Genomic DNA, 56825 nt, shown 5'->3' on the forward strand with positions numbered 1-56825 from the left:
GCCATCAACACATCGTCCGGTTGCCAGCCCTTGAGGTCCTTCGGCAGGCCGAGCGCCTGCCCACGGCCATGGGCGAAGCTGCGACCAAGAAATCCCTGCGGTCGCAGGTCATCCAGGTACCACGGTAAGTCAGGAAAGAAGGCAGCAACGCCACCTTCGGGCGCGCGTCGCAGGTTCGGGCAGTCAGGCCCGGCGTCGACATGGAAGCCGCCTCCTACCAGCGCAATTACCCGCCCCAGCTCCTCCAGCGTCGCATCTTCGCGCAGCCGGTACAGCGGCCATTCGCTGCCTGCCCGGGTGGGCCGCCGCAGCGCATAGGCGGTTGCCCGCGTTCTGCCCATGCGCACCACCTGCGGGCCACTGGCGGCCACCAGCCGGCTGAGCGCCATCCGGTCCACCCCCAGACGCTCGGCCAGCGCCGCGGCTGGTAGCGGCTGGCCGGGGGCCAGCTGAGCGATCAGATCCAATACCTGTGGGCGTTGAGCGCGTGGCATGTGCATTACGTAATACGAAGCTTGTTACGTAATTAGCATCAAAAAAACGGGACTGCAAGCACGATCTTGCGTCTATGAGCTTGAAAATAATGGACATATCCACGAAGAGCCAGCTTCGACGCGGATCTTTGTTACATTATTTGTTACGTAATTATATGGCTCAGCAGAGCACAGGCGGGGCGTTACAGGGATGTGGTGGGCAAAGAAAAACCCCGCCGAAGCGGGGTTTCTCTCAACACATCAGCCATCGCCGGATATCAATCGATATCCAGGAAGCTGCGCAACTGCTCCGAGCGGCTCGGGTGACGCAGCTTGCGCAGGGCCTTCGCTTCGATCTGGCGGATGCGCTCGCGGGTCACGTCGAACTGCTTGCCGACCTCTTCCAGCGTGTGGTCGGTGTTCATGTCGATGCCGAAGCGCATGCGCAGCACCTTGGCTTCCCTCGGGGTGAGGCCGGCCAGCACGTCGCGCACGGTTTCAGACAAGTTGATGTTGGTGGTGTTCTCGATCGGGGACTCCACGTTGGTGTCCTCGATGAAGTCGCCCAGATGGGAATCCTCGTCGTCACCGATCGGGGTTTCCATCGAGATCGGCTCCTTGGCGATCTTCATCACCTTGCGGATCTTGTCTTCCGGCATGTCCATTTCCTTGGCCAGCTCCTCCGGCGTGGCCTCGCGGCCGTACTGCTGGAGCATCTGGCGGGAAATGCGGTTCAACTTGTTGATCGTCTCGATCATGTGCACCGGGATACGGATGGTGCGCGCCTGGTCGGCGATCGAGCGGGTGATCGCCTGGCGGATCCACCAGGTGGCGTAGGTCGAGAACTTGTAGCCGCGGCGGTATTCGAACTTGTCCACCGCCTTCATCAGGCCGATGTTGCCTTCCTGGATCAGATCCAGGAACTGCAGGCCGCGGTTGGTGTACTTCTTGGCAATCGAGATCACCAGGCGCAGGTTGGCCTCGACCATTTCCTTCTTGGCCTTGCGCGCCTTGGCTTCACCGTAGGCCATGGCACGGCTGATTTCCTTCAGCTCTTCCAGGTCCAGCTGGGTCAGCTTCTCGATGTCGATCGTCGCCTGCTGTTCGGCAATGATCTGGTCCTTCACTTCGCGCAGGGCCGACGACCACTTCTGCTTGCGCTTCAGTGCGTCTTCCACCCATTCCAGGTTGGTCTGGTTGCCTTCCCAGGAACGGATGAAGTCCTTGCGCGGCATGCGCGCGGTGACGGTGGCCAGGTTCAGCACACGGCGCTCATGCGACTTGATGTCGGCCATGGTGTCGCGCAGCTGCTTGGTCAGCACGTCGGTCAGCGGCAGCGGCAGTTTCAGGGTGACGAACACCGCCGACATCTCTTCGCGCAGGCGCGGCAGGTTCTTCTTGTCGCCCTTGGTCGCGGCCTTCTTGAACGCATTGAAGGCATCGCTCAGCGCCTGCATGCGCGCGGCGACTTCCTCCGGGTCCGGACCGGTCGGTGCGGCTTCTTCCTCGCCACCCTCGACATCATCGTCCTCGTCCTCGTCGCCTTCGGCGTCGGCATCGCTGCTGTCATCGGCAGCGACCGCCGGCGGCGCCGGCTCTTCGTCGACCAGGTCATTGAAGCCGACGATCACTTCGGCCAGGCGCTTCTTGCCTTCCTTGTGGGCTTCGTAGTCGTTCAGCAGCGACTCGACCGACACCGGGAACTGGCCGAGCGCGGCCTGGACCTGGGAGAGGCCTTCCTCGATGCGCTTGGCGATGGCGATTTCGCCTTCGCGGGTCAGCAGCTCGACGGTGCCCATTTCGCGCATGTACATGCGCACCGGGTCGGTGGTACGGCCACCTTCGGTGTCGAGCGCGCTCAGCGCGGCGGCAGCTTCTTCGGCCGCGGTGTCATCGACTTCGCGGTTGCCGGTGTTGCCGTCGTTGAGAAGCAGGGTTTCCACATCCGGCGCAACTTCATGGACATCGATGCCCATGCCGTTGATCATGCCGATGATGTCTTCGATCTGTTCCGGGTCGACCATGTCGTCCGGCAGATGGTCATTGACTTCGGCGTAGGTCAGGTAGCCCTGTTCCAGGCCCTTGCTGATCAGTTGCTTGATTTCGGATTGGGCAGGACGTTCGTTGGCCATGTAGTGCTCGCGCCACCGGCTGGGTAGGAAATAGGGAACGTAGCATTATACCAGCCCGGGGCCCCGCCTGCCGGGCGGTGGTCCCGCAGGCTCAGGGCCGGAGAAGGAAGGTCACAGGACCGTCATTGACCAGGCTGACGACCATATGGGCACCAAACCGGCCTGTTTCCACCCCTGGCGCGTGATTTTCACGGCAGATCTCGACAAATTGATTGAACCCGCGTTCAGCCTCCTCCGGCGCTGCGGCGCTGGTGAAGCTCGGCCGCATGCCCGAACGGGTGTCAGCGGCCAGGGTGAACTGGCTGACCAGCAACAGGCCGCCGCCGGTGTCACGCAGCGACCGGTTCATTTTCCCGGCCTCGTCGGCGAACACCCGGTAGCCCAGCAGGCGCTCGGCCATCCGTCGCAGCTGGGCCTCGGTATCGCCCGGCTCCATGCCCACCAGCGCCAGCAGGCCTGGTCCGATCTGGCCCACGGTTTCATCATCTACATGGACAGCAGCCTGGCTGACACGCTGGATCAGGACGAGCATCTGGGCTTCCAATGAACAGGGCCGGCCACGATAGCAGCGCCCTTGGCTAAACTGGCGCCAATGAATCCGCAACGCAAAGCCCGGCTGGTCCACCGCGCCACCACCCTGTTCGCCCGCCTGCCCTGGCCGCTGCTGCGGGCGTTCGCGCGCACCCTGGCGTGGGCCTGGATCCGTCTCAATGCCCGTGAGAGCCGTGTCACCCGGCGCAACCTCGAACTGGCCTACCCCGACCTGGACAGTGCCGCGCGGGACCGCCTGCATCGCGATCTGCTGCGCTCGACCGCCCTGCAGGCCATCGAGACCCTGCGGCTGTGGAGCCAGAGGCCGGCCGACAACCTGCGCCTGCATCTGAAGCAGCGCCACGGCGAGGCCCTGTACGACGCAGCCCTGGCCAGCGGCAAGGGCGTGATCGTGGCCGCGCCGCACTTCGGCAACTGGGAGCTGCTGAACCAGTGGCTGGCCTCGCGCGGGCAGATCGCCATCGTCTACAAGCCGCCGGAGGACGAGGCCAGCGATGCCTTCCTGCAGCTGGTGCGCGGCGGCCAGAACGTGCAGCAGGTGCGCGCCGAGGGTCCGGCCGTGCGCCAGCTGTTCAAGGTGCTCAAGGACGGCGGTGCCACCGGCATCCTGCCCGATCAGCAGCCCAAGGCCGGCGACGGCGTGTTCGTGCCGTTCTTCGGCGTGCAGGCGCTGACCATGACCCTGGTCAACCGACTGGCCGAGCGCACCGGCGCCACCGTGCTGTACGGCTGGTGCGAGCGCATCGGGCCGGACATGCAATTCGCCCTGCACATCGAACCGACCGACCCGGCCGTGGCCGACCCGGACCCGCAGGTGGCCGCCACCGCGCTCAACGCCGGCATCGAACGCATCGCCCGCCGCGACCCGGCGCAGTACCAGTGGACCTACAAGCGCTATACGTTGCGGCCGCCGGGCAGCGGCGAGGAAGACCCGTACGCAACTGAGGAACACCCCCACTGACGGCCGCCTGCGACCACTGGCCGCACCACGTTGAATACGACGCCGTCGCCCCCATAGAGACTGCGATGTCCGCCTCCCCCGGTCCTGCCATGCCTGCTGCTTCTTCCCTGTTCGGCGATCCGGCCGCGATCCGCTGTGAGCGCGCGGTGGCCGAACTGCGCGCCGGTCGCCCGGTGCTGCTCCACGATGGCCACGGCCAGCGCCTGGCGGTGATCGCGCTGGACAGCGCCACGGCCAGCAGCTTCGCTGCCTTCGCCAATGCCGCCCGCGAGCGGCATTACCTGTTCCTGACCGCCACCCGCGCCCGCGTGCTCGGCGTGGAGGCCCCGCAAGGCGCACGCCTGCCGCTGGCCGGCGTTGCCTTCGATGCCCTCCCCTCGCTGGGCTACCTGCGCGAGCCGGGCCCGATGCCCGACGGCTGGACGGCGGGCGATGCCTTCGATGCCGGCGCGGTGGAGCTGGCCCGCCTGGGCCTGTTGCTGCCGGCGATGGTGGCGGTACGCCTGGACGTTGATGACCGCACCTTCGAGGGCGCCGCCGAGGTGGCCCTGTGCGACCTGGCCGAAGGCGCAGCACATGCGGCCCACGACTACGAACTGGTGGCGCGTTCGCCGGTGCCGCTGCGCGACGTCGGCATGACCACCTTCGCGGTGTTCCGCGGCGGCGTGGCCCAGCGCGACCAGGTCGCGATCATCGTCGGCGAACCGGACCTGTCGGCGGTGGTGCCGGTGCGCGTGCACTCCTCATGCCTGACCGGCGACCTGTTCGGTTCGCTCAAGTGCGACTGTGGTGACCAGCTGCGGCGCGGCCTGCGCAAGCTGAAGGAGCTGGGCGGCGGCGTGTTGCTGTACCTGGACCAGGAAGGCCGTGGCACCGGCATCGCAGCCAAGATGCGTGCCTACGGCTACCAGCACGACGGCCTGGACACCATCGACGCCGATGCGCAGCTCGGCTTCGGCGCCGACGAGCGCCGCTACGGCAGTGCGGTGGCCATGCTGCACGGCCTTGGCATTTCGCGCGTGGCGCTGCTCAGCAACAACCCGACCAAGGCACAGCGCCTGCGCAATGCCGGCATCGAGGTACTGGACTGCATTCCGGTCACCGGCGAGATCACCGCCGAGAACGAGCACTACCTGCGCACCAAGGCCGATCGCGCAGGACATCTGCTGGACGTGGATGCGCTGATCCAGGCTGCCCAGTAACGCAGCCGACCTGCTACCGTCTGCGCGGTGCGGCTACCGCCGCCACCGCTCGCCCTGCCACCTGACGGAGCCCGCGTGACCGACATCTCCCTGACCGCTCCGCCCGCCGACGCGTGGCAGTCGCTGCCGCGCCGCGCCGCGCGGCTGGCGGCATTGGAAGGCGCTTTCGGCGGCCTGTTTGTGCCAGGCCTGCCGCTGGCGGCCGCATGGTGGTTCTTCGATCTACCCGGCGGCGCGTGGGTCGCCGCCCTCGGGCTGCTGGCAGGGGCTGCATGTGGCGCATTTCTCAGCCACCGCCGCCTGGTCCGCACCCGTTGGCGGCTGGACGCACAGGGCCTCGGCCTGCGGCGAGACCTGATGTGGCAGCTGGAAACCCGTATTCCCATTTCGCGCGTACAACACCTGGACCTGCGCAGGGGCCCGCTGGAACGCCGTGCAGGACTTGCCACGCTGATCGTGCATACCGCCGGCACCCGCATGAGCGCGGTAACCGTGAGCGGCCTGGATGAAACCGACGCCGAGCGTCTGCGCGACACCCTTTCGCACCAGCTCGACCAGGACGCTGACGCCCTGTGAGCCTGCCACCGCCTCTGCCTGCAGCACTGCGCGCCGGTAGCGAGGACCACCGCCTGCACCCGTGGTCATGGCTGTTCGTGCTGCTGATGCAGCTGCGCCACTACTTCCTGCCGCTGGTCGCACTGCTGGTATTCGGTCAGCGCGGCGACCGCGATCCGATGTGGGCGCAGTTGATCCCACTGTCGGCGATCGCCGCGCTGGTCCTGGTCTCGGTGCTGCAGTACCTCAGCTACCGTTACCGCATCGGCAGCGATGCGATCACCGTGCGCAGCGGTCTGCTTGCGCGCAACCGGCGCGAGATTCCGTTCGCCCGCATCCACAACGTGGAAGTGCGGCAGAATCCGCTGCACCGGCTGTTCGGCGTGGCCGAGCTGCGCCTGGAGTCGGCCGGTGGCGTGCGCCCCGAAGCGGAAATGCGAGTGCTGAAGCTGGACCAGGCGCTGGCGCTGGAACGTCTCGTGCGCCAGCGCGGGCAGGCACCACAGGCCGCCGACGCTGTCCCCGCGCCTGCGGTCACCGTGGCCGACACCGAACACGTCCTGCTGCGCCTGTCCAGCTGGGACGTGATGCGCATGGGCCTGCTCTCCAATCGGGGCTGGGCACTGGCGGTTGCCGCCTTCGGCGTGCTGTTCCAGACCGTGCCGCGGCCGGTGATGGACGAAGCCATCCAACGTGGTGGCCGCGAGGCTTTCGGTTACGCCAGCCACCTGCACCCCGGCGTAGCAGGCGCTTTCCTGCTGCTGGCCGCCGCACTGCTGCTGGGCTGGCTGGCGCTGCGCGTGCTGTCGGTGGTACTGACCCTGCTGCGCTATCACGGCTTTACCCTCAGCGAGCAGGATCGCCGCCTGACCGTCTCGGCCGGTCTGCTCAGCCGCACCCGCAGCAGTGTCGCGCGTCGCCGCATCCAGGCCTGGACGCTGCGCGAAACCACCCTGCATCGCTGGTTCGGCCTGCGCCAGCTGCGCATCGACAGCGCTGCCGGTGGCCCTTCGCGCGATGAGGACCGCGCCCTGCGCGAGCTGGCACCACTGGCCCAGGCGACGCGCTGCGAGCAGCTGGTGCAGCACCTGTTGCCTCAGCTGCAGTGGCCGCCGACGCAATGGCACTCCATTCCGCAGCGTGGCTGGTGGCGGCTGTGCCTGGGAACGCTGCTGCTGGTACCCCTGTTGGCCGCAGCCGCGTACTGGCGCTGGGGGCCATGGGGCCTGCTGGTGCTGGCGTGGCTGCCGGTGGCGCTGCTGGTCGCTCATCGGCAGATGGCACGCATGGCCTGGCACCTGGACGAGCACTACGTGGCAGTGCGTGGCGGTTGGTGGAAGCGCTGGTGGCGCTGGGCCGAACTGGACAAGGTGCAGGGCCTGCGCCTGCTGCGCTCGCCGCTGGACAAGCTGTTGGGCACCAGCAGCCTGCAGCTGGATACTGCCGGCGCGCATGGCGATGTGGCATTGACCCTGCACCATCTGCCGCAGGCACAGGCGCAGCAGGTGATGGATCAGCTGGCTGCGGCGCTGGCGCGGCGCAAGCTGCGCTGGTAGGTAGTGCCGGCCGCTGGCCGGCAACCGCAGACATCCCCGAGCTTGCCGGCCAGCGGCCGGCACTACCGCGAGCGGGGGCGCGCATCCACGCACGGCATGGATCTACTCTAGAGCCGAGCCAATGCTCGGCTTACCGCTGCGACGGGCCCCAATAGCCCAGGTCCCTGCGGATCTGCAGATCACGCATCCAGCTGCCGAACGGCTTGCGCCGCAGCGCACCCATTTCACCGGACAGGAAATCCTCGGTGGCCGCGATTACCCGCTCGCTGGACAGGCCGTCGCGGTACGGATGGATGGCGTCGGCATAGCGCACGATCTCCGCCTGCAGCGCCGCGTCCGGGTGCAGCGCACGCGTCAGCATCGCCTGCAGCTGCGCAGGATCATTGAAGTCGATCATGTGTGGCTTGGGCACGCGGTTGCGGAAGGTCACCACCGGCTTGTGCTGCACGATGAACTCCGAAACGATCGACGAGGTATCCGACACCAGCACGTCGGCGGCGCGCTGCGCGGACATCACCTGCTCCGGCTCGATGAAGCGGGCATTGGCGCCGGCCAGCGCGCGGTAGCGTTCGAACAGGTCCTGCGGGCACTTCGGGTGCAGGGTGAGAAGCCAGTAATGGTCACCGGCGGCGATATCGGCGGCGATCTGCGGGTGCAGGTGCGGCGCTGCGCTCAGGCGCTCGGTGAAGGTCGAACCGAACAGGATCACCGGGCGTCCTCCAGCGGCGGCGCGCAGCGCGGCGCTCTCGCCACCATCGTCGCGGAACAGCGGATCCAGCTTCGGCCAGCCCGTCTCGGCCACCGCGAAGTGGCCCTGCAGGGCCGCGATCTCACGAAACGGCGCGGTGGTGGCCGGCCCCTGCGTGCAGTACAGGTCGAACATGCCGCGCACCCGGAAGTGGCCGCGCGCGCTGTCCCGCTTCTCCACGTTGAAGCCATGGAAGAGCTGCACCTTGGCGCCCGAAAGGAACGTCGGCACCCAGTTGGCCGCGCTGAACACCGCCCGCGGACGCAGGGCCAGGGCCTGCTTCAGGCCCACGTTGGGCACCCCCGGCAGGCTGCTGCCGGCCGCGCCGTCCTCGAACCAGGCCGCCACCTCCTGCCCGGATGCGTGCAAGGCCTGCGCCAACGGGGCGAGAATAGGCAGCGCATAGCGCTCCGTCGCAAACAACAGGTACCCGGCCATCATGTCCTCCACGACCGCTCCCATCGAACGGCCTCGCATCTCGGCGTGCATTATCGCGTTCAACGAGGCCGGGCGCATCGGCGACTGCCTGGCCTCGCTGGCGTTCTGCGATGAGATCGTGGTGGTGGACTCGTACTCCACCGATGCCACCGTCGCCATCGCTGAAGCTGCCGGCGCCCGTGTTCTGCAGCGCCGGTTCGACGGTTTCCGCAGCCAGAAGGCATTCTGCGTCGAGCAGGCCCGCCACGACTGGGTACTGTGCCTGGATGCCGACGAACGGATCAGTCCAGAACTGCGCGCGGCCATCGAACAGGCCCGCGACAGTGGCTTCAGCGGCCATGCCGGCTACCGTTTCGCCCGCCTGTCGGAGTATTTCGGCAGGTTCCTGCGCCATGGCAATGCCTACCCGGACCGAGTGTTGCGCCTGTTCGACCGCCGCCAGGGCGGCTGGCGCGGCAAGCGCGAGATCCACGAGGCTGCCAGCGTCGACGGCAGCGTCGGTACACTGCGTGGCGACCTGGTCCACTATCCGTACCGCTCCTTGCAGCAGCAGCTGGCCAAGACCGAGAAATACGCGCGGATGATGGCCGAGCACGAGTTCGCACGCGGCAAGCGGGCCACGCTGGGCAAGCTGGTGCTGGCGCCGGCCTGGCGGTTCTGGCGCGGCTTCCTGTTCCGTGGCGGCTTCCGCGACGGCTGGCATGGACTGGTCTATGCCTACGTACGCGCCAACTACGTGCGGCAGAAAACCATCATGCTGTGGATGCTGGGCAACGGCCAGGCCGTGGCTGACCCGCCGGACCCCTGATCGCCCGGCCCTGTCCGGGGCGCCGCTGGATCACGCCCCGGTGATTGCCCGGTGGCGCGCGCCCTCGACGATCGACAGGCCGGTCAGCAGGCCGACCAGGGTCACGTAGAAACTGGCTGTCATCTGGTGCGCGAACATCGACTGGGTCAAGCCGCACAGTGCGTAGGTGATCACCAGCATGATGCCGGCTGCGGCCGGCCCCCGGAAGGTCGACCGTCCGCTGCGGCGATGCAGGCGCACGAACAACCAGAGCGGGATGCCATACACCGCCAGCAACAGCAGCAGGCCCGGTACGCCCTGGGTCGCTGCCCATTCGGCAACATCGTTGTGCGCATGCCCCAGGTGGCAACGCAACTCTTCCGGGTTCTCACGGCAGACCGGCACGCGCAGCATCGCGCTGTCGAAATGACCGATGCCAACACCCACCAGCGGGTGGTCGAGGAAGGTCTCCCAGGCCACCTGCAGGCGTTCCACGCGGGCACCGGCGGAAGAATCACTGTCGCCCAACTCCATCCGCTGCACGTCACTGTGCAGCTCGCTCAGGCGGACCTGGTGGCGCAGTTCCGGTACCGACAGCAGCAGGGTCGCACCGATTGCCAGCATGCCTGCCAGCACCGACAGGCGCGCCGCGCCGGTACGCCAGCGCAGGCTCAACGTCAGCACCACCAGCAGCGCCAGCAAGGCGGCGAACACACCGCGGCTGCCGGTCAGCACGATGGTGCCGCAGCCGGCCGCCATGCCGAGGATCACCAGCGACCAGCGCCGCGACGGGCGACAGAACACCAGCAGCACCATCAAAACCATCACGATGTCGGCCAGCACGATGGCGTTGGTGAACAACTCTGCGCGCGGGGCGCCACCCAGCACCTGCCACAGTGACATCGCGAAGGCGGCGAGCAGGCCGGTCAATGATCCGTACCAGAGCCACCGCACGTCGGGACGCAGCGCGCAGACCCACAGCGCGATCCACGGGATCACCACGAACCGCGACCGGTTGTCGACGTCACGCAGGCCCTGCTCGAACAACACTACCGACATTAGGCCGAGCGCCAGCACCGCCAGCATCAGCCAGGCCAGCACTTTCACCGGCTGGCCGGCCATCCCGCGCGCGCGCCACAGCAGCTCCGGCGCCAGCAGCGTGCTCAGCAGCAGCAGCAGGCCATACGGCAACAGGTTGATGGGCACGGTCAGCACCAGTGCCGGCAGGCAGAACAGGCCCAGTTGGGCCAGCCCATGCGCCACCCGCTGACGTCCGCCGGCGGGAGCGCCCAGCGGATCGCCGGCCATGAGGTTCAGGTTGTCCGGTGAAGCTGGCACGTCGGGAAGTATCGCTGCAATCGGCTGGAAAGAACGGGAAGGGGCGGTGCAGGCCATCCCGGCCTGCTGTTTTACTGCCTTTGGTCCCGCTTGGGCAGACTGGACAAGCAGGAAGGGGGGGACTAGTCATGTTCCTGCAGACGCCGTTCACGCTCCCGCTCCTCTGCGGTGACCACGCAGGGCACCTTCACCGCCGTCGCCGGCACCAGCCACCAGCGCCGCCGGTTGGCTACGCCGGCCAGTTCAGAGCGGCTGCGGTCGACGCACGACAGCATTGCGTACTCGTGGACCAGCAACCAACGGCGTTCGGGCGCAAGCCGCTGCCAGCGCGTGGCCGCAATCAGCTGCTCGTCCCAGTCCGCCTCGAAACCGAAGGTCGCTGCGGGGCGGTCGGCCAGCAGCAGATGCTGCTCCTTCCAGGCCACCAGCCCAAGCTCGGCATCCGGGCCCAGGCGTGTACCAACCGTGCGCATCAGGCCGCGGGCGGAACTGGAATCGTTCAGCAGCGGGTAGCCGACCAGGCTGTACAGCACCCAGACCATCGCCAGGGTCGACACCAGCGCCAGATGCCGGCGACGACCGCAGGCCAGCAGGCTCAATGCGCCCCACACGCCCATCGCCAGGATCGTCCAGGCCAGCGCGTCGACGGCGCCGGGCGCCAGTCCGCGGCTGTGGGTCAGGCGCAGCTCGAAGGCCGGGTCGCCCAGCACCGCCATCGCGCCAGCCAGGACCAGGCCCAGTGACAGCAGGCCGGTGAACACTCCCACCACGGCCTGCACATCGCGCCGCTTCAGCAGCCCCGGCAGCAACGGCGCCAGCGCCAGGCAGAACATCGGCAGCGCCGGCAGGATGTAGACATCGCGCTTGCCGTCGGGGATCGAGAAGAACAGCACCACCATCAACCACCAGGACAGCGGCAGCAGATAGCGCGGATCGCGCCGGCGCAGCCGCCGCAACCAAGCCGGAAGCGCCCACGGCAGCAGCAGGAACGCGGGGATCCACATCGACGGCATGATCGCCAGGAAGTACCACCAGGGCTGGTGGTGGTCCCACGAGTGCGTATAGCGACGCGCCGTCTGCTGGAACAGGATGTCGTCCATGTACGCGCGGTATTCGTCCGAACCGGTGGCAAAACCGGCCAGCAGCATCGGCGCCAGCCACAACGACACCGCCAGCAGGAAGGCCAGCGGCGCCAGCCAGAAGCGGGCATCGCGCGCGTGCAGTGCCACCCGTGGCCATTGCAGTACCGCAGCGGTCACCGCCGGCACGATCATCAGCAGCGCCAGCATGCCCACGCCCTTGGTGATCACGCCGATGCCAGCGAAGAACCAGCCCAGCCACCACCAGCGCCAGCCTGGTCCCAGCAACAGGTGGCGCAGCAGGCCGTAGTTGGCCAGGGTGATGAACAGCAGCAGCAGTGGATCGATCTGCGCCTTCTTCGCCTGGAAGGTGAACTGCAGCGCGAACAGCAGCGCCCAGCCGGCGTAAAGCCCCACCCGCCGTGTCCACAGCCGCCGCCCGAGGTCGACCACGCACCACAGCGTACCCAGTGCCGCCAGCAGCGACGGCAGCAGGAAGGCCACGCGCCACTGCCCGACCAGGCCGTACAGCGTAGCCTGCCACCACATCAGCATCGGCGGCTTGTCCGAATACAACTCGGTACCGCGGTGCGGGAACAGCCAGTGGCCGCTGTCGACCATCTGCTTGGCCACCAGCGCAAAGCGCGGCTCGTCCGATGGCCACGGATCACGAAGGCCCAGCCCGGCCCCCAGCAGCAGCAGGGCCATCGCCACGAACAACCACGTCTCGCGCGACGCGCGGGAATTCAGCATGGGACTCGGAACGTCAGCGGGGGGTCAGGCTGTTTTTAGCAGACGCGCGTAAAAGAATCCGTCAGCATCGCTGTCACCCGGCAGTCGCTGGCGCGCGATTCCCTCGCAGTCCAGGCCGAATCGGTCATCCAGCGGCTCTGCCACCGCGTCCGGGTGCCATTTCAGGAACGCCCGCACCTGGTCGATGTTCTCCGCACGCAGGATCGAGCAGGTGGCATACAGCAGCACGCCGCCCGGACGCAGCATCGACCAGCAGGCCTCCAGCAGGCGGGCCTGCACACCGACCAGCGCATCGATATCCTCGGCACGTCGGTGGAACATCACATCCGGCTGCCGCCGGATCACGCCGGTGGCCGAGCACGGGGCATCGAGCAGGATCGCGTCGAACGGCACGCCATCCCACCAGGCACCCGGATCACTGGCATCGGCAGCCAGGGTCTGCGCATGCTCGCCCACGCCAGTGCGAACGTAGGTGTCACGTGCACGGGCCAGGCGGCGCACGTCGATATCCAGCGCCAGCAGGCGCAGGCCGGGGTCGCGCTCCAGCAGGTGCGCCGACTTGCCACCGGGGGCCGCACAGGCGTCCAGCACGCGGGCACCGGCCGCCGGGGCCAGCGCGTCGGCCGCACACTGCGCCGACAGGTCCTGCACCGAGATGGCGCCTTCGGCGAAGCCGGGCAGCTGATTCACGGCAACCGGCGAGGCCAGGCGCAACGCGTCGGCGCTGAGCGGACTGGCTTGCGCGGTAATGCCAGCTTCGGCCAGCGTCGCCAGTGCCTTGTCGCGGCCGCCCTGCTGGCGGTTGGCGCGCAACCACAACGGCGCCGGCTGCAGGCTGGCGGCAAAGATCGCCTCGGCCTGGGCCGGCCAGTCGCGCTCGACGGCATCGGCCAGCCACGCCGGGAAGGCATCGCGCGCAGGCTGTTCCGGGAAACCTTCGCGCTGCGCGCGGCGCAGGATCGCATTGACCAGGCCCGCCTGGCGCTCACGACCAAGGGCACGCGCGGCATCGACCGTGGCCGACAACGCCGCGTGCGCCGGCAACGCCAGCACGTCCAGTTGGGCGAACCCGACCATCAGCAGCGTGCGCAGGTCGGCATCACGCGCCGACAGCGGCTTCTGCATCCACGACTGCAGCGCCGCGTCATAGGTACTGCGGCGGCGCAGGACGGCGAAGCACAGCGCTTCCAGCAGCGCGCGGTCGCGGCTGTCGGCCAGCTTCGGCAGCGCCCAGGCCAGTTCGGCCTTCAGCGACCGGCCACGGGTGAACACCTGTGCCAGCACGCGTGCGGCCAGCATGCGCGTGGCCGCTCCCGGCGCCGCCTTGGCGACGGAGAAATCGTTCTGCTTCGACACCGCTTATGCTCCCACGCGCAGATCGCGGCGGGCGTTGAGGTAGTCGGCCGCAGTAATCGCCTTGCCACCTTCCCGCTGCAGTACACGCAGGCGCAGTGCGCCCTGGCCACAGGCGATGTCGATGCCATCACGGCCGGCGGCCAGCACCGTGCCCGGCGCCTGGCCGTGGTCTGCCTCCAGTGCCACCGCGCCATGGATGCGCACGCGTTCGCCGGCCAGCGTTGCCTCGGCGATCGGCCACGGATTGAACGCGCGCACGGTACGCGCCAGCGCGCTGGCGTCCTGCGCCCAGTCCAGCCTGGCTTCGGCCTTGTCCAGCTTGTGCGCATACGTCACGCCCTGTTCCGGCTGCGGCCGCGCGATCGGCTTGATGCCCGCGCGCAGCAGGCCCAGGCCATCGGACAACACCTGGGCACCAAGCTCGGCGAGCTTGTCATGCAGCTGGCCGCCGGTATCGGTGGCCGCGATCGGCAGCTCCTGGTGCAGCAGCACCGGGCCGGTATCCAGGCCGGCCTCCATCTGCATGAGGCAGACGCCGGTCTTCGCATCGCCGGCCTGGATCGCACGCTGGATCGGCGCGGCACCGCGCCAGCGCGGCAGCAGCGAGGCATGCACGTTCCAGCAGCCATGGGTCGGAATGGCCAGCACCGCCTTGGGCAGGATCAGGCCGTAGGCGACCACCACCATCAGGTCCGGCTGCAGGTCGCGCAGCTGCCGCTGGGCAGCTTCATCCTTCAGAGATTCGGGCTGGTAGACCGGAATGCCACGGGCCACGGCTTCGAGCTTGACCGGCGACGGCGCCAGGCCACGGCCACGGCCGGCCGGGCGGTCAGGCTGGGTATAGACGGCCACGACCTCGTGGTGGCGCGCCGCAGCGCGCAGCGACGACACCGCGAATTCCGGCGTACCGGCAAAGACAATCCTCATGGCTACCCCACTTGCAGGATGGATTCGTGCAGGAAAGAAAACGGCGCCGTCGGCCGGCGCCGTACAGCCCGCGCGCGTCGCGCAGGCACGGGCCACCCGAAGGGTGGCCCGGATTGGCGATCACGCCACGTGCTTGCGCTGCTTGGCCAGCTTCTTGCGCACCATCTCGCGCTTGAGCGGCGACAGATAATCGATGAACAGCTTGCCGTCCAGGTGGTCCATCTCGTGCTGGATGCAGGTGGCCAGCACTTCGCCAGCCTCCAGCTGCTGTTCCTTGCCGTTGCGGTCCAGGTATTTCACGGTGATGGTATCGGCACGGGTCACGTCGGCGAAGATGCCCGGAACCGACAGGCAACCTTCCTGGTACACCCGGCCCCCTTCCCTGGCGACGATTTCCGGGTTGATGAACACCTGCGGTTCATTCTTTTCTTCGCTGACATCGATGACCATGAAGCGCTTGTGCACGTCCACCTGGGTGGCAGCCAGGCCGATGCCCGGCGCGTCGTACATGGTCTGGAACATGTTGTCGATCAGTTCCTGGAAGGCCGGCGTGGTGACTTCAGCGGCGTCGATCAACGCGGCCTTGGTACGCAGGCGCGGATCGGGGAACTCGAGAATGGGGAGAAGGGCCATGGCTGTTTCCGGGTAATGGGCCGGCACGCCGGCATACGTCGCAGATTCTAGCTCCAACGCTTGCCTTGCGCCCCGGTTTCTGGACTATAGTGCGCGGACCTGTTGGGGAATCAGGGCTTCACACCTATGTTGCTTCGTTTTCGTACGGTCGTCGCCGCGGCGATGCTGACCGTGGCTGCCTATGCTACCGCCGTGGAAGTGAATGGCGGGCACCCGGACACCTATGTGGTCCGAAAAGGGGATACGTTGTGGGATATCGCCGCACGTTTCCTGCAGAAGCCCTGGCTGTGGCCGGAGATCTGGCAGGCCAATCCACAGATCGCCAATCCGCACCTGATCTATCCCGGTGACGTGCTCAGCCTGGCCTACCTGGACCGGGTGACCGTCGCTGCCAAGCCCGGCCCGCGCCAGGAAGCCCCGATCGATGCCATTCCGCTGGCCCAGGTCGAGCCGTTCCTGAAGCAGCTGAGCGTGGTCGACAGCATCGACCAGCTGCCCTACGTGGCCGGCCTGGAAGAAGAGCGCCTGCGCGTCACCAGCGGCAGCGCGGTGTACGTGCGCCTGGCCGACGCCCAGCTGGGCCAGCGCTGGGCCGTGGTCCGCCCGACCGTGCGCTACGCCCAGCCCAAGCCCACCGAGGACCTGACCGCCAACGGCGACGTCACCCCGGGCAGCGGCAACCTGTGGCGGGCCTACAACGCCCCCAACCACCGCCGCGGCGTGCTTGGCTATGAGCTGGCCCAGGTCGCCACCGGCACCATCACCCACGTCGCCGGCGGCAAGGTCGAGGCGTCCACCCTGGTGCTGGACAAGAACGAGGGCGGCCGCGAGGTACGTGCGGGCGACCGCCTGGTCCCGGTCGAGGCCAGGCCCTACGACCTGCAGTTCATCCCCCATGTCCCGGCCGCCGGTGTCGAGGGCGTCGACGTGCGCGTGCTGGCCGTTGCCGACATGTTCACCGCTGGTGGGCCGCGCGACGTGATCGCGATCTCCGCAGGCCGCGCGCAGGGCGTGGACAACGGCACCGTGTTCTCGCTGTGGCGCCCGGGCCGCCACGTGGCGCACCGCATGAAGTACCCGAACTCCTCGCGCATGGATGATTCGCTCAGCACCGGCGCCGGCCGCGTCTCGCTGCCGGACGAATACGCCGCACACGCCATGGTGTTCCGTACCTTCGACAACGTCAGCTACGCACTGGTGATGCAGGGCGTGAAGCCGGTGCGCGTTGGATACAACGCACTGCACCCGGATGCGCGGTAGAGTCGACTGTTAGTCGACTGCTCTTCACCGCCCCCCGAAAGCGCCCGCGCTGCGCGCGGTAGTCGACTGACAGTCGACTCTACAGGGGCGGTCTCCGGCAAAGTCTGACAGCCACATGCGAAGGCGCCCTAGGGCGCCTTTGTTGCATGCGCTCGATAGTGGGGGGATGACCAACCAAGCTGACGAGGCGCTGCTGCGCCTGTTGATGGCAGGCGGCGCGCTGGCACCACGGCGGGCCCTGCTGCAGGCCGCAGGCAGGGCGGAAACCGCGATCGCGCAGGGTGCCGCGAACTGGCGCGCGCACGGTTGCACGCCAGAGCAGTGCGCCGCACTGGACCGCCCCGACGCCCGGGCCTTGGCCGTAGCACGGCGCTGGCTGGAAGACGACAACCAGCACCTGCTGGCCTTCACCGATCCGGCCTTCCCCCCGCCCCTGCTGGATGTCCCCAATCCCCCCCTTGCGCTGTTCATCGCCGGCGACCCCAGCCGGGCCTGGCGCCCATCGGTTGCGCTGGTCGGCAGCCGCTCGCCAACGCCGGGCGGACGCGCGCTGGCAGCCCGGTTTGCCGGCTGCTTCGTCGACGCCGGGCTGGCGGTGACCAGCGGCCTGGCGGCGGGCATCGATGCCGCCGCCCACCAGGCCACGCTGGACGCGGGGGGCTGCACCGTGGCGGTGATCGGCACCGGACCGGACCGCGCCTATCCGGACAGCCACGCCCGGCTGCAGGCGCGCATCGCCGCCGAAGGCGTGGTGCTCAGCGAGTACCTGCCCGGCACGCCCGCACGCCCCGGCCACTTTCCTGCCCGCAACCGGCTGGTAGCCGGGCTGGCCCTGGCCACGGTGGTGGTCGAGGCCGCCCAACGCTCGGGTGCCCTGATCACCGCACGCCTGGCCGCCGAGGCCGGCCGCGAGGTCTGCGCCCTGCCCGGCTCGGTGCTCAATCCGCGCGCTGCGGGCTGCCACAGGCTGATCCGCGAGGGTGCCGCACTGGTCGAGCGCCCGGAGGAGGTCCTCGAACTGCTGGCCCCCGCCCTCCGCCAGCAGCTGCCGGGCTTGCAATCACGGCTGGCCACCCCCACTGAACAGGCACCGCCTGCACGCCTGCCGGCGCACTGGGCCGACGACCCTGACTACCAGTGCTTGTGGCGGGCGCTGGAGCACAACCCAAGCAGTATGGATTCACTGATCACACGCTGTGGATTGACGGCGCCCCAGGTGTCCTCCATGCTGCTGGCCATGGAACTGGCGGGAATCGTGGTGTGCGTACACGGCCGCTACTGTCGAACTCCCTAGTTTCTTCACCTCCACAGCGTCGCGCGACGCAGGCCGAGGGGCAATGAAAGAGAGCATCCTGGATGTACTGCTGTACCTGTTTGAACACTATTTCAGCGAAGATGCGGACCTGATCCGTGACCGCGATTCGCTCCAGAACGGCCTGATCCAGGCCGGTTTCAGCCCAACCGAGATCAACAAGGCGTTCGACTGGCTCGATGCCCTGGCCGCGCAGCGGCCGAGCGTGGCCCAGGCTCGGGTCGATGGCCCCGTTCGCGTGTACCACGGCCCCGAGCTGGACAAGCTGGACGTGGAATGCCGCGGGTTCCTGCTGTACCTGGAACAGCACGGCATCCTCGATGCCGACCAGCGCGAGCTGGTGCTGGACCGGGCAATGGCCCTGGACCAGGACGAACTGGACCTGGACGACCTGAAGTGGGTCGTGCTGATGGTGCTGTTCAACCAGCCCGGCTCCGAGGCGGCGTATGCCTGGATGGAGACGCAGATGTTCATGGACGAGCCAGAACCCCTGCACTGACCGTACACTTGGGGGCATAGCGCATTCAGGAGCGTCCCCGTGAGCGAGTGGTTCCATGCAGAAGGCAACCGGCAGCAAGGCCCGCTGCCGGCGGAACAGTTGGTCGAATTGTTCCGCAACAACCAGATCTCCCTGGACACCCTGGTCTGGCGCGACGGCCTGCCGCAATGGCAGCCGTTGCGCACCGTGGTCGACGAGCTCGGCCTGATCGTGCCGGCGCTGGACGCCGCTGCACCGCCCGTGGAACCCGAACCGGAGCCGGCAGCACCGCCTCCGCCGCAGCCACCGGTGCTGCCACCGTCCACGCCCTACGCCACCAGCGCAGCGGCCAGCGCCCTGCCGACGCCGAAGAAGAAGCTGTCCGGCTGCGCCCTGACCGCCATCATCGGCGGCGGCCTGCTGCTGGTGCTGGTACCGATCGTGGCCATCCTGGCCGCCATCGCGCTGCCCGCCTACAACGACTACACCCTTCGCGCCAAGGTCGCCGGCGCAGTGACCGCACTGCAGCCGCTGAAGGACCAGGTGCAGCATTTCGCCGATGACGAAGGCCGCTGCCCGGGTGGCAACGACGCCGGCTTCCCGGCCCCGGGTGATTTCGGCCATGCAGGGCTGTCAGCGGTGAACATCGGTCGCTTCAACAACGGCCACTGCGGCATCGAAGCCACCCTGGCGCTGCCCGGCAAGAGCCTCGATGGCGATCTGCTGTGGCTGGAATACGATCGCGACAGCGGCCGCTGGGAATGCAGCGGCGAGAGCAACGACAAGTACCTGCCGCCGTCGTGCCGCGGCTGAACCGCGCGCACGCCAGCACCTCCAAGGATGATTCAACAGGGAACATGCAATGACTGAGTGGTACTACGCCGAAGGGCAGCAACGCCAGGGCCCGCTGCCGGTCCAGGAGATCCGCCAGCGCTTCCAGCGCGGCCAGCTCAACCTGGACACCCTGGTCTGGCGGGAGGGCATGGCCCAGTGGGCTGCGCTGCGGCAGATGGTCGACGAGCTCGGCCTGCAGACGCTGGCCGATGCCAGCACTGCCAGCAGCAGCGGCGGGTTCGACCTGCGCAGCGACTACGCCGCCATCGACAGCGGCACCGCACCGCTGCCCGGCACCGGCGCGCTCAGCAGCTCGCCTTACAGCGCTCCAGCGGCCACCAGCAGCGGTGGCCACGCGCAGCCGGTGGTTGGCGGTGAAGTGGTCTACGCAGGCTTCTGGAAGCGTGTGGCGGCCTACATGATCGATTACTTCGTGCTGGTCGTCCCCGGCAGCATCATCGGTGCCATTCTTGGTGCGATACTCGGCGCCAGCATGGGCGCGGTGGGCAGCGGCGAATCGGCCATCGAGATCGTTGCCCAGCTGGCCAGCGCCCTGATCAACCTCGGCATCGGCATGGCCTACTACACCTGGTTCCATGCCTCGCAGGGCGGCGCCACGCTGGGCAAGATGGCAGTCGGTATCAAGGTGGTGCGCGGCAACGGCGAACGCCTGACCAAGGCCCGCGCATTTGGTCGCTACTGGGCCATGCTGCTGAGCAGCTTCACGCTCGGCATCGGTTTCCTGATGGCCGCCTTCACCGAACGCAAGCAGGGCCTGCACGACATGGTCTGCGACACCCTCGTGGTCGACCGCTGGGCCTACACCGACCAGCCGCAGCTGCAGCGCCGGGAGCTGGGCACGGTAACCGTACTGGTGCTCGTGCTGACCGGCCTGCTGTCTCTGGTCGGCCTGGCCCTGCTGGTGTTCGCGGTAGGCTTCATCGCCAAGATGGCCTCGTGAACGGCCATCCTCACGCCTGGCTGCTTGACACGGGCCGGCCGGGCGTGATTCCTCTAATAAGGTGAAACCTGAACGCCCGGCACATTACCGGGCGTTCAGTTTATGGATTTGCCCGTGGCCGCTTCACTAATGCGGCCGTTTGCTCCACCCTAGCGGCCCCTTCTCCCGGTCCGCCCACAGACCTCTCCCGACATGCCCAAGCACCTGCTCATCGTCGAATCGCCAGCCAAGGCCAAGACGATCAACAAATACCTCGGCAAGGACTACACCGTCCTGGCCTCGTATGGGCATGTGCGTGACCTGATCCCGAAGGAAGGCGCGGTCGACCCGGACAACGGGTTCGCCATGCACTACGACGTGATCGACAAGAACGAAAAGCATGTCGATGCGATCGCCAAGGCCGCCAAGGGTGCCGACGACATCCTGCTGGCAACCGACCCGGATCGCGAAGGTGAAGCGATCAGCTGGCACATCGCCGAGATCCTGAAGGAACGCGGGCTGGTCAAGGACAAGCCGATGCAGCGCGTGGTGTTCACCGAGATCACCCCGCGCGCCATCAAGGAAGCGATCAGCCAGCCGCGCGCGATCGCCAGCGACCTGGTCGATGCCCAGCAGGCGCGCCGCGCGCTGGACTACCTGGTCGGCTTCAACCTGTCGCCGGTGCTGTGGCGCAAGGTCCAGCGCGGCCTGTCCGCAGGCCGCGTGCAGAGCCCGGCGCTGCGCATGATCGTCGAGCGTGAGGAAGAGATCGAAGCCTTCGTCGCCCGCGAATACTGGTCGATCGCGGCCGAATGCGCGCACCCGTCGCAGCACTTCAACGCCAAGCTGGTCAAGCTGGACGGGCAGAAGTTCGAGCAGTTCACCATCACCGACGGTGACACCGCCGAAGCCGCCCGCCTGCGTATCCAGCAGGCCGCGCAGGGCTCGCTGCATGTCACCGATGTGGCCAGCAAGGAGCGCAAGCGCCGCCCGGCGCCACCGTTCACCACCTCGACCCTGCAGCAGGAAGCCTCGCGCAAGCTCGGCTTCACCACCCGCAAGACCATGCAGGTTGCGCAGAAGCTGTATGAGGGCGTGGCCATCGGCGACGAAGGCACCGTCGGCCTGATTTCGTACATGCGTACCGACTCGGTGAACCTGTCGCAGGACGCGCTGGCGGAAATCCGCGACGTGATCGCCCGCGACTACGGCATCGCCTCGCTGCCGGACCAGCCCAACACCTACCAGACCAAGTCGAAGAACGCCCAGGAAGCGCACGAAGCGGTGCGCCCGACCTCGGCCCTGCGCACCCCGGCCCAGGTCGCACGCTTCCTCACCGACGACGAGCGCCGCCTGTACGAACTGATCTGGAAGCGCGCCGTCGCCTGCCAGATGATCCCGGCCACGCTCAATACCGTCAGCGTCGACCTGTCGGCCGGCAGCGAGCACGTGTTCCGTGCCAGCGGCACCACGGTGGTGGTGCCCGGCTTCCTGGCCGTGTACGAGGAAGGCAAGGACAGCAAGAGCGCCGAGGACGAGGACGAAGGCCGCAAGCTGCCGGCGATGAAGCCGGGCGACCGCGTGCCGCTGGAACGCATCCAGGCCGAACAGCATTTCACCCAGCCGCCGCCGCGCTACACCGAAGCGGCGCTGGTGAAGGCGCTGGAAGAGTACGGCATCGGTCGTCCCTCGACCTACGCCTCGATCATCCAGACCCTGCTGTTCCGCAAGTACGTGGAAATGGAAGGCCGCAGCTTCCGCCCGTCCGACGTCGGCCGCGCGGTGTCCAAGTTCCTGTCCAGCCACTTCACCCAGTACGTGGACTACGACTTCACGGCCAAGCTCGAAGACGAGCTTGATGCCGTTTCGCGTGGCGAAGAAGAGTGGATTCCGCTGATGGCTCGCTTCTGGGAGCCGTTCAAGGAACTGGTGGAAGACAAGAAGGAATCGGTCGACCGCGCCGAGGCCAGTGGCGCGCGCGAGCTTGGCACCGATCCGAAGACAGGCAAGCCGGTCAGCGTGCGTCTGGGCCGCTTCGGGCCGTATGCCGCCATCGGCAGCACCGCCGAGGACGCCGAGGAGAAGCCGAAGTTCGCCTCGCTGCGCCCCGGCCAGTCGATGCACACCATCTCCCTGGAAGACGCGCTGGAGCTGTTCCTGATGCCGCGCGCGCTGGGTGAGGACAAGGGCGAGCCGGTCAGCGTCGGGATCGGCCGCTTCGGGCCGTTCGCCAAGCGTGGCAGCACCTACGCCTCGCTGAAGAAGGAAGACGACCCGTACACCATCGACCTGGCCCGTGCCGTGTTCCTGATCGAAGAGAAGGAAGAGATCGCGCGCAACCGGATCATCAAGGAATTCGAGGGCAGCGACATCCAGGTGCTGAACGGCCGCTTCGGCCCGTATATCAGCGACGGCAAGATGAACGGCAAGATCCCCAAGGACCGCGAGCCGGCATCGCTGACCCTGGCCGAAGTGCAGCAGCTGATGGAAGAAACCGGCAAGCCGGTGCGCAAGGGCTTCGGCGCCAAGAAGGCGGCAGCGAAAAAGGCACCGGCCAAGAAGGCGGCAGTGGAGAAGGAAGCGGCGCCGAAGAAGGCTGCTGCCAAGAAGGCGCCGGCAAAGAAGGCGGTGAAGAAGGCCGCCGCAAAGAAGGCCCCGGCGAAGAAAGCCGTCAAGAAGGCCGCTGCGAAGAAGTAGATCCACGCCATGCGTGGATGAGGGGCAAGGTGTGCGGACCAACGGTCCGCACCTACCGTCCACGCCGACCACCCCTTCTGCACGCAGCAGGGGGATAATGGAGGCCCACGCCGGGCCGGTCGCCGCCATGAAAGAACTCACCCTGGACTCTGCTGTCGCCACGCTCCGCGCCGGCGGCGTGATCGCCTACCCGACCGAAGCGGTCTGGGGCCTGGGCTGTGATCCCTCGCAGGAAGCGGCAGTGCACATGGTGCTGCGGCTGAAGCAGCGACCGATCGAGAAAGGCATGATCCTGGTCGCGGCCGAGCTGGCGCAGCTGGAAGGCTGGGTGCGCCTGCAGGCGCTGCCCGACGCCCGCCAGCGCGCGGTACTGGCCAGCTGGCCCGGCGCCAACACCTGGATCCTGCCCGCTGGCCCGCGCGCGCAGCCCTGGGTCACCGGCGAACACAGCGGCATTGCGGTGCGCATCAGCGCGCACCCGCTGGTGGCCGAACTCTGCCGTGCCTGGGGCGGCCCGCTGGTCTCCACCAGCGCCAATCTGGCCGGCGAACCACCGGCGCGCAGCCGCGAAGAGCTGGATCCGCGCCTGCTGCGCCTGCTCGACGGCATCCTTGACGGACAGACCGGTGGCCTGGCCCAACCCACCCCCATACGCGACGCGCTCAGCGGCAACGTGCTGCGCTCCTGAGCCGCCGATTGCACTGCCGCGGACAATCACACACGCTGCCGCCATGAGCCTGCTGCGCGCCACCTTCAGCCTGTGCCTGCTGCTGCCGTGGACGGCGTCCGCAGCCGAAGACGTGCGGGTGTACCGCTGCGTTTCCAGCAACGGGGCCGTGGCCCTGCAGGACACGCCCTGCAACAGCGGCCGCCAGCAGGTTCGCGACCTGCAGCGCCCGCGCGATCCCGCTCCACGGGTGGTGCGCAGTGATGCCCCGCCTCCGCCGCCCGGCGAAACCCCGGTCATCCGCGAGCGCGAAGTCCGCCACGTCTACATCCAGCCGCCGCAGCCGATGTACGAATGCGTGAGCGATGATGGCCGACGCTATACCAGCGACAAAAACGAAGGCAATCCGCGCTGGGTGCCGTTGTGGACCAGTGTCTGGCTGCCACACGCCCATCACGGCCCGGCCTACCCCGGACCGCGCCCGGCCACCGGCACGCCGATCGGCGAAGGCGCGGGTTATCGTCCCCCCTCGATCGGCATGGGCGTGCAGGTTCCGGCCGGCAGCGTGCTGGTCCGCGACAGCTGCCATGCGTTGCCGCCGCAGGAAGTCTGTGCGCGACTGCGTGATCGCCGCTGGGAACTGGATCGCCGGTACAACAGTGCGCTGCAGAGTGAACGCACCGCCATCAGCAACGAACAGCGCGGCATCGATGCGCGCCTGTCGCGCGATTGCGAACGCTGACCGCAGCAAGCCGCCGCAGCCTGTACGCTGTACGCATGAACCGAGTGATCTGGCTGCTCCTGGTGCTGCTGCCTGGAAGCGCATTGGCCGAAGAGGGCGTGATCTACCGCTGTACCTCCAGCAGCAGTGACATCCCTACCCTGCAGCGCACGCCATGCCCCACTGGCAGCAAGCAGCAGGTGCTGCGCATACCCGGCAAGGGCAACGCGCAGCCGGCCGCCGCTGCCCCTGTGGCCGCTGAACCTGCCCCCACCCCGGTGGAAACACCCGCGCCGCTGCCGGCCAACCCGGGTGTTGCGCCTGCGGCCCCAGCGAAGGCACGACGCGCGGACGAAGGACGCACGATCATGGAAGCAGGCATGGTCGAACACGAAGGAGACGACCAGATCCTTGACAGCGCGACGCTGCGTCGCGATGCCGAGGCCCGTGCTGCTGGAAGTGACGGTTCACCGAAGCCGCCGCTTCCTCCTATCTTCCAGTGCACCGACAGCCAGGGCGGCGGCTACCTGTACGAGTACGAGGCTGCGCCAGGTCGCTGCGAGCTGATGACAGTACAGGGCCTTGGCGGAGTGACGCCGGTGAATGCCGCCAGCTGTGAAGTGGTGCGCGATCAGTGCGAAGCGCTTCCCGAAGCGCAGCGCTGCGGTGCCTGGCAGCAGCGCTTCCGCGATGCCCGCGGCCGGGAGCGCTTCGCCGCGCCCGAGAACCGCGACAGCGCGCGCAAGGAGCGCGAGCGGTTGCAGGGTGTGCTGGAGGCCAGCAACTGCCCGGTGCCGGGGTGATAGCGGCGGCATGGCCGCACCTGCCCATGGGGTGGATCTGTTGTAGAGCCGAGCCATGCTCGGCTGCCGTTGGCGGAGTGCAGCCGAGCAAGGGCTCGGCTCTACAGCAGAGCGATCAGAACCCGTAGCGCAGGAATCCACCATCCACCGCGATGCACTCGCCGGTGACATAGCTGGCCGCCGGCAGGCACAGGAAGCCCACGGCTGCAGCCACTTCCTCCGGCTCGCCGATACGACGCATCGGCGTGCGATTGATGACTTCCTCGTAGTAATCCGGGTCCGACAACGGGCCGGACGTGCGCCGGGTACGGATGTACCACGGTGCAACTGCGTTGACGCGGATGCCGTCTTCGGCCCACTCGACGGCCAGGTTGCGGGTCATCTGGTGCATCGCCGCCTTGGTCATGCCGTAGACCACGCCACTGCGCACATGGGTCAGGCCGGACACGCTGCCGACGTTGACGATGGACGACGACGCGTGGCGTGCCAGCAGCGGATGTGCGTAGCGCGACAGCTCGAACGCCGAGAACAGGTTGGTCTCGAAGATCTTGCGCCACTCGTCTTCGGAGTACTCGGTGGCCGCCTTGGTGACGTTGCCGCCGGCGTTGTTGACCAGGATATGCAGGCCATCGCTGTGGTCCTCCACCCAGTCCAGGATCTGGCGGCGGTCCTCGTCGTCGGAAACATCGGCGGCCAGCGCATGCACCTGCATCTGCGGATACACATCCAGCAACTCGTCGCGCGCGGTCTCCAGCATGTCGATATCGCGGCCGACGATCATCAGGTCGGCACCGAACCCGGCCAGTTCATGCGCGATGGCCAAGCCGATGCCGGCACTGGCGCCGGTGATCAGGGCGGTCTGGCCGTCCAGCCGCCACCGTTGCTGGGTCATGAGTCCTCCGGGGCCGCGCCCGCTGTGTTTCGATGCAACAAGGATACGCGCTCACGGCCGCCCCCTGCCGAGGATGCGACACTGCCCGCACGCCCATCACGGAGTGCCGCCATGCGCACCCTGGTCCTGTCCACGTCCCTGCTGGCCACCGTGCTGCTGTCCGCCTGCCAGCGCCCGCCAACGCCGAACCCGGAGAAGCCACCGGTGCCCAAGGCGATGGCGCGCGCGATGCAGGAGCCGCTGGACCGCGCCAAGGGCGCGCAGAAATCAGTCGATGACGCCGCTGCGGGCGAGCGCAAGGCCAAGGCCGACGCGACGCAGTGACCTGTGGGGTCAGAACCCTTTGCGGGCAAAGGGATCCGACCCCACCAACGAGAACGCCCGGCCGAAGCCGGGCGTTTACAGTAGATCCACGCCATGCGTGGATGTGCTCCGGTCAGAACCCGCAGAAGCAGTACGCCAGCGCCTTCACCGGTGCGCCATTGCCCTTTTCGCGGGCCGCGTTCTCGACAAAGCGCAGCTGCGTATCCACTTCCGGCATCGTGCGCGCCAGCACCATCCGCGCCATGCCCGAATCGGACAGCATCCAGGCACCAGCGCGGCTGCCGGCGAAACCGCTGACGAACTGCGCGAACGGCGTGGCCGCCTTCTCGATGTAGCGCACGCGATAAGCGTCGGCCTTGCCCAGCTTGGCACGGCTGGCGGCGTCGGCCACGGCATCCTTCAGCCCACCGAAGGCATCGACCAGGCCACGTTCCTTGGCCTGCGCACCGCTCCACACGCGGCCACGGGCCACTTCGTCGACGGCCTCGACAGGCTTCTTGCGGGCGTCGGCGACGCGACCGGTGAAGTCGGCGTAGCCCTTGTTGATCACCGACTGGATGACCTGGCCCACGGCCGGATCCATCGGCCGGGTGACATCGAACGCACCGGCGAAGCGGGTGGTGCCGACGCCATCGGTGTGCACGCCGATCTTGTCCAGCGCGCGGCTGAAGTTCGGCACCATGCCGAAGATGCCGATCGAACCGGTGATCGTCGACGGATCGGCGTAGATGCGATCGGCGTTCATGCTGATCCAGTAGCCACCGGAGGCGGCCAGGTCGCCCATCGATACCACCACCGGCTTGCCGGCGGCCTGCAGGGCGACCACTTCACGGCGGATCTGCTCGGAAGCGAACACTTCTCCGCCCGGCGAATCCACGCGCAGCACGACCGCCTTGACATCGTCGTCGTCGCGCGCGGCACGCAGCAGCGCCGACGTCGATTCGCCACCGATGCGGCCGGCCGGCAGGTCACCGCCGCTGATCTCGCCGGACGCCACCACCACTGCCACCTGCGGACGGTTGTCGACCGGGTTGCGGCGCGCATCAAGCTGGCCCAGGTAGGTGCCGAAGTCGACGTTGCGGAAGCCACCGTCGGCATCTTCGTCGGCCACGCCGCGCTCGATCATCAGGTCCTCGAACTCTTCGCGGGTCTTCAGCGCGGTCACCAGCTTCTGCTGCAGGGCGAACTTGGCCAGATCACCACCAGCAGCAGCGATGCCTTCCGGCAGCGTATCGATGCCGGCAGCCAGCTGTGCCGGATCCAGGCGACGGGCCTTGGCGATGTCGCCCAGGTAGCGCTGCCATACGTCGTTCATCCAGAACAGGTCGGCTTCCTTGGAGGCCGGCGACGCCGCGTCGAGCACGTACGGCTCGGCTGCGGACTTGTACTCACCCACCTTGAACAGGTGCACGTCCACGCCCAGCTTGTCCTGCAGGCCGGTGCGGAAGTACTGGCGGTAGCGGCCCAGGCCCTCAAGCACCACCGAACCCATCGGGTCCAGGTAGACCTCGTCGGCCTGTGCGGCCAGCAGGTACTGCGACTGGCCCATGCTCTCGCTGTAGGCCACCAGCTGCTTGCCGGACGCACGCAGGTCCTGCAGTGCCGCAGCCACTTCACGCAGCGAGGCGAAGCCCGAGGGCTGCAGCTTGTCCAGCTCCAGCACCACGCGCTCGATCTTCTTGTCTTCCTTGGCCGACTCGATCACCCGCAGCAGGTCGCGCAGCTGGATCTCTTCGGCACCGTTGTCGCCCACCGCCTTGGCCAGCGCGCGGCTGACCGGATCGGCGCTGAACTGCTCGACCAGCCGGCCTTCCGGCGCGATCACCAGGGTGGTGCGGTCCTGCAGCGACTTGCTGGCACCGGCGCCCATGCCTGCGGCGATGACGAACATCACCAGCAGCAGGAACAGCAGGCCGAAGAACACCAGGTTGAGGATCAACCGGCGGGTGAAGTTCATGACGTCCCACAGCCCGATGAAGAAACTGGCGACGGGGTTGCGACGCGCCGGGGGCAGCGGGGGCACGGGGTGATTCATGGAACGCTCCGGATGGCTTCTTGCCGTGGTGCCAGCATAGCCGGTGCCGCGTGATGCGGCATCGGACACAAGTCAGGGGATCGCCCGCCACGGGTGGCCGGGGCGGGGCGGAAGTTCAGGACAGCATCGACTGGCCGATGCGCAGGCTGCTGCGCCGCAGGCGCCAGCCCATCAGGATGGCAGCGGCGGTGAGGCCCACGATCAGGCCGATCCACATACCCTGCGGGCCCATGCCCAGCCCCAGGCCGAGCCCGGCGCCCAGCGGCATGCCCAGGCCCCAGTACGCGAACATGGCGATGAACATCGGCACACGGGTGTCCTTCAGGCCGCGCAGCGCGCCGGCCGACAGCACCTGGATGCCATCCGGGAACTGGAAGGTGGCCGCGTACAGCAGCAGCGTCGAGGCCAAGCCGGCCACCGCCAGGTCGTTGGTGTAGACACCGACGATGGCATCGTGGCCGAACAGCAGTACCGCCGCCGACAATGTCTGCGTACCCATGATGATCGCGTAGCCGGCCCAGGCCGCGCGCCGCACGCCGAAGCCATCGCCGCGGCCGACCGCATGGCCGACACGCACGGTAGTGGCCTCGGCCACGCCCATCGGAATCATGAAGCACAGCTGGGCGACGTTGATCGCGATCTGGTGCGCAGCCGCTTCATTGGCACCGAGGCGGCCGATCAGCAGCGCGGTGACGATGAACAGGCCGCCTTCCATCAGCACGGTGATGCCGATCGGCAGGCCGGTGCGCAGCAGGTCCCAGATCGCCTTCCAGCGCGGCCCTTCGAAGTGCGAGAACAGCTGCATATGGGCAAAGCGCCTGGTCCGCCGCAGATACAGGGCGAATGCGGTTGCCTGCAGCCACATCATCACCGCCGAGGCGATCCCCAGGCCTTCGGCGCCCAGTTCCGGGAAACCGAGCTTGCCATTGGCCAGCACATAGCCCAGCGGCGCCAGCACCAGCAGGCCACCGAAGCCAAGCAGCATGGTGGGCAGTGTCCAGTGCATGCCTTCGCTGAGGTAGCGCATGCAGAAGTACAGGGTCAGCGCCGGGCCGCCCCAGCGCACCGCATGCAGGAACGCAGTCGCCCCCGGCACGATGTCCGGTGCGATGCCGAAGGCCGGCAGCAGCGGCGGCACCACCGTAAGGAAGGTGAACATGATCAGGCCCAGGCCCAACGCCAGCCACAGCGCCTGTCGGAACAGCGGGCCGATCTCGCGCTCGCGGCCAGCGCCGTGCAGCTGCGACACCGAGGCGGTGAGCGAGATCAGGGTGCCGATCGGGATCAGCATCGGCAGCCACAGCAGGGCGGTACCGATGGTCACCGCAGCCAGCGTCGCGGTGGCGTGGTGGCCGGCAATCACGTTGTCGACGAAGGAGATCAGACCGGTGGACACATGGCCCAGCACAAGCGGCAGGGCGAGCAGACCGGTAGCGCCGACTTCCTTGCTGAAGCGCGGCGTGGAGGTTGCAGTAGACATAAGGTGCTTGACGCGAACTACGGTTGCGCGCGAAGGGCACAGGCACCGGGTTGCGGCCGGTCATCTTACGCGCCCGGCGCGCGCATTCCCATGACATGGGGTGAATGCTGGGTTCCGGCTGCCCCAAGCAAAAAGGGGACGGAGGGGATTAAGTCGTATCTGGCCAGTCAGTGCCGAATGCGACTTAATCCCCTCCGTCCCCTTTTTTACTGGCCCGCTTGGCGCTTGAGCCAGCTGTCGCGTTCGGCGGCCGGCACCGCAAGGAAGGCGCTGCGCACGGCGTCGCGCTCCTGCGGCGGCGTACGCTGCGCGACCAGGGCCAGCTGGGCCAGCTGCGCCGGGCTGAGCTGACGCAGCACGGCCAGCGCGGTCTCGCGCTGCTCCGGAGGCACGAAGCCGAACAAGCCATGCAGCTTTGGGAATTCCAGGCCCAGTTGCGGGCCCAGCCGCCACCCGTCGCGGAACGCCTGGTCCTGATCGCCGAACTGCTGTCGCAGACGCTGCTGCTGGTCCGCGGGCAGCGCATTGAATCGCGCAGCGGCCTGGCGGATGCGCTCGCGCTCTCCTTCCGGCAACGCGCGCCAGGCGGCGTAGTCGGCACGGCGCTGGCGCTGCTGCTGCGGATCGAGCTGGGCAAAGCCAGCCGGTGCCGCGGTCGAAGCCGGCGGCACGGCCGGGGTGGCCGGCGATGGCGGCGGCAATGGCACGTTCAACGATTGCGGCGCCGCAGACAGGGACAGCGGCAAGGCCAGCAACAGGCTGGCGAACACGGACTTATTCATCGGCGGCGGCGGTTTCCAGCGTGGCACTGGCCGGCTCCGGTCGGCTCGGCTTGGCTTGCGATTCGTCCACCGGCAGCGGACCGCCCGCGGCGGTCCATGCGTACAGGTCAGCATCGGCAACCAGCGGGTAGTCGCGATCGGCCAGCATCGCTGCGTCGTCATTGGCTTGGGCATGCGTTGCATCCGGCGTGGCGTCGACCTTGCTCGGTGGCAGGGCTTCCACCGTCACCGGACCGGCCTCGCCCACGACGCCTTCCGGCAGCGGCGCATCGTTGCCGAAGGAACGTCCCTGCAGGTAGCGCCAACCCAGCGCAGCGGCCAGCAGCACCGCCACGGTTACCAGCAGGATCAGCGGACCACGCCAGCGCGGCTTGGCGCCCGTACGACGGCGCTTGCCATGGGCGGCCGCGCGCTCGTCCCGCTGCGGTGCTCGCCAGCTGGAGGTCGGCGCTTCATTGTGGGCGGCGGGTGCCGCCGGCTGCTGAAGCTGCTGCAGGCGAGTGGCCGGCAGTTCACGGATACGCGCCTGTACCTGTTCGGCCAACTGGCGCCAGGCCGCGGCATCGGGCTGGCCCTGGGCATCGCGCGGGCAGGCATCGGCCAGCAGGTGCTGGTAGCCGGCCTCGTCCTGGTCGAGCACGCGCGTGGCGATGCTCTCGTCCAGGCTGCCGCCTACCCGCAGCAGCAGCGCCAGGCGCGGCAGCGGCGACATCGCAGCCAGCGCGGCCAACGGTGGCGCCCATTGGCCACCCACCGGCTCGCGCAGGGCCTGGCGCTGGCCCAGCAGGGTCCAGAAGCGGGTCGGCCACTGCGCCATCGGCAGGTCGCTGGCAACGGCCGCGAACGCGCGCATCACTGCCACCAGGGTCTGTTCGGCGCGCGCGGCATCGCCGCACTGCAGCTCAGCCACCACCAGGGCGCGGCGCTCGACGCCACGCAGGAACGCCGACAGCGCGCCGGCCGCGGTCGAGGAAACAGGGGCGGGCACAGCCGTCATCGGTCACTCCAAAGGTCTGGGGGAATGATAGCGGCAGGCAATCGACGCCCGTAGGACTTGCGCCCACGGATACTTCGTGCTGCAGGTTGTGCACAGCACCACGCTCCCGGCGCGGGAAACTGCGGCAAGCAGCTGAATTCACTCTGTTTCAGCAATGTTTCACACTTAAACTGTTGATTTTGAATAGTTTTTAAGTGTGGCTATTTTTTGACCAACCCAAGCGTGAGCTCGTCGCCATCGGCCTCCTGCGTTCCCGTCGACCGGTAACGCACAACGTTATCCACAGAACATGTGGATAAGCCTGAATCTCCAATGGACACCGATATTTAGGTGACATTTATGATTCAACGGGCGCCGCTCCGCCGTCTCCCACCCCGCCATTCGCGCGCGCATGGCCCGGTACACTGGCCCGATGCTTTCACCGATTCCGACCCTGCAGGTCGCCCTGCCCGTCCCCCTGCCCCGTCTGTTCGACTACCTGTCGCCGGAGGGCGATGGCCCCACGGTTGCGGTCGGCTGCCGCCTGAAGGTGCCGTTCGGCAACCGCGAGCTGGTCGGGGTGGTGGTGGGGCACGGCCAGACCGACGACGGCCAGGGACTGCGCCAGGCGTTGGCCTGGTGCGACCCGCAGCCGCTGCTGCAGGGGGAGCTGTGGCAGAGCCTGCAATGGCTGGCGCGTTACACCCACGCACCGCTGGGCGAGGTACTGAGCACCGCCCTGCCAGGACCGCTGCGTCATGGCGAAGCCCTGCCCGACACCCACCACTGGGGCTGGCAGTTGACCCCCGAAGGCCATGCCCAGCGCGGGAAGCTGCGCGCCGGCAGCCGCCCGCGGCAGTTGGCCGAACTGCTGGCCGGGGCCGTGGTGGATGAGGATGTACTGGGCGAACGCATGGAGGACTGGCGCACCGCCGCGCGCAGCCTGGCCAAGCGTGCGCTGGCAGAGCGCGTGGCGATGACGGTGGCACCGCAGCATGCGCAGCCGCTGCCCGGCCCCACCCTCAACCCGGACCAGGCCGAAGCGGTGGCCGCCATCAACGCCGCCGAAGGCTTCCAGCCCTTCCTGCTGGATGGCGTGACCGGCAGCGGCAAGACCGAGGTGTACCTGCAGGCCATCATCCACTGCCTGGCGCAGGGCAGGCAGGCGCTGGTGCTGGTGCCGGAAATCGGTCTGACCCCGCAGACCCTGGCACGCTTCCGCGGCCGCCTTGGCATCGCCGTGCACGCATTGCATTCGGGGTTGAACGACAACGAGCGCGCGCGCGTCTGGGCTGCGGCTTCGCGCGGCGAGGCACGGGTCATCGTCGGCACCCGCTCGGCGGTGTTCACGCCATTGCCGCAGGCCGGGCTGCTGATCATCGACGAGGAACACGACGGCAGCTACAAGCAGCAGGACGGCATCCGCTATCACGCGCGCGATTTCGCTCTGGTCCGGGCCAAGGCGCTCGGCATTCCGGTGCTGCTCGGCAGTGCCACGCCTTCGCTGGAAACGCTGCATAACGCCTACGCCGGGCGCTACACCCACCTGCGCCTGAAGCAGCGTGCCGGTGATGCGCGGCCACCGCGTGTGCGCATCCTCGATGTGCGCAAGCGGCCGCTGCACGATGGCCTCTCGGCTGATGTGCTGGCCGGCATCGACGAGCACCTGCAGCGCGGCCAGCAGGTGCTGGTGTTCAAGAACCGGCGTGGCTACGCGCCGGTACTGCTGTGCCACGACTGCGGCTGGACCGCACCGTGCAACCGCTGCGATGCACCGATGACCGTGCATGGCGGCGGCCGCCGCCTGCAGTGCCATCACTGCGGCGCGCGACAACCGGCACCGCTGGCATGCCCGGCCTGCGGCAGCCTGGCGCTGCAACCGCAGGGCATCGGCACCGAACGCCTGGAAGAGCATCTCACCGCGGCCTTCGCCGACGTCCCTGTGGTGCGCATCGACCGCGGCACCACGTCACGTCGCGATGCACTGGAACAGCAGCTGGCGAGACTGGGCGACCAGCCCGGCATCCTGGTCGGCACGCAGATACTGGCCAAGGGCCACGACCTGCCGAAGCTGACCCTGGTGGTGGTGGTGGGCATCGACGAAGGCCTGTTCTCCGCTGACTTCCGCGCCAGCGAGAAACTCGCGCAACAGCTGATCCAGGTGGCCGGTCGCGCCGGGCGCGCACGTGACCCCGGCGAGGTCTGGCTGCAGACCCATCACCCCGGGCATCCGTTGCTGGAAACCCTGGTCAGCGGTGGTTACCACCCGTTCGCACAGGCGGAGTTGAACCAGCGGGAAGCCGCAGGATTCCCGCCATTCGCGCACCTGGCGCTGATGCGCGCCGAAGCGCAGCACGTGGAGCATGCCAATGCGTTCCTGCTGGCCGCACGACAGTTGCTGGGCGAGCAGGACGTGGTCGAGGCCTACGGGCCGATGCCAGCACCGATGCCACGCCGCGCTGGCTACCAGCGTACGCAGCTGCTGCTGTCTGCCATGCAGCGGCCGCCACTGCATGGCGTGCTTTCGCAGCTGGTGCCACAGCTGTACGCGCTGCCGGAAGCACGCAAGGTGCGCTGGTCGCTGGATGTGGATCCAACGGACCTGTATTGATCCCGTAGAGCACTGCCGAGCATGGCTCGGCACTACCGTAGAGCCGAGCCATGCTCGGCTGCGTTTCAGCACCGGGCAGTGCTTACGTCAGCGGCGACATCACGCCGCGCTGGTAGGCCGGCCGCTCTCGCAGGCGGGCGTACCACTCGGCCAGGTGCGGCAGTTCCGGCCGCTGGATCGGCAGCTCGTACCAGGCGTAGATCAGCGAGCCCAGCGGAATGTCACCCATCGCGAACTTGTCGCCCGACAGCCACGGCTGTTTGGCCAGCGTGGCATCGGCCATCGCCAGGTAATCGCCGGCGCGCACGATCGCGGCATTGATCCGCGATTCGTCCCGGTCGGCCGGGGCGGTGCGCATGATGCCCCAGATCAGGTCGCTGTACAGCGGCGCCATCCGCGAGGTGCTCCAGTCCATCCACTTCTCGGCCTGGGCACGCTCCATCGGGTCTTCGGCGTACAGCGTGCCCAATGCGTAGCGTGCGCTCAGATAGCGCACGATGGCGTTCGATTCCCACAGCGGCAGGCCATGGTCTTCGATCACCGGCACCAGGCTATTGGGATTCATCGCCTGGTACTCCGGCGTCTGCGTGCCGCCGTGGCTGCCACCGACTTCGATGGATTCATACGGCAGGCCGATCTCCTCGGCGCACCACAGCACCTTGCGGACGTTACTGGAATTGCGGCGGCCCCAGATCTTCAACATGCGGGTTTTTCCTTGCTGGCAATGCGAGCGGCAACGATACGCCTGATCGGGTGGGGTGTGTGCGTGCCGGATGCGGGATCTTGCATCCAGCGTTGCCGGCCAGCGGCCGGCACTACCGGTTCTTCTTCGGCAGCGCGCGCACGTAGGATGACTTGCCGTCCTTCTTCAGCTCGAACAGCCCGATCGCTGCCAGCAGATCACTGAGCTTGCCGTAACCGTAGTTGCGCGGATCGAACGACGCCTGGTTGCCGATCTGGCTGCCAACCGGCCCCAGATGCGACCAGCCGTCCTCGCCCTCGGCCGAGGACACCGCGCGGCGCAGCATCTTCACCAGCCGGGTATCGCTGCGCATTTCCGCACCGCTCTTGCGTGGCCGGGCATCGTCGTTGGCCACAGGCTCGTTCGATGCCTGTTCGCTGGACGCCTGTTCGGTATCCGGCACGCTGGCATGGGTCTGGCCCAGTGCTTCCAGGTAGGTGAATTTCGAGCACGCGTTGACGAACGGCTCGGGCGTTTTCTTCTCGCCGAAGCCGTACACCTTCACGCCATCGGTCAGCAGGCGCATCACCATCGGAGTGAAATCGGCATCGCTGGAGACGATGGCGAAGCCATCCAGATTGCGTGCGTAGAGCAGGTCCATGGCATCGATCACCATCGCCATGTCCGAGGCATTCTTGCCCTTGCTGTAGGCAAACTGCTGGATCGGGCGGATCGCATATTCGTGCAGCACCGCTTCCCAGCCCTTCAACCGCGGGCTCTTCCAGTTGCCGTAGGCACGGCGCACGTTGGCCACGCCGTAGCGGGCGACTTCGGCCAGGACCTCGTCGATCTTCGAGGCCGGCGCATTGTCGGCGTCGATCAACAGGGCGATGCGCTTTTCCGGTTCGCTCATGGGCTCCTCACGGGCGGTTGCCTGAACCCGAGTATCGCCGATCCGGGCAGGCGCTGACGTGACAGGTGGCCGCCGTGCGAAGATGCCAGGCGCTTCCCCCGATGCCCCCACTGGAGTGAGTCGATGAGTCGCGAGCGCGTTCCCCACCTGGTCGTTGTCGGCGGCGGTTTTGCCGGTCTCTGGGCCACCCGTGCCCTGGCCCGCGAGCGCATACGCATCACCCTGGTCGACCGCCGCAACCATCACCTGTTCCAGCCGCTGCTGTACCAGGTGGCCACCGCCGGCCTGTCCGCACCGGATATCGCCGCACCGCTGCGCCACATCCTCGGCCACCAGCGCAATGTGGAAGTCCGCCTCGGCGAAGTGGTGGCCATCGACAAGCAGGCGCGGCAGATCCGCGTGGCCGATGGCAGCACGCTGGACTACGACAGCCTGCTGCTGGCCACCGGTGCCACCCACGCCTACTTCGGCAACGACCAATGGGCCGATGATGCGCCCGGCCTGAAGACGCTGGACGATGCCATCGCGCTGCGCCGCAAGCTGCTGCTGGCGTTCGAGCGTGCCGAGGCCGAACCGGACCCGGCAAAGAAGGCGGCGTGGCTGAGTTTCGCCGTCGTCGGTGGTGGTCCCACCGGCGTCGAACTGGCCGGCACGCTGGCCGAGATCGCGCGCCACACGCTGCGCAACGAGTTCCGCCACATTGATCCGGCCAGTGCGAAAGTGCGGCTGATCGAGGCCGGGCCGCGCGTGCTGTCCTCGTTCCCGGAAGTGCTTTCGCTGAAGGCGCGCCGGCAGCTGGAAAAGCTGGGCGTGGAAGTGCTGACCGGCACCCCGGTGAGCGACATCGACAGCCAGGGCTTCACGCTCGGTGACCAGTTCGTGCCGGCACGCACGGTGGTGTGGGCCGCCGGTGTGGCCGCTTCACCGCTGGCGCGCACGCTGGAGGTGCCGCTGGACCGCGCCGGGCGCGTGCAGGTGCAACCCGACCTCACCCTGTCTGGCCACCCGGAACTGTTCGTGGCTGGCGATCTGGCCGCGCTGAACCAGGCCAATGGCAAGCCGGTGCCCGGCGTTGCCCCTGCCGCCAAGCAGATGGGCAAGTACGTGGCCGAGGTGATCCGCGCGCGCCTGCACGGCAAGCCCGAACCCGGCCCGTTCAAGTACGCGGACTACGGCAACCTAGCCACCATCGGCCGCATGGCCGCGATCGTGCACCTGGGCCGACTGCAGCTGTCGGGCGTGCTGGCGTGGTGGTTCTGGCTGGCCGCGCACGTGTTCTTCCTGATCGGCTTCCGCAACCGCATCGTGGTGCTGCTGAACTGGGCCGTGGCGTACTGGAGCTACCAGCGCAGCGCGCGCATCATCTTCGGTGATGACCGCGACGACCGGCGGCCGAAGCGGTAGGGCTGCACGCAGCGGGGTCGGATCCCTTTCCGCAGGAAAGGACTCTGACCCCGTCAACACCCTCCACGCATGGCGTCGGATCTACCGGTTCATCGGGGCACCGGACACCCACCGTTTCGACCCGGTCCGGCAGAAGTCCTCCTTCCTCGCGGTGTCGGCAATCTGCGCGGTACTCCAATGCCGGGTGATCCAGATCGTCAATGCGGTACTACTGAGATGCCAGCGCAGCATGCCGCGCTGCGGTTGCCGCCACAGGTGGCGCCGGGCAATCCAGAAGGCCTCACGCTCAACTTCAGGCACCTTCTTCATCACGTCCTTGTCGAAGAACTGGGCGGTGAAGCGCCAGGGGTTCATCGCGTGGTATCCCGCCCGTGGCTCACTGCTGCACGCAGCCACACCACTGGGCACACGGTCGGCCGGCTTCGGCCGACCGCCTGCCAATGCCAGCCCGAGCAGGTACAGCAGGCCAGGCAACAGCGCGATGCCGGCGACCAGCACGACGACGGAGATCCATGCTTTGCCGGCGGCGCGCATCGTTCACGGCGCCTTCGGTTTCGGGTACCACAGCGACGACAATGACCGACGGTCGTGCTGAAAAGCAAAGGTGGACATCCGGGTCTCCAGCGCTTGGCGCGGAGCGATCATCGCATGGCCCGGCAGCCCATCCACGCATGGCGTGAATCTACAGAACCCGGAGCCGAGCGTGGGCTCGGCTCTACAGAAGCGCAGGATCCGGGGCCTGCAGCCAGGCCAGCTTGCGTTCGCGCGGCTGCTGCTTGAGCTGCCATTCGGCCCGTGACGCGGCGGCCCGGTCCGGGTACTGGCGCACGGCCAGCACGCGCAGCGGCGGGCGGGCCCGGGTGTAGCGCGCGCCCTTGCCGGCCTGGTGGGCGGCGAAACGCGCATCCACATCTGTGCTGATGCCCGCGTAGTAGCTCCCGTCGCGGCATTCGAGCAGATACAGGAACCAGGGGCGGAGGGACGGGGCCATGCCCGGATTATGCCGTGCTGCACTGCAGCGGATATACTGGCGCCCGAATGCAGGAGAGAGGCGCCGCGCTGGCGCCCGCCGAAGGCGCAGGCTCCCATGATCGCTCAGGCCGGTGGGCTGGAATCCCACCAACCATGCATTCGACTCGCCGAGCTGGAGAGAGGTCACCGGGCACGCCCGGGGCGATCCGCCGAAGGGGCACGCGGCCCATGCCGCTGAACTCTCAGGCAAAAGGACAGCGGGAGCGGCACCGGTCATCGTCATCCCGTCATTGCGTAGGCAGTGGCGGTGGTCGCGCATGGTCGGCCCCACCGCGTCCGGAGCCTGTCCCATGCTGCTGTCCATCATCTACCTTATCGCCATTTCCGCCGAAGCCATGACCGGCGCACTGTCCGCGGGCCGCCGCCGCATGGACCTGTTCGGTGTGGTCATGATCGCCTGCGTCACCGCCCTCGGCGGCGGATCACTGCGCGACATCCTGCTCGGCCACTATCCGCTGGGCTGGGTGAAGCATCCCGAGTACCTGGGCTTCACCGTATGCGCGGCGCTGATCGCCACCTGGGTGGCACGTTGGATGCACCACTTCCGCCGCACCTTCCTGGTACTCGACGGCCTGGGCCTGATCGCCTTCACCCTGATCGGCTGCTCGATCGCGCGCGAAGCCGGCCATGCGATGCCGATCGTGCTGATCGCCGGCATGCTGACCGGCGCGTTCGGCGGCGTGCTGCGCGACATCCTCTGCAACGAGGTACCACTCATCTTCCAGAAGGAGCTGTACGCGATCATCGCGCTGCTGACCGGCGCGGCCTACCTGTTGCTGCTGCACTGGGGCGTGGCCGATGCCACCGCAATCCTGTGCTGCCTCGGCGGCGGCTTCGCGCTGCGCCTGCTGGCGATCCACTACCGCTGGGAAATGCCGAAGTTCGTGTACCACGACGAAGTGCATTGAAGTTCGCGTTCTCCACGTCGCCCAGCGCTTGTTGCCGTGTTGCGTTGGGACGCTGTCTCCAGCGCCGCGGCGCCCATCTGGTCCCTCAGTGGCGGACCACGAATCCCCCCGAGCGCCCACTGGACGGCGCCCGCAGCTCTTCATCGAATGCATCCTTGATCGCGTTGATCGCCGCGCCGCGCTCCATCCCGCCACTCACGACCAGAGCATCTGCGACATGCTGGGCGACGTCTGCCAGGATGCGTCCCCACGCATGCTCCTCTCGAATGCCAGGACGATCGCCATACAGGCCAACGTTCAGCGAAGCATGCAATCCCCGTTCGGCAATCCACACGCGGATCATCTCGATGGAATCCTCATCGCGCTGTGCGGCTTCTGGAATGATCAGTTCTTTCATGGCTGCGGCCACCAAACAGGAAGTGGCATTGTGACGTGACCTGGAGCGTACGTGGAGCGGATCTTCTACAAAGCCCCGCGCTTCGCGGGCTCGACGCTACATGAAGGCCCCATCCATCGTTCTCACCACCCCGGCGATGTACCTGGCGCTGTCGCTCATGCGCAGCGCCAGGCGCATCGCCGGTGCAGATGGGCCGGTCTCCAACTCCGACCGGCCCTGATCGCGGCCGCACCCCCGCAGGCGCTGGCCGCCATCCACACACGTGCCGCACTCAAGCGGCTTCGGACACCTTTACGTCGCGACGGGCACGCACGGCCGCGGCCAGTCGCTCCACCACCGTCACGGTGGTGTCCCAGTCGATGCAGCCATCGGTGATGCTCTGCCCGTAGACCAGCGGCTGGCCTTCCACCAGTTCCTGGCGGCCACCGACCAGATGGCTCTCGATCATCACGCCAACGATGCGCTGTTCGCCGTCTTCCAGCTGAACGGCGATGTCGTCGATCACCTTCGGCTGGTTCTCCGGATTCTTCAGGCTGTTGGCATGGCTGGCGTCGATCATCAGGCGCGCTGGCAGCTTGGCCTTGGCCAGCACCTGGCAGGCCTCGGCAACACTGCCTGCGTCGTAGTTCGGCTGCTTGCCGCCGCGCAGGATCACATGGCAGTCGGGGTTGCCGGTGGTCGACACGATGGCGGTGCCGCCCTGCTTGGTGACCGACAGGAAGTGATGCGGATTGGACGCAGCACCCACCGCGTCAGCGGCGATCTTCACGTTGCCATCGGTGCCATTCTTGAAGCCGACCGGGCACGACAACCCCGAGGCCAGCTCGCGATGCACCTGGCTTTCAGTGGTGCGTGCGCCGATCGCGCCCCATGCCACCAGGTCGGCGATGTACTGCGGCGAGATCACGTCAAGGAACTCGACACCGGCCGGCAGGCCCAGCTTGTTGATGTCGCGCAGCAGGCCGCGTGCGATGCGCAGGCCCTTGTCGATCCTGAAGCTGCCGTCCAGGTCCGGATCGTTGATCAGGCCCTTCCAGCCCACCGTGGTGCGCGGCTTCTCGAAGTACACGCGCATGACGATTTCCAGCTCGCCGGCCAGCGCATCGCGCAACGGCTTCAGGCGATGCGCGTACTCGATGGCGGCTTTCGGGTCGTGGATCGAGCACGGGCCAACCACCACCGCCAGACGGTCGTCGCGGCCGTGCAGGATCTGGTGCAGGGCCGCGCGCGAGGCGCTGACGGTGTCGGAGGCTTCGTCATCGCAGGGCAGCATCGCCAGCAGCTGGGCAGGCGGTGTCAGCGGTTCGATGGTGCGGATACGCAGGTCGTCGGTGTGCGGGGGCATTGCGGGAGATCTCCGGAACGTTGGGGGTCCCCAGCGTGGCGGCATGAAAAAAGCCGCCAGGTTCGCTGGCGGCTTTCGGGAATGCGTCTGAAGCTTTCTTCAGGGTGAGCGCAGTCCTTCCTCCGCCAGTGGCTTCGGAAAGTAATACCAGTAAAAGCTGGTGGGGGCTGCGTTCATGGGATCTATTGATAGCACAGCTTTTGCGCAGTGCAAACTGTTTCATCCGCAACTGGGGACGCGGTTCAGCGAGGTGCGCGCCGGCCCGGCCTACGCGGCGGCAACCACGCAACGTCGCTCATTTGCCATGCACTTCCACGTCCAGCAGCAGGCCTTCATGGATGTCGGCCCAGCGTTCCAGCACACGATCCAGTTCCTGCCGGGCCTCGTCCAGCTGCTCGGGGTTGAGCAGGGAACGCGCGGTGTAGAGGTCGGAAACCAACCGCCGCAGGGCCGATTCCCGGATGGCCACCGACGGCCCCTCCAGCCCCGGCAACTGCAACGCCGGGCTGTCGCCAAGAGGGCCGAACAGCGTGACCTGGAGCGTGCTCTGCATGATCGACTTCCCTGCGGATGGACATGGGCAATGCACTGTTTACCGTGTATCGGTGACAGGCGCATGTGCCGCCCATGCCGGGGATCGCAGGCCGCCGCCGTACCACTACAGCGCGGCCAGGTCGGCCAGATGCTGGCCCATGCTGTCCACCTCACCGATGGCATGGGTGGTGGTGAAGTAATCATGCCAGCCGGTGGCGGCGATCCCGGCCACCAGTGTGTCGGCCGCTTCGCGGCTGGCGCAGTGCCAGACCGCATAGAACTGCTCGCCGCTGCCACGCGGCACGGCCGTAGCGATGCGGCCCATGGCCACCGGCCTGATGCATTCCAGGTCGAAACGCTGCATGCCCTCACCGATGCGGGCGAAGAAGGCGGTGCGTTGTCCGGGCGAGAGCGCCGTCCACGCGGGGGTGGCGGTGTAGAGCTCGATGAAGGTGTGGGCCATTGCGGATCTTCCTTGAGGTTCATGGGATTGCCGGCCAGCGGCCGCCATTACCGCAGTGATCGCATGGCGCGTTTGCGGATGTAGGCGTTGGCATCGCTGTGGTGCTCGCGTTGCCAACCTGCGCACAGCCCACGCAGCCATTGCGGCTGCGTCTTGCCGGCATCGTTGAGCCAATTGCCGACGGAGTCCTGCACATAGCGCTCGGGGTCGTCGGCCAGCGCGTCCAGCAACGGCATTGCGTGTTGGGGCTGCTGCTTGAACAGCGCGATATGCGTAGCCCAGACGCCCCGGGGACGCAGCGCCTCGCAGGCGAAACGGCGCAGGTACGGCGATACTTCCTGCGTCCACGGTTGCAGGTACCCAAGCGCCTGCAGCGGTGCAGCAACTATGTCCGCGCGCAGTGCCAGCCAGGCCCATTCGCGCACGCCGAAGTGCGGGTCATCGGCCAGCGTTCGTATCGCCTGCAGCTTCCCTGCCAGGGTCGTGCCGGCGTCACTGCCGATCAGGTAGCAGGCCCAGCCACGCACCGTATCGGAGGCGTGGCCCCGCCACTGCGCGGGATCGCCCTGTCCGCTGTCGCGCAGCAGGCGGGCGGCCAATGCCATGCGCTGGGTGATGCCCTTGCCTGCGGCGTCGCGCATGCGTTGCATTGCGTCCGGTTCGAGCACAGGTGCCACGACGTGCAGCAGTTCGGCGAAATCCACCGCCAGGCACTCGGCCAGGTGGGTGGCGGCGACGCGACCGGTGCTGAGCGCACGCAGGCGTTCGGCCGCAATGGGCGCGCTCATGCAGCGGATTCCCGCCCGGCATCGGTGTGCTGCCAGACCTTGTGCAGCAACCGTGAAAGCTGCTGCTGTTCGTCGGCCTCCAACCCGTTGAACAGGCCCCCGATCCACTGCGTGTGCTGCTCGAACAGCGCCTCGGCGAGGCGTGTCCCCTGTGCGGTCAACACGATCCGCAGGCGGCGGCCATCTTCGGCATCGCCGTGGCGCTGCAGCAGGCCTTCGCGCTGCAGGCCGTCGAGCAGGCCACTGATGGTGGCGCGGGTCACGCCGGCACGCTCGGCCAGCTCATGCGGCGGCAGCGAGCCACCGGCCCCGTGCAGCAGGAACAACACGATGAAGCGGCCTTCGCTGAGGCCATGCGGTGCCAGCCGTGCGGCACAGTCGTGGTCGATGGCGGCAGACAGTGACAGCAGTTGGAAGCACAGGCGCAGCTGGGCCAGGTTTACCTCGCCGCGGCGCGCAGCTTCCTTGAGCAGAGCGGTGTGTTTTGCTTCCAGCATGCCGGCCACCATGTGATTAGGCGCCTAATCATAATCGATTTTCGCCCATGGAACCACGCTGTGCGGAGCATGCGGGGCCGGGTCCGGCCAAGTCCGCGCATCACCCAAAAAGAAAAACCCCGCCTTGCGGCAGGGTTCTTCTCTACAACGGGAAGGTATGCCGACCCAGGGCCGGCATCCCAATGCCAGGGCGAGGACTTAGAAGTCCATGCCGCCCATGCCACCCATGCCGCCCATGCCACCGGCGCCGCCCATGGCCGGCTCGTCCTTCTTCGGAGCTTCGGCCACCATGGCTTCGGTGGTGATCATCAGGCCAGCGATCGAGGCGGCGTTCTGCAGCGCCGAACGGGTCACCTTGGTCGGGTCCAGGATGCCGAACTGCAGCATGTCGCCGAACTCGCCGGTGGCCGCGTTGTAGCCGAAGCTGCCGGTGCCTTCCTTGACCTTGTTGATGATGACCGACGGCTCGTCACCGGCGTTGGCAACGATCTCGCGCAGCGGGGCTTCCATCGCACGCAGGGCAATCTGGATGCCGTGGTTCTGGTCTTCGTTGGCGCCCTTCAGACCGGCCAGCGCGGTGATCGCGCGGACCAGGGCAACACCGCCTCCCGGGACCACGCCTTCTTCAACGGCTGCACGGGTGGCGTGCAGGGCGTCGTCGACGCGGTCCTTCTTTTCCTTCATCTCGATTTCGGTCGAGGCGCCGACCTTGATCACGGCAACACCGCCGGCCAGCTTGGCCACGCGTTCCTGCAGCTTCTCGCGGTCGTAATCGGAGGAGGTGTCCTGGATCTGGGTCTTGATCTGCGCCACGCGTGCATCAACGTTGGCCTTGTCGCCGACGCCGTCGATGATGGTGGTGTTCTCCTTGGAGACCTGCACCTTCTTGGCGCGGCCCAGGTCCTTGATGGTGGCCTTTTCCAGCGACAGGCCGACTTCTTCGGAGATCACGGTGCCGCCGGTCAGCACGGCCATGTCTTCCAGCATCGCCTTGCGACGGTCGCCGAAGCCCGGGGCCTTGACGGCCACGACCTTGACGATGCCACGGATGGTGTTGACCACCAGGGTCGCCAGCGCTTCGCCTTCGACTTCCTCGGCCACGATCAGCAGCGGCTTGCCGGCCTTGGCGACGCCTTCCAGCACCGGCAGCAGGTCACGGACGTTGGAGATCTTCTTGTCGTGCAGCAGGATGAACGGGTCATCCAGGTCAGCGGTCTGCGACTGCTGGTTGTTGATGAAGTACGGCGACAGGTAGCCGCGGTCGAACTGCATGCCCTTGACCACGTCCAGCTCGTTGTCCAGGCCCGAGCCTTCTTCAACGGTGATGACGCCTTCCTTGCCGACTTCCTTCATCGCGTCAGCGATGATCTGGCCGATCGACTCGTCCGAGTTGGCCGAGATGGTACCGACCTGGGCAATCGCCTTGTCGTCGGCGGTCGGCTTGGAGATGTTCTTCAGCTCGGCGACGGCGGCCGACACGGCCTTGTCGATACCGCGCTTGAGGTCCATCGGGTTCATGCCGGCGGCCACGGCCTTGGCACCTTCGCGGATCAGGGCCTGGGCCAGCACGGTGGCGGTGGTGGTGCCGTCGCCGGCGTCGTCGTTGGTGCGCGAAGCAACTTCCTTCACCATCTGCGCGCCCATGTTCTCGAACTTGTCAGCCAGTTCGATTTCCTTGGCGACGGAGACGCCGTCCTTGGTGATGGTCGGGGCGCCGAAGCTCTTTTCCAGCACGACGTTGCGGCCCTTCGGGCCCAGGGTGGCCTTGACGGCATTGGCGAGAACGTTGACGCCGCGCACCATGCGCGAACGGGCATCTTCACCGAAACGGATATCCTTGGCAGCCATGTGCAGTTACCTCATCTGGTAGCGCCGGGCCATGCCCGGCGGCTGGGTGTTGGAATCAGGGGATGGAACAGGTCGCGCCGGGGCTCAGCCGATGACGGCGAGCACGTCGTCTTCGCGCAGGACCTTGTATTCGACGCCTTCGCTCTTGTACGAGCTGCCGGCGTACTGGCCGTAGATGACCTTGTCGCCGACCTTCAGCGACGGCGCGCGCACGTTGCCGTTGTCCAGCGGCTTGCCCGGGCCGACGGCCACGACCTCACCCTTGGTGGACTTTTCCTTGGCCGAGTCGGGGATGACGATGCCACCGGCGGAGATTTCGTCGGCTTCGATCGGCTTGACCACAACGCGGTCGTGCAGCGGCTTGATGCTCATAGGAGACCTCTTAAGTGATTGATTGGTCTAAAAAAGTCCGGCGATGTTAGCACTCGCCCCAGGCGAGTGCCAGAACCGCACGTGAAGAAACCCGACAACGTCGGGAGCAGGGCAGAGATGGAGCCCCGCCGCCCCCTTTCAAGGGCCGAATGAAAAAAATTTTTCCACCCGCGCGCCTCGGCCAGGGCGTCGGTCCAGATCAATTTCGGTGACAAGCGTCGCACTGTCAGACATCTGACGTTCATTTACGACAAAGTGTCACTGGATCGGCCTTAGGCTCGGTCCGGCATTCCCAATCACAAGGAGGAGTCGATGCGATTGCTGTCCCCGCTTGCCGCTGCCTGCCTGCTGGCGCTGGCCGCTGCGCCGGCCCAGGCCGAGGTCTTCATCAACGAACTGCACTACGACGACAGCACCGCCGCCGGTGACGTCGGCGAAGCGATCGAGGTCGTAGCCACTGCCGGTGAGGACCTGTCCGGCTACCGCCTGTACCTCTACAACGGCAGCAATCCGTCCGCCGCCACCGTCTATGCCAACAACCCGGTCCCGGCCGGCACCGCCGCCGGCTGCGGCAGCGCCACCATCGCCGTGGTCAGTTACCCGACCAACGGGATCCAGAACGGCCCGACCGACGGCATCGCCCTGGTCGATGCCAGTGGCAAAGTGGTCCAGTTCCTCAGCTATGAGGGCGCCATCACCGCCTCCGGTGGCCCTGCCGCCGGCATGACCAGCCAGAACATCCCGGTAGCCGAGACCAACAGCACCGCGCCGGGCACCTCGTTGCAGCTGACCGGCAGCGGCAGCCAGTACACCCACTTCACCTGGGCCGAATCGGCCGGCCAGACCTTCGGCAGCTGCAACAACGGCCAGACTTTCAGCGGCGGTGGCACGCCAGGCCCGAACACGCCGCCGTCGGTGTCCACCACCACCCCGGCGCAGGGCAGCAGCACCTTCCCGGCTGCGGCCGATCTGGAAGTGGTGTTCAGCGAAACCGTGAACCTGGCCAGCGGCGCGTTCGCGCTGAGCTGCGGCACCTCCGGCAGCGTGCCGCTGACCTTCCCGGCCAGCGGCCGCAGCGTGAAGCTGTCCACCAACACCGCGCTGGTGGCCGGTGAAGCCTGCCGCTTCGACATCCGCGCCGCGCGCATCACCGACCTGCTGGGCGCGCACCCGGCCGCCGACAGCCGCATCGCCTTCACCGTGGCCAGCACCGGCGGCAATCCGGACCCGGGCAACCCGGGCGTGCCGGCCGGCTACTACTCCAGGGTCAACACCAGCAGCCCCAGCCAGCTGCGCTGCTCGCTGCACGCCACCATCAAGGGCCATACCGCCTACCCGTACAGCGGCTCGGGCACCAATACCTGGACCATCCTGGAAATCGCCGACGAGGATCCGAACAACCCGAACCGCATCCTCGATGCCTACCGCAACCGCAGCTACGCCAAGGTCAGTGATCGTGCGGGCACCGGCAGCGGCCTGACCTACAACCGCGAGCACACCTGGCCGAACTCGCTGGGCTTTGCCAGCACCACCGGCGACAAGGGCCTGCCCTACGCGCCGTACACCGATACCCACATGCTGTACCTGACCGACGCGCAGTGGAACGCCGACCGCGGCAACAAGCCGTTCGGCAGGTGCGATGCCAGCTGCGGTGAGCGTGCCACCGAAGCCAACAATGGGCAGGGCGGCGGCAGTGGTGGCTATCCGGGCAACTCCAACTGGGTGCGCACGCCGGACGGCAACACCGGCACGTTCGAGGTGTGGGGCAAGCGCAAGGGCGACATGGCGCGCGCGGTGATGTACATGGCGATCCGCTATGAGGGTGGCAAGGATGCGGCCACCGGTCAGTCCGAGCCGGACCTGGAGCTGACCGACGACCGCAGCAGGATCGTCAAGACCAGCAGTTCGCCGGCCTACATGGGCCTGCTGTCGACGCTGATCGACTGGCACCTGTCCGATCCGCCGGATGATGCCGAGCGTGCCCGCAATGACGTGGTCTACAGCTTCCAGGGCAATCGCAACCCGTTCATCGACCACCCCGAGTGGGCGACCCCGGCCCTGTTCACCTCGGCCAAGCCAGCCACCTGCCAGCTGGCCAACTGACCGCGCAACGCTGCGGTCCACTGCCGCCGCCGGGCCCTGACCCGGCGGCGGCCCTATACTCGACGGTCATGTCGACCGTCGATCCCGTCCTGCTGCTGTTGACCACCTGCCCGGACCGGGCCAGTGCCGAGCGCATCGCGCACGCGCTGGTAGGCGAGCGCTTGGCGGCGTGCGTGACCCGTCTCGACGGCGCACAGTCGACCTACCGCTGGCAGGGCGAGGTGACCACCGACGCGGAGCTGCAGCTGCTGGTGAAAACCACCTCGAGCCGCGTCGATGACGCAATCGCCCGGATCGTCGAACTGCATCCGTATGAACTCCCGGAGTGCATCGCGGTCGAAACCCGGGCCGGCCTGCCGGCGTATCTGGATTGGATCCGGGCACAGACCCGGGAGGACACTGATTGAAGACTCTGTTTGCGCGTGGCGCTGCCTTGTGCGCCCTGTTGTGCCTTTCGCTGCCCGCCTTCGCCCTGGATGAGAAAGACCTGCTGCCGGTGGACCAGGCGTTCGCATTGACCGCCACTGCCCCCGAACGTGGCCAGGTGCAGCTGCAGTTCAAGATCGCGCCAGGCTATTACCTGTATCGCCACCGCACCAGCGTCAAAGCCGACCCGGCCTTCAATGCCGGCGCGCTGCAGATGCCCAAGGGCGACAAGCACCACGACGATTTCTTCGGCGAGGTCGAGACCTATCGCGAGCGCCTGCTGGCCACCCTGCCCGGCACGCCGACCGACGCTGCCGGCACCATCAGCCTGGAAGTGCGTTATCAGGGCTGCGCCGATGCCGGTGTCTGCTACCCGCCGCAGAAGCGCGTGGTGCAGGTCACCCTGCCGGGCGCCGGTGCGGCGGCGGCGGTGCCTGCCGCGCGTGCCGGTGCGGCCAGCCCGTTCAATAACCCGCTGGCCGGTGCCGGCAACAGCGGTGGCCTGCGCCTGCCGGGCGCGGCCAACAACAGCCAGGCCCTGCCGCTGCCGTCGGAACAGGCGTTCGGCTTCGATGCCATCGCCAGCGACGGCAACACCCTGCTGCTGCGCTTCAGCCCAGCGCCCGGCTATTACCTGTATCGCGACCGCACCTCGCTGAAGCTGGAAGGCAGCGCCGGCGTGCTGGCCGGCAAGCCGCGCTGGCCAGCCGCGCAATCGCATCGCGACGAGCACTTCGGCGATGTCTCGGTCTACTTCAACCAGGTGGAAGTACCGCTGCCGCTGCGCCGCGCTGTCACTGATGCCGTCGACAGCACCCTGGTGGTGACCTTCCAGGGCTGCCAGACCGATGGCATCTGCTACCCGCCGATGACCCGCCGGGTGAAGCTGTCGATTCCGGCCGGCAAGGTCAGCGCCAGCGCCGACCAGGCGCCAGCGCGCAATGACGTGATCAACCCGCTGCCTGCTGCCAACGGTGCACCGCGCGAAGCCGCCAACGGCGCCCCGCTGCGCCTGCTGCCAACCGTGCCCAACACGGATGCAGCGGCACCGGCCGCCGCAGGTGGCGCCACCGCCAGCAGTGAATTCGCCACCGATGCACAGGGCGACAATGCGCTGCGCACGCGTCCGCCGGTGACGACGCCGAATCCTGATCGTTCGTTCGTCTGGGTCCTGCTGCTGGCGCTGGCCGGTGGCCTGGTACTGAACCTGATGCCCTGCGTGCTGCCGATCCTCTCGCTGAAGGTGCTGAGCCTAGCGCAGAGCGGCGAAAGCGCGCAGCGCGCACGCAGCCACGCGCTCTGGTACACGCTGGGCGTGCTGGTCGCGTTCGCCGTGATCGGCGCGTTGATGGTCGGCCTGCGCGCGATCGGCAATGCCGTCGGCATCGGCTTCCAGCTGCAGCACCCGGGTGTGGTGGCGGCGCTGGCCTACATCATGTTCGCGGTAGGCCTGAGCCTGTCCGGCGTGTTCACCCTGGGCGGCGGCATCGGCAATCTGGGCCAGTCGCTGGCCAGCCGCAGCGGCCCGGCCGGTGACTTCTTCACCGGTGCGCTGGCCTGCGTGGTCGGCAGTGCCTGCGTCGGCCCGTTCATGGGTGGCGCGATCGCCTACGCGTTCATTGCCCCGCCGCTGAAGGCGATGACCGTGTTCCTGTTCCTCGGCCTGGGCCTGGCGCTGCCGTTCCTGCTGATCGGCTTCGTGCCGGCGCTCGCACGCCGCCTGCCCAAGCCGGGCCCGTGGATGGAAACGCTCAAGCACGTGCTGGCCTTCCCGATGTATGCCACCGCGCTGTGGCTGCTGTGGGTGCTGGGCAAGCAGCGTGGCGTGGATGGCATGGCGCTGGTGCTGGGTGGCCTGCTGCTGCTGGCGTTCGGCCTGTGGCTGTTCGAGCGCAACCGCTGGACCGGCTCGCGTGCGGTGACACTGCTGGGCGTACTGCTGGCGATCGGCGCGCTGGTGCCGGCCTGGGGTGTGACCCAGCTCGCACCGCCGGCGCGGGCCGCACAGGCCGCCAGCGACAACGTGGTCGAGTATTCACCGCAGTTGCTGGACCGCCTGCGCGCCGACAACCGCGTGGTGTTCGTCAACATGACCGCCGACTGGTGCGTAAGCTGCAAGGCCAACGAGCGCGCGGTGCTGTCGCGGCCGGAATTCAAGGAACTGCTCAAGCGCACCAACGCGGTGTACATGCGCGGCGACTACACCAATGTCGACCCGCAGATCACCACGTTCCTGGAAGAGCACAAGGCCGTCGGCGTGCCACTGTACGTCGTGTACGGCCCCGGCGCGCCGCCGACCGTGCTGCCGACCCTGCTGACCCTGGCGGTGGTGGAGGAAGCGCTGCTGCGCACCGCACGATGAAGTGGCAACGGCCAGCGCTGCTGTGGACAGCGGTGCTGGCCGCCGGCCTTGGCCTGTGGGCCGGCCATCGATTGACACCGGCGCCGGTGGCGCCTGAGGCCGTGCCGGGAGCGCCTGCTGTGGCGGCTGCCGCACCCACCCTGCAGGTCGGCGACAGCCTGCCCGCACTGTCGCTGCCGGATCTTGAAGGCCGGCCGCTGGACCTGCGCCAGCACGCTGGCGGTCGCCCGCTGTTGATCAATGTCTGGGCCAGCTGGTGCGCGCCCTGCGTTGAAGAAATGCCCGAACTGGCGCGTTTCGCACATGTCCAGGGCGAGCACGGTGTGCAGGTGCTGGGACTGGCGCTGGATACGCCGGAGGACGTGCGCCGTTTCCTGCAGCGGGTACCGGTGGATTACCCGATCGTGATCGAGACCCCGGGGCCGCGCGATGCCAGCGTGCAGCTGGGCAATACACAGGGCCTGCTGCCCTACAGCGTGCTGTTCGATGCACAGGGGCGGCTGGTGAAAGCGAAGCTGGGGCCGTTCGCCCACGGCGAGATCGACAGCTGGGTGAAGTGAGGGTGTTTTTTTGCAGGGCTTGCAGCCCTGCACCCTGCTCAATGCAACGGCAACGGCCAGAGCCAAAGCCAAAGCGGGCTTTCCGTGGGATGGCGGGGCGCTGTGGCTGTGCAGGACACGCCGTAAACCCGTCCATGGGGGCTCGATGGCGCCATCCATGGCGCCAACGGTCCTGCACAGCCACACCGCCCCACCTTCGACAGATTCCGCCGGCTGTTGGTAGGTGTCGACCTTGGTCGACACATCTGTCAGATATCGAATGAAATTCCGGGGTCAGATCCGTTTTCCTACGGAAAACGGATCTGACCCCAAGAGTATTTCCGACAGATCGCGGAAATCTGTCGAAGGCGGGGTGGGTCCGGTTGAGGGGGCGTGAGCCGCATGGATGCGGCGACCGAGCTTACATGGACGTACCTGCAGCGTCCCCCTCAACCGGACCCACCCCGCCAACCCACGGAAAGCCAGCTTTTGACGTTGACGTTGCTCCGGCTTGTAGCGGGTGCAGGGCTGCAAAGCCCTGCAACAAAACCCTCCTTGACCGTAGCCCGTCCGCCACGGAGAATTCCGCGATTAATTCTCATTTGCTGTTGCGCAGGATGCGGGCGGCAGCCTTCGGGGCCCCCTCCTTCGATGTTCAAGAACGTCCTGTTCCAACTGCACTGGCTGCTGGGCATCACCGCCGGCGCCGTACTGGCCGTGATGGGCCTCAGCGGCGCCGTGCTGTCCTTCGAGGATGAGCTGCTGCGAGCGGCCAACCCCGGCTTCGCCGAGATCGCTGAACACCATGCTGATGGCCAGCTTCCGCTCGAACTCAGCGAACTGGCAACGCTGCTGCAGGCCGGCGGTGATCGCCCCCTGCAGCGCCTGCGCGTGGATGCCACCGGCCAGCGACCGTCGGTGGCGCGCTTTGCTGGCGGCAAGGAACACTGGGTGTACTTCGACCCCTACAGCGGTGAGCGCTTCAGCGCCCTGCGCGGGCAGGCGCTCTTTGACTTCGTCGAGGACCTGCATCGGCATCTTGCCGCCGGTGAGCGCGGCAAATGGATCACCGGCAGCTGCGCCATCGCCCTGCTGTTCTTCACCTTGTCCGGGCTCTACCTGCGCTGGCCACGACGCTGGTGGCACTGGCGCAGCTGGCTGGCAGTGGAGTGGAAGCGCAGTGGACGCGGCTTCCTGTGGAGCCTGCACTCCGTGGCCGGCACCTGGGTGCTGTTGATCTACCTGATGAGTGCGCTGACCGGCCTGTGGTGGTCCTTCGACTGGTACCGCAGCGCCGCCAACACCCTGCTGGGCGTCGCACCGGCCGCCAAACACAAGGTCGCCGCCGACGCCACCCTGGACCTGGAGCGCATCGAAGCCACGCTGTATGCGCTGCCCGGCGTGCGCACCGGCTACATCGACCTGCGTCTGCCGGAGAAACCGGGGCAGGTACTGAATGTGCGCGTGATGGCCGGTGACCCGTCGCAGCGCGGTGGGCGGCATGACCGCGCGCACGATCTGCTGCAGCTGGATCCGGCCAGCGGGGCCATCCTCGATTCACGCCCCTACGCGCGCCAGGGCACCGGGGGACAGCTGGCCACCAGCGTGTTCGCATTGCACTCGGGCAGTTACTTCGGCATGCCCGGGCGGGTGGTGGTGATGCTCAGCAGCCTGGGCATGAGCCTGTTCTTCATCACTGGCTGGTTGCTGTACCTGGACCGGCGCCGCAGCCAGCGCGATGCGCGCGGGCTGCGCAAGTCGCTACCAGCAACACCTGCAGATGGCGATGGCACGCCGTGGCTGGTGGTGCATGCCAGCCAGAGCGGACTGGGCGAACAACTCGCATGGCGCGCTGCCGCGCAGCTGCAAGCAACCGGCCATGCAGTGCAGGTTCTGCCGCTGGCCCGCGTCGATGCCGCGCGGCTGGCACGCACCGCACAGGCATTGTTCGTGCTGAGCACCTTTGGTGATGGCGAACCTCCGGATGCGGCGCGGGGCGCTGCGCGACGGCTGCTGGCACAAGCGCCGGATCTGTCGGGCCTGCAGTTCGGCCTGCTCGCCCTGGGTGACCGCCAGTACCCGCATTACTGCGCCTTTGGCCGCCAATTCGATGGCTGGCTGCTGGGCAACGGGGCACGTGCGCTGTTCGAGCGCATCGATGTCGATGCCGCTGCGATACCGGCGCTGCGCCAGTGGCAGCAACATCTAGGCGCGCTGACCGGCATCGCCACCGATGACAGCGTGCTGCCGGCGGCCACGCAGATGCACGAGTGGCGCCTGCTCGGCCGTGACCGCCTCAATCCAGGCAGCGTGGGCGGCGCCATCTGGCGCATCCGTCTTGCGCCACCGGCCGATGTGCAGTGGCAGGCGGGCGACATCCTGCACATCGCGCCCCGCCACAACGCGCGGCACGCCGTTGCGGTGCTGAAGGCACATGGGCTGGATCCCCAGCAGCCGCTGCTGATTGACGGCCAGCCGCGCACGCTGTTGGCGCTGGCCAGCGAGCGCGAACTGCCCGATGCCGATGCTGCGCTGGCGGTGCAGGATGCCTGCCTCTGGCTGGCAGGGCTGCCACTGCTGCCGGGGCGCGAGTACTCCATCGCATCCTGTACGGATGACGGTGCGGTCGAACTGGTGGTACGGCTGGTCCATGACGAAACCGGACGCACCGGCCTGGGTTCTGGCTGGCTGTCGCTGCATGCGCCGGTCGGTGCCAGCATCGTGGCCCGCGTGCACCGCAACCCCGGTTTCCATCGCATTGGCGGTGCGCCGATGGTGCTGATCGGCAATGGCACCGGCATCGCGGGCCTGCGCAGCCTGCTGCGCGAAGCCGCGCATGCAGGTGAGCACGGGCACTGGCTGCTGTTCGGCGAACGCCAGCGCGCGAACGACTTCCTGTTCGCCGATGAGATCGAAGCGTGGCAGGGCGATGGCCATCTCGCGCGGGTGGACCTGGCGTTCTCGCGCGATGGTAAGGGCGGCTATGTGCAGGATCGCCTGCGTGCAGCAGCCGATGCCCTGCGCGACTGGATGCAGCGTGGTGCGGTCATCCACGTCTGCGGTTCGCTGCTGGGCATGGCCGAAGGCGTGGACCAGGTGCTGCGCGAAGCGCTGGGTGATGAAGAAGTGGAAACGCTGCTGGAGACCGGGCGCTACCGTCGCGACGTGTATTGAGCCACAAGGGTAGTACCGGCCGCCGGCCGGCATGATCAGGGGCGTGCCGGCCAGCGGCCGGCACTACCGGAGCACGATCAGGCCGCAGCGCGCGCCTGTGGCATCGACTGCAACTGGAACGCGCCCACCGCTTCGGTCAGCGCGTGTACCTGCGCCTGCATCTGCGCGGTGGAGGCACCAGCCTCTTCCACCAGGCTGGCGTTGCGCTGGGTGCTGGCTTCCATCTGCACGATGGTCTGCTTCACCTGCGCGATGCCGGCATGCTGGTCCTGCGATGCACTGCGGATACCGGCCAGCAGTTCGGCCAGCTGCTGCACGCTGCCAACGATCTCGCCCATCGTGATGCCCGCCTGCTCGGCCTGCTGGTTGCCCTGGCCAACACGCGCCACCGAATCCTCGATCAGTCCTTTGATCTGCTTGGCCGCTTCGGCACTGCGCTGGGCCAGCAGGCGCACTTCCGCAGCCACCACGGCGAAGCTGCGGCCCTGCTCACCTGCGCGCGCAGCTTCCACCGCGGCATTCAGCGCGAGGATGTTGGTCTGGAAAGCGATGCCATCGATCAGCTGGGTGATGTCGCCGATCCGCCGCGAGGCCTCGCTGATGCCATGCATGGTTGCGACCACCTGGCCGACGGCCTCGCCACCGCGCTGGGCCACCGCGGCCGCCCCCTGCACCAGGGCATCGGCGCGGCCCGCGGCATCGGCATTGCGGCCAACGGTGTCGGTCAACTCGTGCATCGACGCTGCCGTCTCTTCCAGGTTGGCCGCCTGCTGTTCGGTACGCTGCGACAGATCATGGTGACCGGCAACGATCTCACCCACACCGGTGTCGAGGCTGGACGTCGCCTGCTGGATGCGGGTGACGATGCGGCCCAGTTGCGCGACCGTGGCGTTGGCATCGTCACGCATGCGTGCGAACACGCCCTGCAGCTCACCTTCCATGCGCACGCTGAGGTCACCACGGGCCAGCGCCGCCAGAAGCGCCTGCAGATCGCCGAGGTTGGTCTCGAAGGTCGCCAGCAGGCGGTTGATGCTGGTCGACAACGTACGCACGAAGCCCTGTTTTCCCTCCAGCGCGATGCGGCCGTGCAGGTCGCCATGTGCGGCGGCGTCGACCAGTGCTGCCACTTCGGTTTCCAGCAGCGTTTCCAGCGCGCGGCTGCGCCACTCCACTGCCACGCCGAGGAAATGCCCTTCGTCGGTGATGGCATTGGCGATCAGCTGGTAGCGCACGCCGGCATGGCCGATCTCGCGCTCCTCGCTCTGGCGTACGCCGGCCAGGCTGGCCAACGCCGGATGCAGGCGTACCGCGTCGCTGCCCACCAGCGCTTCGTTCGTCAGTTCAAGCAGCTGCAGCAATGCCGGGTTGGCGTAGGCGACCTGCCCTTCCGCATCGATCACCATCAGGCCGGTCTGCGCGCTGTCCAATGCCTGGCGCACGCGGGTGTTGCCGCGGGCCACCGCACGCTCGATCTCGATGCGCGCGCGCAGGCGCTGCTGCATGTCGACCAGGCGCTGGGCCAGTTGGCCGATCTCGTCGTTGGCGTTGTAGACGCGCAGGGTGGTGTCGAGGCGGTCGTCGGCGATGTCGCTGGCGAAGCGCAGGGTGTCCTGGATCGGCCGGCGCACCGCACGCAGCACCAGCGCCAGGCTGGTGATCAGCACGCCGGCCACCAGCAGCAGGGTCAGTGCGAACAGCACGCTCATGGTGCGCGCGCCGGCCTGCTGGCGTGCCTGCGCCGTGGCCAGCGCCGCCACCTGTGCCTGCTGGAATGCGGCCAACGCCGGCGCTACGCCCGCGGCGGTATCCAGCAGCGACTGCGCTTCCACATCCAGGCCGACGCGGGCAGCGGCATACCCCAGCAATGCGGCCTGATACGCCTCCATCCCGGTGCGCAGGGTGTCCTGCACATCCGCAGGCAGGCCCGCCAGCGCGAGGTCGAACGGCAGCTTCTCCTCGCTGGCGCGGTCGGCGTGGGTGGAATCACCGTCGAGCAGCAGCAGTGCCTCCTGCCTTCGCATCTTCTGCAGGGACAGCGCCAGCGCGGGCCGCTGCTGCACATCCACCTGCGCCTGCAGGGTGTCGGCGGCCTGCTGCAGCTGCGCAGCGAGGCCGGCATCACCACGGCCCATCTCGTCGACCCGTTCGAACAGGGCGGCCACACCCTGCGAGAACGCGTCGGCGGCTTCGGTCAGCGCCTGCAGAGCCTTGCGCCGGCCAGCATCCATCGGCATCGCGCGCAGCGCCTGCAGATCGGTCTGCAACGCCTTCTGCGTGGCCAACAGCTGCGCGCGGTCGGCATCATCGAAACTGCGTGCATACTGGGCCTGCAGGCGACGCGCTTCGGCCACCCGCGTGGACAGGCTGGCAGCCAGATCGCTGCCGCGCTGGTAGCTGGCCTGGCTGCGCGCAGCCAGTGCGTTGGCATGGCCAGTCCAGGCGTAGACAGCAGCGATCGCCACCAGGCCCAGGCCGCAGATCCACAGTGTGGCCTTGAGCTTGTTGGCCACGCTGAGCCGATGTGGCTGCAGCCAGCGCAGCAGCCCGGGGGACGCCGAGTGCAACGCAGCAAGGCGCGTGCGCAGGCACCGGAGGTGGGGGACAACGGCCGACATGACAGACTCCAGGCGGAAAGACGCATCTGTATCGGCCTGACTCAGGACAACTTTAGGGCGCTCCTGGTCCACTCCCACCGATTGCTGGCGGACGCGGCCTTTGTACCCGGCACAGGCGACA

General features: G+C 67.6%; 50 protein-coding genes and 2 riboswitches (1 of these 52 cut by a window edge). Of the genes, 23 read left to right on the forward strand and 27 right to left on the reverse strand.

Translation table 11 applies throughout. The features are described 5' to 3' along the window. The 3 genes from yjjJ to dtd all read right to left on the reverse strand — a co-directional run. On the reverse strand, positions 1-467 hold the start of the coding sequence (yjjJ, locus tag G370_RS01000000120810) for a type II toxin-antitoxin system HipA family toxin YjjJ (RefSeq protein WP_019660767.1). It extends 907 nt beyond the left edge of the window; only the first 467 of its 1374 coding nucleotides appear in the window; its start codon is at positions 465-467; the stop codon falls past the left edge of the window. Between the two features lie 284 nt (positions 468-751). Next, entirely contained in the window at positions 752-2605 is a 1854-nt protein-coding gene (gene rpoD, locus G370_RS0111730; protein ID WP_019660768.1) for an RNA polymerase sigma factor RpoD, read from the reverse strand. A gap of 91 nt (positions 2606-2696) precedes the next feature. Next, positions 2697-3137, reverse strand: coding sequence for a D-aminoacyl-tRNA deacylase (gene dtd / locus G370_RS0111735; RefSeq protein WP_019660769.1), 441 nt, complete (start codon positions 3135-3137; stop codon positions 2697-2699). Positions 3138-3197: 60 nt separating this feature from the next. On the opposite strand from dtd, the gene G370_RS0111740 reads away from it, so the two are divergent. From G370_RS0111740 to G370_RS0111755, 4 genes are all read left to right on the forward strand, one after another. After that, positions 3198-4118, forward strand: a complete 921-nt coding sequence (locus tag G370_RS0111740; protein ID WP_019660770.1) for a lauroyl acyltransferase — start codon at positions 3198-3200, stop codon at positions 4116-4118. Between the two features lie 65 nt (positions 4119-4183). After that, positions 4184-5320, forward strand: coding sequence for a GTP cyclohydrolase II RibA (ribA, locus tag G370_RS0111745; RefSeq protein ID WP_019660771.1), 1137 nt, complete (start codon positions 4184-4186; stop codon positions 5318-5320). A 75-nt stretch (positions 5321-5395) separates the two neighbouring features. Further along, positions 5396-5896, forward strand: coding sequence for a PH domain-containing protein (locus G370_RS0111750; RefSeq protein ID WP_019660772.1), 501 nt, complete (start codon positions 5396-5398; stop codon positions 5894-5896). Further along, positions 5893-7431, forward strand: a complete 1539-nt coding sequence (locus tag G370_RS0111755) for a PH domain-containing protein (protein ID WP_019660773.1) — start codon at positions 5893-5895, stop codon at positions 7429-7431. Before G370_RS0111750 ends, G370_RS0111755 begins: the two co-directional genes overlap by 4 nt. A 130-nt stretch (positions 7432-7561) precedes the next feature. Here G370_RS0111755 and G370_RS0111760 read toward each other — a convergent pair whose 3' ends face one another. Further along, complete coding sequence (locus G370_RS0111760; RefSeq protein ID WP_019660774.1) at positions 7562-8620, reverse strand: CDP-glycerol glycerophosphotransferase family protein; 1059 nt, start codon at positions 8618-8620, stop codon at positions 7562-7564. Here G370_RS0111760 and G370_RS0111765 point away from each other — a divergent pair. Beyond that, positions 8619-9425: a glycosyltransferase family 2 protein gene (locus tag G370_RS0111765; RefSeq protein ID WP_019660775.1), complete on the forward strand. Its 807-nt coding sequence runs from the start codon at positions 8619-8621 to the stop codon at positions 9423-9425. The genes G370_RS0111760 and G370_RS0111765 overlap by 2 nt on opposite strands. Positions 9426-9455: 30 nt before the next feature. On the opposite strand, the gene G370_RS0111770 is transcribed toward G370_RS0111765, so the two are convergent. From G370_RS0111770 to def, 5 genes are all read right to left on the reverse strand, one after another. Beyond that, positions 9456-10712 (reverse strand): O-antigen ligase family protein, encoded by a 1257-nt coding sequence (locus G370_RS0111770; RefSeq protein ID WP_019660776.1) that lies wholly within the window; start codon positions 10710-10712, stop codon positions 9456-9458. Positions 10713-10864: 152 nt separating this feature from the next. Continuing rightward, positions 10865-12574 carry an ArnT family glycosyltransferase gene (locus G370_RS0111775; RefSeq protein ID WP_019660777.1) on the reverse strand — a complete coding sequence of 570 codons (1710 nt, stop codon included), beginning with the start codon at positions 12572-12574 and terminating at the stop codon, positions 10865-10867. A 24-nt stretch (positions 12575-12598) separates the two neighbouring features. Continuing rightward, a complete protein-coding gene (rsmB, locus tag G370_RS0111780) occupies positions 12599-13930 on the reverse strand; it encodes a 16S rRNA (cytosine(967)-C(5))-methyltransferase RsmB (RefSeq protein ID WP_019660778.1) in 1332 nt (443 codons plus the stop codon). Between the two features lie 3 nt (positions 13931-13933). Then, positions 13934-14857 carry a methionyl-tRNA formyltransferase gene (gene fmt, locus G370_RS0111785; RefSeq protein WP_019660779.1) on the reverse strand — a complete coding sequence of 308 codons (924 nt, stop codon included), beginning with the start codon at positions 14855-14857 and terminating at the stop codon, positions 13934-13936. 120 nt (positions 14858-14977) lie between these two features. After that, the gene (gene def, locus G370_RS0111790) at positions 14978-15490 is read right to left on the reverse strand and encodes a peptide deformylase (RefSeq protein ID WP_019660780.1); all 513 of its coding nucleotides are present in this window, start codon (positions 15488-15490) and stop codon (positions 14978-14980) included. Between the two features lie 126 nt (positions 15491-15616). Here def and G370_RS0111795 point away from each other — a divergent pair, with 126 nt between their 5' ends. From G370_RS0111795 to G370_RS0111835, 9 genes are all read left to right on the forward strand, one after another. After that, positions 15617-16750: a LysM peptidoglycan-binding domain-containing protein gene (locus tag G370_RS0111795; protein WP_019660781.1), complete on the forward strand. Its 1134-nt coding sequence runs from the start codon at positions 15617-15619 to the stop codon at positions 16748-16750. 166 nt (positions 16751-16916) lie between these two features. Beyond that, positions 16917-18044, forward strand: coding sequence for a DNA-processing protein DprA (gene dprA, locus G370_RS0111800; RefSeq protein ID WP_019660782.1), 1128 nt, complete (start codon positions 16917-16919; stop codon positions 18042-18044). A gap of 43 nt (positions 18045-18087) precedes the next feature. Next, positions 18088-18561, forward strand: coding sequence for a DUF494 family protein (locus G370_RS0111805; RefSeq protein ID WP_005411195.1), 474 nt, complete (start codon positions 18088-18090; stop codon positions 18559-18561). 39 nt (positions 18562-18600) lie between these two features. Continuing rightward, on the forward strand, positions 18601-19353 hold the full coding sequence (locus G370_RS0111810) for a pilin (RefSeq protein WP_019660783.1): 753 nt from the start codon (positions 18601-18603) through the stop codon (positions 19351-19353). A 49-nt stretch (positions 19354-19402) separates the two neighbouring features. Next, on the forward strand, positions 19403-20335 hold the full coding sequence (locus G370_RS0111815) for an RDD family protein (RefSeq protein ID WP_019660784.1): 933 nt from the start codon (positions 19403-19405) through the stop codon (positions 20333-20335). A 192-nt stretch (positions 20336-20527) separates the two neighbouring features. Further along, on the forward strand, positions 20528-23011 hold the full coding sequence (locus G370_RS0111820; protein WP_019660785.1) for a DNA topoisomerase I: 2484 nt from the start codon (positions 20528-20530) through the stop codon (positions 23009-23011). 97 nt (positions 23012-23108) lie between these two features. Continuing rightward, positions 23109-23699, forward strand: a complete 591-nt coding sequence (gene tsaC, locus G370_RS0111825) for an L-threonylcarbamoyladenylate synthase type 1 TsaC (protein ID WP_019660786.1) — start codon at positions 23109-23111, stop codon at positions 23697-23699. Between the two features lie 43 nt (positions 23700-23742). Then, the gene (locus G370_RS0111830) at positions 23743-24420 is read left to right on the forward strand and encodes a DUF4124 domain-containing protein (RefSeq protein ID WP_019660787.1); all 678 of its coding nucleotides are present in this window, start codon (positions 23743-23745) and stop codon (positions 24418-24420) included. A 35-nt stretch (positions 24421-24455) separates the two neighbouring features. Further along, the gene (locus G370_RS0111835) at positions 24456-25202 is read left to right on the forward strand and encodes a hypothetical protein (RefSeq protein ID WP_019660788.1); all 747 of its coding nucleotides are present in this window, start codon (positions 24456-24458) and stop codon (positions 25200-25202) included. Between the two features lie 115 nt (positions 25203-25317). Here the strand turns inward: G370_RS0111835 and G370_RS0111840 are convergent, their stop codons facing one another. Beyond that, complete coding sequence (locus G370_RS0111840; RefSeq protein WP_019660789.1) at positions 25318-26094, reverse strand: SDR family oxidoreductase; 777 nt, start codon at positions 26092-26094, stop codon at positions 25318-25320. A 111-nt stretch (positions 26095-26205) separates the two neighbouring features. On the opposite strand from G370_RS0111840, the gene G370_RS0111845 reads away from it, so the two are divergent. Continuing rightward, the gene (locus G370_RS0111845; RefSeq protein ID WP_019660790.1) at positions 26206-26418 is read left to right on the forward strand and encodes a hypothetical protein; all 213 of its coding nucleotides are present in this window, start codon (positions 26206-26208) and stop codon (positions 26416-26418) included. Between the two features lie 112 nt (positions 26419-26530). Here G370_RS0111845 and sppA read toward each other — a convergent pair whose 3' ends face one another. The 4 genes from sppA to G370_RS0111865 form a co-directional block, all read right to left on the reverse strand. Continuing rightward, entirely contained in the window at positions 26531-28453 is a 1923-nt protein-coding gene (sppA, locus tag G370_RS0111850) for a signal peptide peptidase SppA (RefSeq protein ID WP_019660791.1), read from the reverse strand. A gap of 115 nt (positions 28454-28568) precedes the next feature. Beyond that, positions 28569-29933 carry an MATE family efflux transporter gene (locus tag G370_RS0111855; protein WP_019660792.1) on the reverse strand — a complete coding sequence of 455 codons (1365 nt, stop codon included), beginning with the start codon at positions 29931-29933 and terminating at the stop codon, positions 28569-28571. 206 nt (positions 29934-30139) lie between these two features. Then, a complete protein-coding gene (locus G370_RS0111860; RefSeq protein WP_019660793.1) occupies positions 30140-30715 on the reverse strand; it encodes a DUF3106 domain-containing protein in 576 nt (191 codons plus the stop codon). Beyond that, positions 30708-31712 (reverse strand): hypothetical protein, encoded by a 1005-nt coding sequence (locus G370_RS0111865; RefSeq protein ID WP_019660794.1) that lies wholly within the window; start codon positions 31710-31712, stop codon positions 30708-30710. The genes G370_RS0111860 and G370_RS0111865 overlap by 8 nt, the downstream gene beginning before the upstream one ends. Positions 31713-32124: 412 nt before the next feature. Here G370_RS0111865 and G370_RS0111870 point away from each other — a divergent pair, with 412 nt between their 5' ends. Beyond that, positions 32125-34302, forward strand: coding sequence for a primosomal protein N' (locus G370_RS0111870; RefSeq protein ID WP_026347105.1), 2178 nt, complete (start codon positions 32125-32127; stop codon positions 34300-34302). 82 nt (positions 34303-34384) lie between these two features. On the opposite strand, the gene G370_RS0111875 is transcribed toward G370_RS0111870, so the two are convergent. Together G370_RS0111875 and G370_RS0111880 are read right to left on the reverse strand one after the other, a co-directional pair. Beyond that, positions 34385-35005, reverse strand: coding sequence for a glutathione S-transferase family protein (locus tag G370_RS0111875; protein ID WP_019660796.1), 621 nt, complete (start codon positions 35003-35005; stop codon positions 34385-34387). 112 nt (positions 35006-35117) lie between these two features. Further along, positions 35118-35897 (reverse strand): NYN domain-containing protein, encoded by a 780-nt coding sequence (locus G370_RS0111880; protein WP_010481148.1) that lies wholly within the window; start codon positions 35895-35897, stop codon positions 35118-35120. Between the two features lie 123 nt (positions 35898-36020). Here G370_RS0111880 and G370_RS0111885 point away from each other — a divergent pair, with 123 nt between their 5' ends. Then, positions 36021-37301 (forward strand): NAD(P)/FAD-dependent oxidoreductase, encoded by a 1281-nt coding sequence (locus G370_RS0111885; RefSeq protein WP_019660797.1) that lies wholly within the window; start codon positions 36021-36023, stop codon positions 37299-37301. 81 nt (positions 37302-37382) lie between these two features. On the opposite strand, the gene G370_RS0111890 is transcribed toward G370_RS0111885, so the two are convergent. Both G370_RS0111890 and G370_RS0111895 read right to left on the reverse strand, forming a co-directional pair. Next, complete coding sequence (locus G370_RS0111890) at positions 37383-37835, reverse strand: hypothetical protein (RefSeq protein WP_019660798.1); 453 nt, start codon at positions 37833-37835, stop codon at positions 37383-37385. A gap of 181 nt (positions 37836-38016) precedes the next feature. Continuing rightward, complete coding sequence (locus G370_RS0111895) at positions 38017-38292, reverse strand: GIY-YIG nuclease family protein (RefSeq protein WP_019660799.1); 276 nt, start codon at positions 38290-38292, stop codon at positions 38017-38019. A gap of 40 nt (positions 38293-38332) precedes the next feature. Further along, positions 38333-38422, forward strand: a riboswitch (glycine riboswitch). 13 nt (positions 38423-38435) lie between these two features. Next, positions 38436-38539: riboswitch (glycine riboswitch) on the forward strand. 84 nt (positions 38540-38623) lie between these two features. On the opposite strand from G370_RS0111895, the gene G370_RS0111900 reads away from it, so the two are divergent. Then, positions 38624-39241: a trimeric intracellular cation channel family protein gene (locus G370_RS0111900; protein ID WP_005411215.1), complete on the forward strand. Its 618-nt coding sequence runs from the start codon at positions 38624-38626 to the stop codon at positions 39239-39241. Positions 39242-39326: 85 nt separating this feature from the next. Here the strand turns inward: G370_RS0111900 and G370_RS0111905 are convergent, their stop codons facing one another. From G370_RS0111905 to G370_RS0111945, 8 genes are all read right to left on the reverse strand, one after another. Further along, on the reverse strand, positions 39327-39638 hold the full coding sequence (locus G370_RS0111905) for a DUF5076 domain-containing protein (RefSeq protein WP_019660800.1): 312 nt from the start codon (positions 39636-39638) through the stop codon (positions 39327-39329). Between the two features lie 271 nt (positions 39639-39909). Then, positions 39910-40983, reverse strand: a complete 1074-nt coding sequence (locus tag G370_RS0111915; protein ID WP_019660801.1) for a 3-deoxy-7-phosphoheptulonate synthase — start codon at positions 40981-40983, stop codon at positions 39910-39912. A gap of 295 nt (positions 40984-41278) precedes the next feature. Further along, the gene (locus tag G370_RS0111920) at positions 41279-41536 is read right to left on the reverse strand and encodes a hypothetical protein (RefSeq protein WP_019660802.1); all 258 of its coding nucleotides are present in this window, start codon (positions 41534-41536) and stop codon (positions 41279-41281) included. Positions 41537-41641: 105 nt separating this feature from the next. Next, positions 41642-41980 (reverse strand): DUF6616 family protein, encoded by a 339-nt coding sequence (locus G370_RS0111925; protein ID WP_019660803.1) that lies wholly within the window; start codon positions 41978-41980, stop codon positions 41642-41644. Positions 41981-42027: 47 nt separating this feature from the next. Further along, on the reverse strand, positions 42028-42768 hold the full coding sequence (locus tag G370_RS0111930; RefSeq protein WP_019660804.1) for a DNA alkylation repair protein: 741 nt from the start codon (positions 42766-42768) through the stop codon (positions 42028-42030). Then, positions 42765-43265 carry a MarR family winged helix-turn-helix transcriptional regulator gene (locus G370_RS0111935; RefSeq protein WP_026347106.1) on the reverse strand — a complete coding sequence of 167 codons (501 nt, stop codon included), beginning with the start codon at positions 43263-43265 and terminating at the stop codon, positions 42765-42767. Before G370_RS0111935 ends, G370_RS0111930 begins: the two co-directional genes overlap by 4 nt. A 198-nt stretch (positions 43266-43463) precedes the next feature. Next, positions 43464-45113, reverse strand: a complete 1650-nt coding sequence (gene groL, locus G370_RS0111940) for a chaperonin GroEL (RefSeq protein WP_005411226.1) — start codon at positions 45111-45113, stop codon at positions 43464-43466. Between the two features lie 84 nt (positions 45114-45197). After that, a complete protein-coding gene (locus G370_RS0111945) occupies positions 45198-45485 on the reverse strand; it encodes a co-chaperone GroES (RefSeq protein ID WP_005411227.1) in 288 nt (95 codons plus the stop codon). 312 nt (positions 45486-45797) lie between these two features. On the opposite strand from G370_RS0111945, the gene G370_RS0111950 reads away from it, so the two are divergent. The 5 genes from G370_RS0111950 to G370_RS0111970 all read left to right on the forward strand — a co-directional run bounded on the left by G370_RS0111950 (position 45798) and on the right by G370_RS0111970 (position 54089). Next, positions 45798-47588 (forward strand): endonuclease, encoded by a 1791-nt coding sequence (locus G370_RS0111950; RefSeq protein ID WP_019660806.1) that lies wholly within the window; start codon positions 45798-45800, stop codon positions 47586-47588. Between the two features lie 68 nt (positions 47589-47656). After that, positions 47657-47995, forward strand: coding sequence for a divalent-cation tolerance protein CutA (cutA, locus tag G370_RS0111955; RefSeq protein ID WP_019660807.1), 339 nt, complete (start codon positions 47657-47659; stop codon positions 47993-47995). After that, positions 47992-50376 (forward strand): protein-disulfide reductase DsbD family protein, encoded by a 2385-nt coding sequence (locus tag G370_RS0111960; protein ID WP_019660808.1) that lies wholly within the window; start codon positions 47992-47994, stop codon positions 50374-50376. Before cutA ends, G370_RS0111960 begins: the two co-directional genes overlap by 4 nt. Continuing rightward, positions 50373-50936, forward strand: a complete 564-nt coding sequence (locus tag G370_RS0111965) for a TlpA family protein disulfide reductase (RefSeq protein WP_019660809.1) — start codon at positions 50373-50375, stop codon at positions 50934-50936. Before G370_RS0111960 ends, G370_RS0111965 begins: the two co-directional genes overlap by 4 nt. A gap of 630 nt (positions 50937-51566) precedes the next feature. After that, positions 51567-54089, forward strand: coding sequence for a PepSY domain-containing protein (locus G370_RS0111970; RefSeq protein WP_019660810.1), 2523 nt, complete (start codon positions 51567-51569; stop codon positions 54087-54089). 77 nt (positions 54090-54166) lie between these two features. Here the strand turns inward: G370_RS0111970 and G370_RS0111975 are convergent, their stop codons facing one another. Then, entirely contained in the window at positions 54167-56704 is a 2538-nt protein-coding gene (locus tag G370_RS0111975; protein WP_019660811.1) for a methyl-accepting chemotaxis protein, read from the reverse strand. Between the last annotated feature and the right edge of the window lie 121 nt (positions 56705-56825).

It is taken from the genome of Stenotrophomonas hibiscicola ATCC 19867 (genome assembly GCF_000382065.1).
Classification (GTDB): Bacteria; Pseudomonadota; Gammaproteobacteria; order Xanthomonadales; family Xanthomonadaceae; genus Stenotrophomonas; species Stenotrophomonas hibiscicola.

What these genes read in the sequence shown, in the direction of transcription:
- rpoD (WP_019660768.1), bottom strand. Translation starts at nt 2,605, where the DNA reads ATGGCCAACGAACGTCCTGCCCAATCCGAAATCAAGCAACTGATCAGC.
- dtd (WP_019660769.1), bottom strand. Translation starts at nt 3,137, where the DNA reads ATGCTCGTCCTGATCCAGCGTGTCAGCCAGGCTGCTGTCCATGTAGAT.
- G370_RS0111740 (WP_019660770.1), top strand. Translation starts at nt 3,198, where the DNA reads ATGAATCCGCAACGCAAAGCCCGGCTGGTCCACCGCGCCACCACCCTG.
- ribA (WP_019660771.1), top strand. Translation starts at nt 4,184, where the DNA reads ATGTCCGCCTCCCCCGGTCCTGCCATGCCTGCTGCTTCTTCCCTGTTC.
- G370_RS0111765 (WP_019660775.1), top strand. Translation starts at nt 8,619, where the DNA reads ATGTCCTCCACGACCGCTCCCATCGAACGGCCTCGCATCTCGGCGTGC.
- G370_RS0111760 (WP_019660774.1), bottom strand. Translation starts at nt 8,620, where the DNA reads ATGATGGCCGGGTACCTGTTGTTTGCGACGGAGCGCTATGCGCTGCCT.
- G370_RS0111770 (WP_019660776.1), bottom strand. Translation starts at nt 10,712, where the DNA reads ATGGCCGGCGATCCGCTGGGCGCTCCCGCCGGCGGACGTCAGCGGGTG.
- G370_RS0111775 (WP_019660777.1), bottom strand. Translation starts at nt 12,574, where the DNA reads ATGCTGAATTCCCGCGCGTCGCGCGAGACGTGGTTGTTCGTGGCGATG.
- fmt (WP_019660779.1), bottom strand. Translation starts at nt 14,857, where the DNA reads ATGAGGATTGTCTTTGCCGGTACGCCGGAATTCGCGGTGTCGTCGCTG.
- def (WP_019660780.1), bottom strand. Translation starts at nt 15,490, where the DNA reads ATGGCCCTTCTCCCCATTCTCGAGTTCCCCGATCCGCGCCTGCGTACC.
- G370_RS0111795 (WP_019660781.1), top strand. Translation starts at nt 15,617, where the DNA reads ATGTTGCTTCGTTTTCGTACGGTCGTCGCCGCGGCGATGCTGACCGTG.
- dprA (WP_019660782.1), top strand. Translation starts at nt 16,917, where the DNA reads ATGACCAACCAAGCTGACGAGGCGCTGCTGCGCCTGTTGATGGCAGGC.
- G370_RS0111805 (WP_005411195.1), top strand. Translation starts at nt 18,088, where the DNA reads ATGAAAGAGAGCATCCTGGATGTACTGCTGTACCTGTTTGAACACTAT.
- G370_RS0111815 (WP_019660784.1), top strand. Translation starts at nt 19,403, where the DNA reads ATGACTGAGTGGTACTACGCCGAAGGGCAGCAACGCCAGGGCCCGCTG.
- G370_RS0111820 (WP_019660785.1), top strand. Translation starts at nt 20,528, where the DNA reads ATGCCCAAGCACCTGCTCATCGTCGAATCGCCAGCCAAGGCCAAGACG.
- tsaC (WP_019660786.1), top strand. Translation starts at nt 23,109, where the DNA reads ATGGAGGCCCACGCCGGGCCGGTCGCCGCCATGAAAGAACTCACCCTG.
- G370_RS0111830 (WP_019660787.1), top strand. Translation starts at nt 23,743, where the DNA reads ATGAGCCTGCTGCGCGCCACCTTCAGCCTGTGCCTGCTGCTGCCGTGG.
- G370_RS0111835 (WP_019660788.1), top strand. Translation starts at nt 24,456, where the DNA reads ATGAACCGAGTGATCTGGCTGCTCCTGGTGCTGCTGCCTGGAAGCGCA.
- G370_RS0111840 (WP_019660789.1), bottom strand. Translation starts at nt 26,094, where the DNA reads ATGACCCAGCAACGGTGGCGGCTGGACGGCCAGACCGCCCTGATCACC.
- G370_RS0111845 (WP_019660790.1), top strand. Translation starts at nt 26,206, where the DNA reads ATGCGCACCCTGGTCCTGTCCACGTCCCTGCTGGCCACCGTGCTGCTG.
- sppA (WP_019660791.1), bottom strand. Translation starts at nt 28,453, where the DNA reads ATGAATCACCCCGTGCCCCCGCTGCCCCCGGCGCGTCGCAACCCCGTC.
- G370_RS0111855 (WP_019660792.1), bottom strand. Translation starts at nt 29,933, where the DNA reads ATGTCTACTGCAACCTCCACGCCGCGCTTCAGCAAGGAAGTCGGCGCT.
- G370_RS0111860 (WP_019660793.1), bottom strand. Translation starts at nt 30,715, where the DNA reads ATGAATAAGTCCGTGTTCGCCAGCCTGTTGCTGGCCTTGCCGCTGTCC.
- G370_RS0111865 (WP_019660794.1), bottom strand. Translation starts at nt 31,712, where the DNA reads ATGACGGCTGTGCCCGCCCCTGTTTCCTCGACCGCGGCCGGCGCGCTG.
- G370_RS0111870 (WP_026347105.1), top strand. Translation starts at nt 32,125, where the DNA reads ATGCTTTCACCGATTCCGACCCTGCAGGTCGCCCTGCCCGTCCCCCTG.
- G370_RS0111875 (WP_019660796.1), bottom strand. Translation starts at nt 35,005, where the DNA reads ATGTTGAAGATCTGGGGCCGCCGCAATTCCAGTAACGTCCGCAAGGTG.
- G370_RS0111880 (WP_010481148.1), bottom strand. Translation starts at nt 35,897, where the DNA reads ATGAGCGAACCGGAAAAGCGCATCGCCCTGTTGATCGACGCCGACAAT.
- G370_RS0111885 (WP_019660797.1), top strand. Translation starts at nt 36,021, where the DNA reads ATGAGTCGCGAGCGCGTTCCCCACCTGGTCGTTGTCGGCGGCGGTTTT.
- G370_RS0111890 (WP_019660798.1), bottom strand. Translation starts at nt 37,835, where the DNA reads ATGCGCGCCGCCGGCAAAGCATGGATCTCCGTCGTCGTGCTGGTCGCC.
- G370_RS0111895 (WP_019660799.1), bottom strand. Translation starts at nt 38,292, where the DNA reads ATGGCCCCGTCCCTCCGCCCCTGGTTCCTGTATCTGCTCGAATGCCGC.
- G370_RS0111900 (WP_005411215.1), top strand. Translation starts at nt 38,624, where the DNA reads ATGCTGCTGTCCATCATCTACCTTATCGCCATTTCCGCCGAAGCCATG.
- G370_RS0111905 (WP_019660800.1), bottom strand. Translation starts at nt 39,638, where the DNA reads ATGAAAGAACTGATCATTCCAGAAGCCGCACAGCGCGATGAGGATTCC.
- G370_RS0111915 (WP_019660801.1), bottom strand. Translation starts at nt 40,983, where the DNA reads ATGCCCCCGCACACCGACGACCTGCGTATCCGCACCATCGAACCGCTG.
- G370_RS0111920 (WP_019660802.1), bottom strand. Translation starts at nt 41,536, where the DNA reads ATGCAGAGCACGCTCCAGGTCACGCTGTTCGGCCCTCTTGGCGACAGC.
- G370_RS0111925 (WP_019660803.1), bottom strand. Translation starts at nt 41,980, where the DNA reads ATGGCCCACACCTTCATCGAGCTCTACACCGCCACCCCCGCGTGGACG.
- G370_RS0111930 (WP_019660804.1), bottom strand. Translation starts at nt 42,768, where the DNA reads ATGAGCGCGCCCATTGCGGCCGAACGCCTGCGTGCGCTCAGCACCGGT.
- G370_RS0111935 (WP_026347106.1), bottom strand. Translation starts at nt 43,265, where the DNA reads ATGCTGGAAGCAAAACACACCGCTCTGCTCAAGGAAGCTGCGCGCCGC.
- groL (WP_005411226.1), bottom strand. Translation starts at nt 45,113, where the DNA reads ATGGCTGCCAAGGATATCCGTTTCGGTGAAGATGCCCGTTCGCGCATG.
- G370_RS0111945 (WP_005411227.1), bottom strand. Translation starts at nt 45,485, where the DNA reads ATGAGCATCAAGCCGCTGCACGACCGCGTTGTGGTCAAGCCGATCGAA.
- G370_RS0111950 (WP_019660806.1), top strand. Translation starts at nt 45,798, where the DNA reads ATGCGATTGCTGTCCCCGCTTGCCGCTGCCTGCCTGCTGGCGCTGGCC.
- cutA (WP_019660807.1), top strand. Translation starts at nt 47,657, where the DNA reads ATGTCGACCGTCGATCCCGTCCTGCTGCTGTTGACCACCTGCCCGGAC.
- G370_RS0111965 (WP_019660809.1), top strand. Translation starts at nt 50,373, where the DNA reads ATGAAGTGGCAACGGCCAGCGCTGCTGTGGACAGCGGTGCTGGCCGCC.
- G370_RS0111970 (WP_019660810.1), top strand. Translation starts at nt 51,567, where the DNA reads ATGTTCAAGAACGTCCTGTTCCAACTGCACTGGCTGCTGGGCATCACC.
- G370_RS0111975 (WP_019660811.1), bottom strand. Translation starts at nt 56,704, where the DNA reads ATGTCGGCCGTTGTCCCCCACCTCCGGTGCCTGCGCACGCGCCTTGCT.